Raw genomic sequence first — 57,284 nt, 5'->3', positions numbered from 1 at the left:
TTGTTCACGCGAGGTGCCAGGGAAAACACGAGATCCCACGATTCCTCCGTCACGGTCCATTGCGTGTCAACGGTCACAGCCAGATCGGGGCAAGCCTCCAGTACGGCCGGCAGTATCGTGGTGTGCCCCGGTATGTTCTCGAGGCTCAAGACGAGGCCCCGCCCCGAGAGTTCCTCACAGGACCGGGTCAGGTTTCCGATCAGGGTGTGCAGGTCGAAGCCGGGGAGCCTGAGGTCCCACGCATGGACAACGACCGCTCGGGCGTCCGCGGCAAGGGCTGCGTCGGCACACCTTCTCAGCAAGCTGGCCGCGGCATCCTCCCTGCCAGGAACCGGTAAGAGCTCTTCCGTCAGGGGAGGCACGTGTACTGTGAGTACGTCCGAGCCGGCGAGCAGGACCTCCCTGGCCACATCGGCGAAGTCCCGGTTCCATTCCTGCCACAGCCGAAGTTCAACGAATGGCCACGCCAGGAGGGAGACGCCGTTGATCGTGGCGGTGGCGTCCCACCACCTCCCGCCGCCCAGCGGGGCAAGGGAACCGGTGGAGCACTGAACCGCTGGAACCTCACCGGATTCTGCTTTCTCCCTGAGAAACCTCTTCAGGCATGTGGACTTCTCGTTCCTGCCGAGCCTGGCGTAGGCCCCGCACTCATATTCCAGGGCCAGGACGGGGACGTGATATCCTTTCCACTGGACGAGCACTCGTAACGGTTCTACGTCGACGGGGGGTTCCCAGTTGCCGCCCGGGAGACGCTTTTGAAGGGCGCCCATGATTTCCACCCGAACGCCCTCGACGGTGACGGCCCCGAAATGGGACCGGATGTCTGGAGCTTCCGAGAGCGCCACCGGTCTCAGCACCCGGGTTGGGAAGAGCGACTGGATGGCGTAGGCGCCAGCCTCGTCGGTCTGGAGATCTATGTCATGCGCGTCGACCGGGACTCCCTGTAAGGCAAACGCCGTACTGCCCGTGAGAGACCATGTGATATCGTGGCCCCGCAAAGCCTGGAGCAGGACCAGAAGCGCTCTTTCGAGGGGTGTTCCTTCGATGGGCACACGCCCCGCCTCCAAAGCTTGGTCGGTCCACCTCGATCAATCATACTCGAAGTCCGTGCGCAAAGGGGAGATGACCCCACGCTGATGCCGCACTTCCGGAGAATCCTCTGGGAAACCCTCCCCAAAACCTGCGGATCACGCTCCAAGGGCCGCGGGGCCGGGCCGGCCGGTGAGGGCGTCGGCGAGGCGGCACGCCACTTCTTCGACGGCGGCCTGTACGGGAGGCATGCACGTCTCTCCCAGGCTCACGTCCTGGACACCTATGGCCCACACTTCCACCTGGCCGGGAAGGGGCAGGCCCATGCGGGCGGCCGCGCGCATGGCCGCGGGCAGACCGATCTGATGTCCCGAAGCGGGGGCGGGTGCCCGGTCGAGATCGGCGAGCGAGAGCACGGTGAACCGGCCCGGGGGGACGCCCGGCCAGGCGTCGATGAGCACCACGTGCGGGTAGCCGAGCATGATTTCGACTAAAGCGAGACCACCCGCGCAGGCCTCGGCCAGGTGGACCTGGCGCCCACTGGGCAGGGCCATAACCGTTACCTCCGGGGTCACGGCCGCTGGCTCGGTGCCGGCCGCAGGGGGGGCGGGCGTGGCGCCGCGGGCGAGCAACAGCTCCGCCAGGCGGCGCACCGCATATATGCCGGCACCGTCGTCGCCCAGGATGGTGTTCCCCACGCCCACTACCAGGCAAGCGGGCGGGTGACCACGCAGGTGGCTCAGGCTGGCCGTGGCCTGGTCGACTCCCGGGCATGCCGCGCCTGGGCCTGCGTGGTCCCGATCATCCCCTCGCCCGGGGCCGGTCGACGAAGCTGCCGGTCTGGCCCCTCGGGCGGGGCCGGTCGACGGGGATGCCAACGCGATGCCTGGCGCAAGACCGGTGGGCGTGAAGTGAGCAACCGGACCGGGACCTGTCGCCACCGCTGCCCGGCGGTCAGCGCCTGAGCACTTCGAAGATTTGCCCACTGCGGTCGCGGATGGTCACCTCCATGGGCATCTGTCCCGGCAGGGTGTGGGTGGCGCAGCCGAAGCAGGGGTCGTAGGCGCGGAAGGCCATCTCCACCCGGTTGAGGATGCCCTGGTCCACCTTACCCCCGTGGATGACCCCCTGGGCGGCCTTCTTCACCGACATGCAGATGGCGGCGTGGTTGTTCACCGTGGCTACGATGAGGTTGGCCGCCGTGATGCGCCCGCGCTCGTCGGTGCGGTAGTGGTGGAAGAGGGTGCCCCGCGGCGCTTCCACCACCCCCACCCCCTCGCCGGCGATGCGCTCGGGGATCACCCGCACCTGGGGACTGGTGATCTCGGGGTCGGTGGCCAGCTCCAGCAGCCGCTCGGCGGCGTAGAGCAACTCGATGAGCCGGGCCCAGTGGTTGGCCAGGGTGTGGTGGACGGGCTTTCCCCCCAGGACGTCATAAAGCCGCTCGTACTCGGCCTGGGCCAGCGGGGTGGCCATACCGGTGGCGGCGTTGAGCCGGGCCAGGGGCGCCACCCGGTAGAGGCCGTTGCCCTTGCCCTCCACGTACCCCTTCCACCCCACCTTCTTCAGGTAGGGGAACTTCAGGTAGGACCAGGGCTCCACCCGCTCGGCGATGTGGTCGAGGTACTCCGCGGGGGCGAAGGTGCATAGCTCCCCGCCCTCGGGATCGACCACCCGGATCTTGCCGTCGTAGAAGCTCACCCGCCCGGCCCCGTCCACCAGGCCCATGTAGTAGGTGGGCATGGTGTAGGGGTCACTCCGGATCAGGTCCACGTAGGCGGGATTGGAAAGCACCACCTGGTCGAAGATGCGCAGCGACTGCCCGGCGAAGGCCACGCAGGAGCGGGCCATCTCCTCGATCTGGGAGCGCTCCTCTTCGCCGATGGGTTTGGACATGCCCCCGGGCACCCCGCAGGCGGGGTGGGTGGCCTTTCCCCCCAGCAGGGCCTGGATCTTCTGGGCGTAAGCGCGGTGCTTTATCACCTCTCCCCCGATCTCCAGGCCCACCCTGGCTACCAGCCCCAGGATGTTGCGCTGGGCGGGGTCGGCGCCGGGCCCGGGGAGGAAGTCGGGTGCCGCCAGGGCAAAGAAGTGGGCGATGTGGGAGTGGATGAAGTGGGCCGAGTAGAACAGCTCCCGCAGCTTCTTTCCCGCCGGGGGAGGCTCCACCCCGAAGACGCCGTCGCAGGCCTTGGCGGAGGCCATGTGGTGGGCGCCGGGGCAGACGCCGCAGATGCGGGGGGTGATGAGGGGCATCTCCTCAGCCGGCCGGCCCTGGCAGAACTGCTCGAAGCCCCGCAGTTCGGGCACCTGGAAGTAGGCGTTCTCCACTTCCCCCGCGTCGTCGAGGAAGATCTCGATCTTGGCGTGCCCCTCCAGCCTGGTGACGGGATCTATGGTGATGCGCATCTACTTCTTCCCCCCTCGGGCGGCGACGTCCGCGCCGGCGCGGGTGGGCGGGGTGGCCCCAGCGCCGGCGGGCGGGGTGGCGCTGGCGGCGCGGTCAGGTGGGGCGGAGCCGGCGTCGAAGGCGCGGCCTCCCAGCAGGGAGGCGGCCATGCCAAAGCGCCAGAAGGTGCCGGCGGGGTCCTCGATGCGGGCCAGGGCCAGGCGGATCTCCTCCTCGTCGTCCGAGTCCAGGATGGAGGCCACCGCAGACAGCATCTTGGCCCCCTGGTCCACCACCTCGCGGGTGGGGCCGTAGCAGCCCCGGCAGGGCATGTTGGCGCTCGGGCAGAGGGCCCCGCAGCCGCCCCGGGTGGCCGGGCCCATACAGATCAGCCCCTGCTCCAGCAGGCAGCGCTCGGGGTCGGGGATGATCTCGTAGTGGCGGTGGAACTCCTTCACCTTCTTGTCGGTCTTCTCCCGCGGGCAGGTGTCGCACACCGTCTTGTCCAGGGCCAGCACCGCACCGCGCGGGGGCAGGTTGCCCGAGGCGATGGCCTCCACCGCCTTGAGAATCCACTCCGGGGTGGGCGGGCAGCCGGGGAGGAAGTAGTCCACGGGGACGAAGTCCTGCAGGCGGTAGGCACCGGCGTAGAACTCGGGGAGGGTTAGCTCCCCCTCGGGGGCGGTGAAGCGGGGCTGGGGGCGTACCCCGGCCGGGTTCTCGGTGGAGAAGGTGCCCCCGTAAACCCAGTCCAGGATCTCCTCCCGGTCGAAGAGGTTGGCCAAAGAGGGGATGCCCCCGAAGCAGGCGCAGGAGCCGAAGGCGACCAGCGTCTTCGCCTTGCGGCGGAGCAGGTGGGCCATGTGCTCCTGCTCGGAGTTGCGCACGGCGCCGTTGTAGAAGGCCACGTCCAGGAAGCGGTCGGGGAGGGCCTCCACGTCTTTGTACTTGAAGTCCATGGCCACCGGCCAGAGGTAGATGTCGGCCAGGGCGGCCACGTCCAGGATCTTCTCGTGAATGTCCAGCACGGCCACGTCGCAGCCGCCGCAGGCCGCCGCCCAGAAGAAGGCGAGCTTCAGCTTGCCCCTCGCCTGCACGGCCTCATCTTCAGCCCCTGCGCCGGGGCTGCCCGCGGCGGGTCCGCCGGCACCCAGGCCATGCGCGGTGTCAGTCATGGGTCTCACCTCCTGCCACCAGAGTTGCCCCGGGAACGCCCACGGTGGTGGTGGCACCGCCCGGAGCGGGGATGGCGCCGCCGGGTATGACGGTGGCGCCGGACAGGTGAGGTGCGAGTTCGGGGAAGCGGGCCCGGGTACCGGGGAAGGGGCCCAGCTTCTTAATCTCCTCGACCATTTCGGTGACCACCTGCACCAGCTTCTGGCCCTCGTTGGCGGAGATCCAGGTGAGGCGGAAGCGGGCGGGGTGGATGCCGAACTGGGCCAGGGTGCGTTCCAGGAGGGGCACGCGCCGCAGGGTCTTGTAGTTACCCTGCTGGTAGTGGCAGTCACCGGGGTGGCAGCCGGAGATCAAAACCCCGTCGGCGCCGCAGGCGAAGGCCTTGAGCACCATGGTGGGCTCGACGCGGCCCGAGCACATCACGCGCACGATGCGCAGGTTGGCGGGGTACTTCAGGCGGGAAACGCCAGCCAGGTCGGCCCCCGCGTAGGAGCACCAGTTGCAAAAGAATCCCAGGATCTTGGGTTCGAAGTCCTGGTTCATACCGCCAGCACCTCCTCGATCTGAGCCAGCACCTGGGGCGTGCGGAAGTGGCTCACCGACAGGGCCCCGGAGGGGCAGGCGGCCACGCAGGTACCGCATCCCTTGCAGAGGGCCTCGTTGACCCGTGCCACTTTGGTCACCTCGTCATACGAGACGGCGTTGTACGGGCAGATGGGCAGGCAGGCGCGGCACCCGGAGCAGATCTCGGCGGCCACCTGGGCCACCACCGGGGAGATGGTCACCCGCCCGGCGGAGAGCAGGCGGAGCACCTCGGCCGCCGCTCCCGCCCCCTGGGCCACGCTGTACGGGATGTCCTTGGGGCCCTGGCAGGCGCCGGCGATGAACACGCCGTCGGTGGCCGTTTTGAGGGGTTCGAGCTTGGCGTGGGCCTCCAGGAAGAAGCCGTCCGCGGAACGCTGGATGCCGAAGACCTGGCTCAGGTGACTGGCGTCCGGCCGGGCCTCCATGGCCGGGGAGAGCACCACCATGTCCACGGGGACCTCGCGGTACTTCCCGAGCAGGGTATCCTCGCAGCGCACCAGCAGGCGGCCGTCCCGGCTGCCCACCTCGGCCCCCTTGCCCCGGATGAAGTAGACGCCCTCGTTCTGCACCCGGTTGTAGAACTCCTCGTAGGCCTTACCGAAGGCGCGGATGTCGATGTAGAAGTTGTAGACTTCCGCACCGGTTTTCTCCTTCACCAGGTGGGCCAGCTTCAGGCTGTACATGCAGCACACGTTGGAGCAGTACTCGTGGTAGTTCTGGTCGCGGCTGCCGATGCAGTGCAGGATGGCCACCGCCCGCGGGGTGCCGCCGTCCTGCACTTGCACGTGCCCGCCCGTGGGCCCGGAGGCGTTGATCATGCGCTCGAGCTGGAGGGCGGTGAGCACGTTGGGGTAGCGGCCGTACCCCCAGGGGCCGCGGCCGGGGTCGAGCAGCGAGTAACCCGTTGCCACGATGATGGCTCCGAAGCTCTCTTCCACCAGCTCGTCCTGCTGGGTGAAGTCGATGGCCCCGGTGGGGCAGAGCTTCTGGCAGGCACCGCACTTTCCGCTCCGGAACTTCACGCACCGCTCCCGGTCGATGACGGGCTTGTTGGGGACGGCCTGGGGGAAGGGGATGTAGATGAGCTTGCGCTTGCCCAGGCCCTCGTCGAACTCGCTGGGGGCGGTGTACGGGCACTTGGACCAGCAGGTGCCGCATCCCGTGCACTTTTGCATATCTACGGAGCGGGCCTTGTGGCGGATGGTGACCCGGAAGTTGCCCACGAACCCGTCCACCCGTTCCACTTCCGAGTAGGTGTGCAGCACGATGTTGGGGTGCTGGGCCACCGCCACCATCTTGGGGGTGAGGATGCAGGCCGAGCAGTCCAGGGTGGGGAAGGTCTTGTCCAGCTTGGCCATCTGGCCGCCGATGGAGGGTTCCTTCTCCACCAGGTGGACGCGGAAGCCGCCGTCGGCGATCTTCAGGGCCGCTTCTATGCCGGCGATGCCGCCTCCCACCACCAGCGCCTGCGGGGTTACGTCGGCGTACCGCTCCTCCAGGGGCTGGTGCAGGGCCACCCGGCGCACCGCCCCGGCCACCAGGGCCTTCGCCTTGCGGGTGGCGGCCGCCACGCCGGCGGTGACCCAGGAGACGTGCTCGCGGATGTTGGCCATCTCCAGCAGGTAACCGTTCAGTCCCGCGCCTTCCAGGGCCCGCCGGAAGGTGGGTTCGTGCATGCGCGGGGAGCAGGAGGCCACCACGACCCGGTCCAGGCCCATCTGGGTGATGTCCTTGCGCATGAGGTCCTGGCCCGGGTCGGAGCACATGTACTGGTAGTCGCGGGCCACCACCACCCCGGGCAGGGCGGCGGCGAAGTCCCGCACCGCCGCCACATCGACGGTGCCGGCGATGTTGGTGCCACAGTGACAGACGTAAACACCTATCCTGGCCAAATTGCCACCTCCTTTACCTGAGCCGGGGTTCATCGCAGGCCGAGTAGGCGGTCGGCCGGCACAAAGCTCTGGCCGATGGCCAGGTCCCTGCACCCTAGACCAAGGGCCAGGCCCACCGCCTGGGTGAAGTAGAGCACGGGTGTGTCGTGATACGTACCGTACCGGGCCCGCAGCTTGCCCCGATAGGCGTCCAGGTTGAGCTGGCACATGGCGCAGGCGCACACGATGAGGTGGGCGCCCCGCTCGCGGGCCTCCTCCAGGATCTCAAACGTCAGGCGCAGGGCGACTTCCTCCTTGGTGTTCATGAAGGAGCCACCGCAGCACTTGGTCTTGCGCTCGAAGGGGAGCACCTCCGCCCCCAGACTGGCGAGCAGCTCGTCCAGGGAGGTGGGGTTCTCGGGGTCCTCGTAGGGGTTGCGGGGGCGGGAGAGCAGGCAGCCGTAGTAGGGCACGGCCTTGACCCCGTCCAGGGGCCGGCGCACCCGCTCCTCCACCTGGTCCAGCCCCAGGTCGTGCGTCAGGATGTGGACACCGTGCTTGACCTCTCTTTCGGCTTCCAGGTGGCGATCGACCGCGTCCAGCACCCGCTGCAGGCGGTCGCGGACGCGCCGTTCTTCCCGGTAGGCCTCCAGGGTGGGGGCCAGGTTGGCGTAGCAGGCGTTGCAGGTCACCGCCAGGTCCAGGCCGGTTGACTCCGCCAGGGCCAGGTTACGGGCCGAGAGGGCCATGCCCAGCAGGGGATCTACGTTGGACACCGCCGTGGAGCCGCAGCACGACCAGCCCGGCACCTCCTCCAACTCGATGCCCAGGGCCCGGAAGGTGGCATAGGTGGAACGGGTGTAGTCCCGGGCGGAGGCGTGGGCGGTGCAGCCGGGGTAGAAGGCGTAGCGCAGCCGGTTCACCTGGCCCTCAGGCAGGCGGTTGGCCGCGCGGTCAGACGGGCGGTGCACCGGGACGTCGGGCACGCCGTTCACCGGGCCATCACCTCTTCGCCGCGCGCCCGGGGCGCCTGTTCCACCCGGATGCCCACCTCGCGGGCGCCGGCGCTCTCGGAGTCGCGCACCCTCTCCACCGCCGCCATGAGCCGCCGCAGCTCGGCCAGGCCGGGAGCGCGGTCGGGGAGGGGGGCCATGCGTCCCCGGCGCATCAGCCCCAGGGCCATGGGCATCATGCCGAGCACCCGCGTGGGCCGGGTGCGCAAGGCATAGGCGGTCACCAGGGTGGGCTCATGCATGCGCCCGAACAGCCGCAATACCCGCAGGAAGCTCTCGTAGAAGGCGGGGGCGTCGTCCCGCGGGCTTACGTGCCCGGCGCGCAGGGCCAGCGACTTGAGGGTGATCATCACCCGGGTCACCTGGATGCCCCGCGGGCAGCGCACCGTGCAGGAGTGGCAGGAGGCGCAGTACCAGATGGCCCGGCTGGTCAGCACCTGCTCCCTGAGCCCGGTGCGCACCATCTCCATGATCCGGCGCGGGGTGTGGTCCATCTCCTGCGCGAGCTGGCAGGAACCGGTGCAGGTCCCGCACTGCATGCAGGCCCAGATGGACTGGCCCGAGATGTCCTCCACTTGCGCGGGAAAGAAGCGGCTGCGGGTTTCCTCGGGCAGCACCTCGCGGGTCTTGGGTCCGCTAAGCGTCGACTCGGCTACAGCCATCCCTTATCCCTCCCCAGGGGGATCCGTATGTTGCGTTGCTACCTGAGCTTCCATCCAGGCACACCAGGCGTCGATGCCTTCGTCCGTACGGGTGGAAAGGGGGAACACCGCCGCGGCGGGCGCGCAGCGATGGAGTACCTTGAGGAAATCCTCCCGCGCCAGGTCCAGGTGGGGGAGGAGGTCCACCTTGCTCAGCACCACCGCGTCCGCCTTCGAGAAGGCCAGCGGGTACTTCTCGGGCTTGTCGGGTCCCTCGGTGACCGAGAACACCACCACGGTGCGATCAGTGCCGATGTCTACCTCGGCCGGGCACACCAGGTTGCCCACGTTCTCTACGAAGAGCAGGCGCCCGCCCCCCGGCAGCTCCTCCAGGGCGCGGGCCACCATGGCGGGATCCAGGTGGCAGGCACCCCCGGTGTTGAGCTGCACCACCGGCACGCCCAGGGCGGCGATGCGCTCGCCGTCCCGGGCGGTGGCGATGTCGCCCTCCACCACCGTGCAGCCATAGCGCGGATGCAGGCGGGGCAGAGTGGCTTCCAGCAGTGCCGTCTTCCCCGCCCCGGGCGATCCCATGACGTTGACGGCCAGCACCCCCTGCTGGCGGAACCGGGCCCGGTTGGCTTCCGCCACCCGTTCACTGGCCGCCCGCAGGTCCCTGGCCAGGATCACCTTCACCCTGAACCACCTCCCGATCCCCCGGACGACGGGCACGGTTGCGTCCCGGCGATCGTCCCCCGCCGCCCACCTTCCCGGTCGTCGCCTTCCAGGTAGTCGACGCGCAGCTCCAGGCCTTCTTGCAGCCGGGGGGTGCCGGTGCCACACTGCGGGCAGCGGGCCAGTGGCTCTCCGTAATCGCCTCCGCAGTGGGGGCACGCCCACCGGGCAGGTACTTCCTGGATCTCCAGCCGGGCTGTCTCCAGCAGACGGAAGCGACCCCGGCAGGCCTCCCAGGCAAAGCGCAGGGCATCCGGGCAGGCCGCCAGCTCCCCCACGGTGAGGTGGACTGCAGTCACGCGCTGCACGCGGTGGCTAGCTGCCGCCGTCTGGCAGGCCCCGAGAATTTCCTCGACCAGTGCAAGTTCGTGCACGGTTTCACTTACCCGCTAAAATGATACAAAATGGTGACAGCAATTGCCTTGTCGCTTGATTGCACCTTTATTGCACAAAGTGACACAAGCTCCGCTGGTGCAGCCTTTCCCGGACGGCCGCCGGTGTTTGCGCTGTTCTCGTCCGGGCGGGTGGAGTCTCTCCCCGAGGTGACAGGAGGCGGGAATGTGATTTCTCTAACATGCATCCCGGCAGCCACCTTTGACCGGGGGAAACTCGCGGGGCGGGACAGACGCCGGGCCAGTTCGTGGTATATTTGGTACGAAAGCTTGGCAACGGGGAGGCTAGCAATCGTGGATGCCATGTGGGGCAACCTGATCTGGATACTCTTCCTGGTATGGGGCCTGCTCCTGCCCGTGATGTCCAGGCGACGCCTGGATCTCCTGCGCACCCAGATCATGTACCGCCTGCAGCAGAAACGCAGGTCACGGGTGATTTCCCTCATTCACCGTCAGGAGGCGGTGAGCTTCCTGGGCATTCCCCTGGCCCGCTACATCGACATCGAGGACTCCGAGCAGGTGTTGCGGGCCGTCCGGCTGACTCCGCCGGATATGCCCATCGACCTCATCCTGCACACTCCGGGAGGGTTGGTGCTGGCGGCGGAGCAGATTGCCCGCGCCCTCAGCCGCCATCCCGCCAGGGTGACGGTGATGGTCCCCCACTACGCCATGTCGGGCGGTACTTTGCTGGCCCTGGCCGCGGACGAGATCCTGATGGATCCCAACGCCGTGCTGGGCCCGGTGGACCCCCAGGTGGGGCAGTACCCTGCGGTATCCATCCTGGCTGCCGTGGAGCAGAAGGGGAGGGAAAGGGCCGACGACCGCACCCTCATCCTGGCCGACATCTCCCGCAAGGCCCTCGCCCAGACCAGGGAGGCAGTGGTGGATATCCTCCTGGACAAGATGGACCGCGAGCGGGCGGAAGAGCTGGCGGAGATCTTCACGGACGGCAGGTGGACCCACGACTACCCCATCACGTGCGAAACGTTGCAGGCCCTCGGCCTGCCGGCCTGCATGGAGCTGCCTGCGGAGGTATACCAGTTGATGGAGCTCTACCCGCAGCCCGCGCAAAGGAGGCCCTCGGTCCAGTACGTGCCGCTTCCCATGGGTGAGCCGCCGGTGGATAGGCGTCGCAGCGCCGACCGCTAGGCCGTTGACGGCAGGGGAGACCATGGTATAATCGGGGGCGAAAAGCACACAGACGCGATCCCGCTGCGGCTCGCGGGTTCAGGGAAGGGATGAAAGGAGCCGGGACGTCATGTTCTGGTTCCTTATCTTTTGCGGCGGGACGCGCAAGGGGAAAGGGAAGAGATGGCGCGCATAGGTCTCACCTTCAACCTGAGGAAGGCCCGTGAGCCCGAGGATGATGAACCTCCGGACGCCCAGGCCGAGTACGATTCGCCTGCCACCGTGATGGCGGTGGCGGATGCCCTCCGCCAGGGCGGACACCAGGTGGTGTTCCTGGAAGCGGACGAGTTCCTGCCCGAACGCATCCGCGAGGAGAACCCCCAGGTGGTGTTCAACCTGGCGGAGGGCTTGAGAGGGGAGAGCCGCGAATCCCACGTGCCCGCCCTGCTGGAGATGCTGGGCATCCCCTACGCGGGGTCGGGGGTACTGTCCCTGGCCCTGTGCCTGGACAAACCCCTCGCCAAGGTGGTGCTCAGGGAGTGTGGCGTTCCCACGCCCGCCTTTCATCTGGTCGCCCCCGGTGAGGAGATTGACGTAAGTGGCCTGCGTTTTCCCCTCTTCGTGAAGCCGGCCCACGAGGGTTCCAGCATGGGGGTGGGGCCGGGATCGGTGGTGTACGGGGAAACTGACCTGGTGCGCCAGGTGGACCTGGTGCGGGACCTCTACCGGCAGGAGGCCCTGGTGGAGGAGTTTCTGCCCGGGCGGGAGTTCACCGTGGGCCTGGTTGGCAACCGGTTCCTGCACGCCTTCCCCCTCATGGAGATCAACTTCGACCCGGTGCCTCCCGAGCATGGGGCGGTCTACTCGCGCCATTTCAAGGAACACTGGGACGAGGACCGCTATTACCTGTGTCCCGCCCCGGTGGATGAACGGTTGGCGGCGGAACTGGTGGACCTTGCCCGACGCGCTTTCCGTGCCCTGCGTTGCCGGGACGTGGCCCGGGTGGACCTGCGCCTGGATGCGGCCGGCCGTCCCCGGGTGTTGGAGATCAACCCCCTGCCGGGACTGGCTCCGCGTTTTTCCGACCTGCCCCGGGCGGCGGCGGCCGAGGGATGGACCTATGAGGAGCTGGTCAACGGCATTCTGGACGTGGCCCTGTTCCGCCTGGGAATGAGTCACCTGGCCAGCGGCCTTCTCGTGGAAAGACGCATGCTGGCCTAGGCCCCCGTGTCCTGAGCGCTCTGCCACCCGGAGGGAAGTGTTGGAGCCAGGCGGTCCGCATGACCCGGGGGCAGCCGTTGCATCTCTTCGACAAGGAGTAGCAACTCTCGCCAAATTTCTCCAAGGAATCTCTTTCCACAGAGGCTGCCTCATGGTATAATCCGGGTGGACAAGTTGGTGGAGGGAGGCTCTGGGGTTGGAGCAGTTGCTGCAGAGGATTGTGGAAGGAATTGAGACGTTACTCCAGGGGCAGGAAAACCTCTGCCGAACCGTGTTCACCCTCCAAGAGGGGCAGGACGAGCTGCGGCGAGGCCAGGGGGAGCTGCGGAACGGGCAGCGTCAACTGTGGCAGGGGCAGGACGAACTGCGGCGAGGCCAGGAGGAGCTGCGGAGGGGGCAGGAGCGCCTGGAGGAGCGCATGACGAAGCTGGAAGTCCGCATGGAGTCAGAAATCATTGACAGGATCAGAGGTCTGTTCGACGGGCGCCAGTTGGTCCTGGATGCGCTGGCCAGGATTGAGGAGAGGTTGGCCGCTCACCAAGAGCGGCTTGACCGCCACACCAGCGAGATGCTAGGGCTGCGCATTAGAAAGCAACCCGGATCATGAGAGGTTTTTGGGCGGCTGGGGGTTTGGGGTGGCCGAGAGTTGGATTGATTTACATAAAGGGTTAACCCTGCCCGCGTCGAATAGGATGGCTCTGAGTACCGGGGCGCGGGGGGGCTGTCTGTGCGCGGAGGAGGCCGGGTCTGGCCGGGGCGCAAAGTCGTGCTGGAACCCCTCAGGGACGATCACCGCCAGACGGTAGGTTTATGGATGCGGGATCCGGAAACGGCCCGGTTGATGGGTACGGGAGGGGGGCCATGGGACTTTCCTCCCCCGCAGTCGGAGCGGCTCTGCATGGCCATCAATACTCGCTCCGGCCGGCTGATCGGCTACCTGGCCCTGCGCGACGTATCGTGGCGGCTCCGGGAAGCCGAGTTGCACATGTGCATCGGCGAGAAGGACTTCTGGGGTCAGGGGATGGGGGCGGATGCCCTCTGCACCTACCTCGGCTACATATTCTCCACCACCCGACTCCTGCGCCTGTACCTGCGCGTTTACGCTGACAATGCCCGCGCCGTTCGCTGCTACCGCAAGTGCGGCTTCCGGGTGCGCGGCATCCTGCGGGCCGGAGCCCGGCGGGAGCGGGGATTTCGCGATCTCCTTCTGATGGAGGTCTCTCGCGACCGGGCCGCCGGCCTGGCGGTTGCTCGCTGCTTGCGCGGGCGGGGGCGGGAAGATATAATGGCGGCAAAGCGATGAAGGGGAGGAGTAGGACGTCCTCCCGCCCCCAGAGAGGGGGACCCTGGGCTGTGAGGTCCCCCGGCGCGGGAAGTCCGAAGGTCGCCCCCGAGGTGTCCGGCCAAACCCGCGACAGGCTGCCCGTGACCGTTTGCGCCGACAGATAGGGGCGGAAGCCGGATGGGCAGCGGCGGGTTCCAGGCCGGGACGGACACCCCCGTTAGCGGGAAGCGAGTGCTGTGCGAGCGCCCGACGCGTTGGCCCTTGCCTCGGGCGGCGGGAGGCGGGGCCGGGCAGCAGCAAGGTGGTACCACGGGCCCCTCCCGTCCTTGCGGGAGGGGCCTCCTGCGTCCCCCGGCCCGGCGCCCCCTTCCAGCAGCAGGGGGGTCCCGGCCGCAGGCGGCTACCGGGTGAGGAAGAGAGGAGGGGGTCGGGCAGATGCAGGTGAGATTGCCTCCGGTGTATGACCCCAAGGCGGTCGAGGCAGAGCGGTACCGGTTCTGGCTGGAGGGGCGGTACTTCGGGGCCCGCGTGAACCGGGCGCGGGAGCCCTTCTGCATCGTCATACCGCCGCCTAACGTAACCGGATCTCTGCACATCGGGCACGCTCTGGACAACACCATGCAGGACATCCTCATCCGCTGGCGGAGGACGCAGGGTTACGAGGCCCTGTGGGTGCCGGGGACCGACCATGCCGGCATCGCCACCCAGCACGTAGTGGAAAAGCGGCTGGCAAAAGAAGGCCTGAGCCGGCACGACCTGGGGCGGGAGAAATTCCTCGAGCGGGTCTGGGCGTGGAAGGACGAGTACGAGGCCACCATCATCTCCCAGCTCAGGCGCCTGGGGGCGTCATGTGACTGGTCGCGTAAGCGCTTCACCATGGACGAGGGCTGCTCGCGGGCGGTGCGAGAAGTATTCGTGCGGTTGTGGGAGAAGGGTCTCATTTACCGGGGGGAGTACATCGTGAACTGGTGCCCCGAGTGCCGCACGGCTCTGTCGGACCTGGAGGTGGAGCGGGAGGAACGGGCGGGCACCCTCTGGTACGTCGGCTATCCCTACGCCGATGGGTCCGGATACCTGACGGTGGCCACCACGCGCCCGGAGACCATCCTGGGGGACACGGCGGTGGCGGTGCACCCCGACGACGAACGCTACCGGGAGGCCGTGGGCAGGACCGTGGTGGTGCCCATGGTGAACCGGCCCGTGGCGGTGATCGCCGACCGGGCGGTGGACCCCGCCTTCGGTACCGGGGCGGTGAAGATCACCCCGGCCCACGATGCCGACGACTTCGAGGTGGCCGCCCGGCACGGGTTGCCGGCCATCGCCGTCATCGACGCCGATGGCAACATGACGGAAGAGGCCGGGCGCTATGCGGGCATGACCCGCGAGGAGTGCCGGCGGGCCATCCTGGATGACCTGCGGGCGGCCGGGCTCATCGAGAAGGAAGAAACCCACACCATGGCCCTGGGGCACTGCTACCGGTGCGACACGGTGGTGGAGCCCCTCCTCTCCCGGCAGTGGTTCGTGCGCATGAAGCCCCTGGCGGAGCCGGCCATGGAGGGGGTGAAGACGGGTGAGATCGTCATCGTACCCGAGCGCTTCACCCGGGTGTACCTCAACTGGCTGGAGAACATCCGCGACTGGTGCATCTCCCGGCAGATCTGGTGGGGCCATCGCATCCCCGCCTGGCACTGCCACGAGTGCGGCGAGATCACCGTGTCGCGGACCGACCCCACGGAGTGCTCCCACTGCGGCTCCGAGCGCCTGGAGCAGGACGAGAGCGTACTGGACACCTGGTTCTCGTCCGCCCTGTGGCCCTTCTCCACCCTGGGATGGCCCGAGCGCACCCCCGAGCTGGAGTACTTCTATCCCACTTCGGTGCTGGTGACCGGGTACGACATCCTCTTTTTCTGGGTGGCCCGCATGGTTTTCATGGGTCTGGAGTTCATGGGGAAGAAGCCTTTCCACTACGTACTCCTCCATGGGCTGGTACGGGACGCCGAGGGGGAGAGGATGTCCAAGTCGCGCGGCACAGGCGTCGATCCCGTAGAAGCCATCGAGAAGTACGGTGCCGACAGCCTGCGCCTTTCCCTCATCATGGGCAACACCCCGGGCAACGACTTCCGGTTCTACTGGGAGAAGGTGGAGGGAGCGCGCAACTTCTGCAACAAGCTGTGGAATGCCGCCCGCTTCGTGCTCATGAACCTGGAGGGTTTCGACCCGGACGCCCAGGCCCCCCTGGCTCTGGCCGACCGCTGGATTCTGAGCCGCTACGCGCGCGTGCGCGACCAGGTCGCCGGGCTCCTGGAGGAGTTCCAGCTGGGGGAGGCGGCGCGCGCACTGTACGACTTCATCTGGGATGAGTACTGCGACTGGTACATCGAGATGACCAAGGCCCGCCTGGCGGAAGACGGGCCGGGGCGCCTGGCCGCCCAGCGCACGCTGTGGCTGGTCCTGGAGGGCGTCCTGCGGCTCCTGCACCCATTTGTCCCCTTCATCACGGAGGAGATCTGGCAGCAGCTCCCCCACGAGGGTCCCGCCCTGGTGGTGGCGCCCTGGCCCGGCAGCAGGCCGGATCTCGTGGACCGGGCAGCCGAGGAGCAGGTGGGACTGTGGATGGAGGTGACGCGGGCCATCCGCAACCTGCGGGCCGAGGTGGGGGTGGGACCGGGGCAACCGGCGACGGCGGTGGCGCACGCCGACCCGGAGACGGTACGGGTGCTGGCGGCGGGACGGGACATGATTTCCCGGCTGTCCTGGAGCGAGCCGCTGGAGTTGGCACGGGCAGGGGAGAGCCGGCCCGCCCGGGCGGTGGCCTCGGTGGTACGGGGGGTGGAGGTGTTCGTACCCCTGGAGGGCGTGGTAGACGTATCCAGGGAGGCGGAGCGGACCCGCACCCAGCTCAGGCAGGTGGAATTCGAACTGGAGAGGGTGGAGGCCCGGCTGGCTCATCCCCGATTCCTGGAGCGGGCCCCCGCGGGGGTGGTGGAGGAGATGCGGGCCCGGCACCAGGAGGCCCTCGAAAAGGTGCGGAAGCTCAGGGAGCGCCTGCAATTGCTTGAGAGTTGACGGGCCACGGCCACCCGGGCCAGGACATCGGGCCCGGACGGACAGGATGCGTCCTCGGCCGGCCGTCATCCCTGCCGGCGGAGGTGGGAGAGGAGCCGGGTCATGGAGTACGAGGAAGCCCTGGAGTACATCCGCGGCCTGGGCCGCTTTGGCTCCCGACTGGGGCTGGAGCGCATCACCAGGCTGCTCGAACTGGCGGGGAACCCACAGGAAGGCCTGCGGGTGATCCACGTGGCCGGCACCAACGGCAAGGGGTCGGTTACGGCCATGGCTGCGTCGGTGCTCACAGCGGCAGGATACCGGGTGGGGATGTACGTTTCCCCTTACCTGGAGGAGTTCCGGGAGCGCATTCAGGTGGACGGGCAGTGCATCCCGGAGAGGGATGTGGGGGCGTGGGTGAAACGCCTCCGCCCTCTGGCGGACAGGGTGGTGGCGGATGGGATGGACCATCCCACCGAATTTGAGTTCATAACCCTGGTGGCCATGTGTTACTTCGCCGCCCGCCGGGTGGACTACGCGGTCCTGGAAGTGGGGCTGGGGGGCAGGTTTGACGCCACCAACGTGATATCGCAGCCCCTGGCATGCGTCATATCCAACATCGCCCTGGACCACACCGACCGGCTGGGCCAGACTGTAGCCAAGATCGCCTTCGAGAAGGCCGGTATCATCAAGCCCGGTCGGCCGGTGGTCACCGGAGCCCGCGACCCCGATGCCCTGGAGGTAATCGCGCGGGTGGCCCGCGACAGGGGCGCGCCCCTGCTGGTGGCGGGGCAGGATTTCACCTGGCAGGAACGGTATTGTGACTGGCGGGGCCAGGAACTGGACCTCCACTGCCCCACTCGCGAGTTCTGCGGCCTGCACGTCCCCCTGGCGGGTCGCCACCAGCAGGGCAACACGGCCTGTGCCGTGACCGCCCTGGAGGTGGGGGTACCGGGTCTGCCGGAGCGGGCAGTGCGGGAAGGGGTGGCCGGGTGCCGGTGGCCGGGCCGGCTCGAGGTGCTGGGCGAACGCCCCCTGGTGGTCATCGACGCCGCCCACAATGCCGATGGTGCCGCCGCCCTGCGGGAGGCGCTGGAGATGTTCCCCCGGCGGAGGCTGGTCATGGTGCTCGGTATCCTCCGGGACAAGAACGCTGAGGCCATGGTGGGGCTGCTGGCCCCGGCCGCCGATGTGCTGGTGGCCACCTCCCCGGTGAGCCCCCGGGCGGGGAATCCGGAACGTATCGCCGAGCTGGCCCGTCCCCTCTGCGGGGAGGTGCGCGTGGAACCCGACCTGGCGGCGGCCCTGGAAGGGGGGCTGGCGGCAGCTTCTCCCGAGGACATGGTGGTGGTAGCCGGCTCCATCTACCTCATCGGTCCGGCCCGGTCCCTGTTGCGGGCCCGGCTGGCCTCGCGGGTGGGTCCCACCTGTGCGTCCGCCCCAGAATAAAACACCAGGACGAGCCAATACTACCATGTGATCCCATATCAACCTGGGAAAGGAATCGTGCCGTCCGTGGCGAAATGTGTAGGCGTGTGTCCGTTCCTGGTGGGGGAAGGAGGGAAGGCCGGTGCGACGCAGGACGAGAGAGGGAGTATCCCTGGTGATCCTCCTTCTGGCGGGTCTGGTCCTGGGCACCCTGGTGGGGGATATCCTGGGGTCCGCATTCCCTGCCCTGGCGGTGCTATCCCGGAGCAGGGGGGTGGCCCTGGGACCTTGTTCCTTTGACCTGCGGGTGATATCGTTCACCCTGGGTCTCGGCCTGCAGGTGAACCTCCTGGGGGCGGCGGGGGCACTGGTGGGGATCATCCTCTGGTGGCGCAGGTGACCGCGTACGGCGGCCGCCGGGCCCACGTGCGGAGTGCGGCGGCCCCGGGTTCCATGAGTGAGGCGGCTCCCAATCTCCGTTTCTTGAGAGAGAGGGAAGGAGCGCCCTACCCTGGACAACCGGTACACCATGAAGGACCTCCCACCGGACGAGCGTCCGCGGGAGAAGCTGATGCGGCACGGTGCGGAGGTGCTGTCGACGTCCGAACTGCTGGCGGTGGTCCTGGGAAGCGGAAGCGAGGGATTGTCGGCCCTGGGTCTGGCGCGCGCGCTGCTGGAGGAGGCCGGGAGCAGCCTTTCCGGGCTGGCGTGCCTGTCCCCCCAGGACCTGGCCCGCTGGCAGGGCATGGGACCTGCCAAGGTGGCGAGGGTGCTGGCCACGGTGGAGCTGGCCCGGCGCCTGTGGGCGGAGGAGGTGGGCCCGCGTCCCGTGGTGCGGAACGCCCAGGACCTGGCCGCGCTGGTGCTGCCCAGGCTGCGCTACCTCGACCGGGAGCACCTGCTGGTGGTGATGGTGGACGCCTCCAACCGGGTGGTGGGGGTGGAGACGGTGTCGGTGGGAGACCTGACTTCATCCATCGCCCATCCCCGCGAGGTGTTCAAGCCCTGCATCCGCCACAACGCGGCCGCGGTGGCCCTGGCTCACAATCACCCCTCCGGTGATCCCCGGCCCAGTCAGGACGACGTGCTGGTCACGGAGCGCCTCGTCGAGGCGGGGAAGCTGCTGGGAATAGAAGTCCTTGACCACGTCATCCTGTCGGACGACAGCTACATAAGCCTGCGCCAGACGGGGCTGGGGTGGGAGAAAGGGGAATAGGGTGTGTTTTCGACGATCTACAGATGGTTGTCGCACGACCTGGGGATCGACCTGGGCACCGCCAACAGCCTGGTCCACGTGCGGGGCCGGGGAATCGTCCTGCAGGAACCGTCCGTGGTGGCCATGGAGCGCGACGGCCGGGCCGTGCTGGCGGTGGGCGAGGAAGCCAAGCGCATGATCGGGCGTACCCCGGGGAATATCGTGGCCGTCCGCCCCATGAAGGACGGGGTGATCGCCGACTTCGACGTCACCATGACCATGCTCCGCTATTTCATCCACAAGGCTTTGCCCAACCGCGGGCTGGTGCGCCCCCGCGTGGTGGTGGCGGTGCCCAGCGGGGTGACCGAGGTGGAGCGCAGGGCGGTGGTGGATGCCACCCTGCAGGCGGGGGCGCGGGAAGCGTACCTCGTCGAAGAACCCATGGCTGCCGCCATCGGGGCGGGCCTCCCGGTGGAGGAGCCCACCGGGAACATGGTGGTGGATGTAGGGGGCGGCACCACCGAGGTGGCCATCATCTCCCTGGGTGGCATAGTCACCTGCCGGTCCATCCGGGTGGCTGGGGATGAGATGGACGAGGCCATCGTGTCCTACATCAAGCGAACGTATAACCTGCTCGTCGGGGAGAGGACGGCCGAGGAGATCAAGATTCAGATCGGTTCGGCGTTCCCGGGCTACGGCGATCAGGACCTGGAAGTGAGGGGACGGGATCTGGTCACCGGGTTGCCCCGTACCCTGCGGGTGACGGCCGAAGAAATCAGGCGGGCGCTGAGCGAGCCCGTCGGGGCCATCCTGGAGGCCATCCGTACCACCCTGGAACGTACCCCGCCCGAACTGGCCTCTGACATCATGGATCGGGGGATATTCCTCACCGGGGGAGGCTCCCTCCTCAGGGGGCTGGATCGCCTGGTGGCGGAAGAAACGGGAATGCCCGTGCACCTGGCGGATGACCCCCTCCTGTGTGTGGCCCGCGGGACAGGCAGGGTGCTGGAGGAGATCCACACCCTGCGCAAAGTGCTCCTGACCCCTCGCAGGGGGTAATCCGGGGAGGGACATCATGCGGATCGCTGTGGCCAGGGTCGCTTCCGCCCTCGCGGTGGGCTTCCTGGTAGTGCTCCTGGCCAGCCTCACGGCCGCCGAGAGGGAGCGGGTCACGGCGCTGGAGCAGGCGGTACGGGAAGGGCTGCGTCCGGCGCTGGAAGTGGTGGCCCGGGCCTCAGATGCGGTGAAGGGTACGGTGGTCACCCTGGTGTCTCTCCCCGAAATCAGGCGGGAACAGGAGAAGTTGAAGGGGGAGGCCGCCCGCGCCCGCGACCTGGAGCGACGGCTGGCCGTGCTGGAGGAGGAAAACCGACGGCTGAGAGCCCTGCTGGGGTTTCGGCCGCCCGTGCCGGGCAGGGTGCTGGGAGCGGAGGTGGTGGGCCGCAACCCCGACAACTGGCTGAGCAGGGTGGTCATCGACCAGGGAACCAGGGCCGGGATAGACAGAAACGCGGCGGTGATGACCGCCCAGGGGCTGGTGGGCAGGGTGTCGTCCCCCGGGTTGTACCAGTCGGTGGTGACCCTGCTTTCGGACCCCGGCAGTGCGGTGGGCACCATGGTGGGCCGCACCCGGGACGCCGGAGTCTGTTACGGCCAGGTTGGTACGGAGCTTTTGAGGATGCGCTTTTTTTCCCGGGATGCCCGGGTCGAGCCGGGCGATCAGGTGGTGACGTCGGGACTGGGCGGCGTGTTTCCTCCCTACCTGGTGGTGGGCACCGTGGTGGAGACCTTCCGGGGCGATTACGGTCTGGTCCAGTACGCCACCGTGCGCCCCGCCGCCGATTTGCGCCGCCTGGGGGAGGTGCTGGTCCTGCTGTCCTGGGCCGGTCTGCCCGTACCGGTTGCGCCCGGACCCGGCGGCGCCACGCCCCCGTCTGGACCGGGGGCAACGCCGTGAAGGGGGTGGAGGGCGCGGGGAGGCCGGGGTCATGATGGGCAGGTTGCTGGGCGCGGCGGGACTGCTGGCTCTGGCCACGGTGATTCAGGCGGGTATGGCTCCCCGCCTGGCCGTGCTGGGGGTGAAGCCGGACCTCCTTCTGCTGGCCGTGGTCGGGTATGCCCTTACCCGGGGAACCCTGGCCGGATGCCTGCTGGGAGCGGCTGCGGGCATGGTGGAAGACGCGATGGTAGGACAGTATCTGGGCGTGCGGGCCCTCGCCCTGACCCTGGTGGGCCTGGTAAGCGCCCGGGCCGCCACCCGCTTCTTCGGTGATCAGCCCCTGGTACCGGTGGTGGCCGCGGTGGGGGGAACGGTCCTGGCCGAACTCACCAGCTGGGCGGTATGGCGGGCGCTGGGTGTTCCCCTGCCTCTGGGGGTGGGTCTGGCGCGGGTGATCCTGCCCTCGAGCCTGTACAACGGCCTGGTGGCCGTCTTCTTCCCGGGATGGTGGGTGCGGCGGGCGCAGCGCGCACACGGGGTGAGGGCGGGTGCCTGAGGGGTGGGAGGGCCGCATCCGGCGGCTGAGCCTTGCGGTAATGGGGGTATTCCTGATCCTGGCCATCGCCCTGGCCTATTTGCAGCTGGGTCCCGCTTCCGAAACCTACCGGCGCCTGGCTGATCGTAACCGCATCCGCATCCTGGACATCCCTGCCCCCCGCGGGGAGATCTTCGATCGCAACGGCAGACCCCTGGCCACCAACCGCCCGGCCTTCGGGCTTTCCCTGGTGTTCCTGGGCTGGGATGAGGTGCGTGAGAGCGCCGCCCGGCTGGGCGAGCTGCTGGGCCTGGATCCCACGGAGGTGCAGGCGCGGGTGAAGGCCCAGGGGTACCGCCTCTACCAGCCGGTGCGCATCGTGGAGGACCTGACGCCCGAGCAGCAGTCCGTCGTGGAAGAGCACAGCTACGAGCTACCCGGGGTGGTGATCGAGGTCCGCCCCCGGCGCTCTTATCCCCTGGGTACGACGGCCGCCCACGTCCTGGGTTACCTGCGCGAGGCGGGACCCGAGGACGTCACGCAAAAGGGTTACCGCCTGGGTGACATGGTGGGGAGGGCCGGGCTGGAAGCAGTCCTGGAGGATTCGCTGCGGGGAAGAGACGGGGGCAGACAGGTGGAGGTCAACCACCGGGGGTTTCCCGTGCGGGACATACCTCCGGTCACCGCCCCCGCGCCGGGTAAGGACGTGGTCCTCACCATCGACCTCGGGTTACAGCAGGCGGCGGAAAGGGCCCTGGCCGCCACCATCGAGCGCCTGCAGGAGAAGTACCCCGGGGCGCGGGCAGGAGCGGTGGTGGCCCTGGACGTGAATACGGGCGGGGTGCTTGCCCTGGTGAGCTACCCCGGTTTCGACCCCAACGTTTTCACCCGGCCGCTCACCGCCGAGGAATGGGCTCACCTGACCTCACCGGACCGGCCCCTCTGGAACCGGGCCATAGGGGGTGTGTATGCCCCCGGTTCTACCTTCAAGATGGCCACGGCCATTGCCGCCGTGATGGAAGGCAAGGTCACCCCCGAGGAGAAGGTGGTTTGCCGGGGGTACCACCCGCTGACCGCGGGCTGGCCTCGGCCCAAGAGGTGCTGGGTGCGATCGGGTCACGGGCCTGTCGACCTCCGCCAGGCCATCGCCAGATCCTGTGACGTCTACTTCTACGAGATGGCCCGGCGCGTGGGGGTGGATGGCATTGCCAGGTGGGCTGCCGCCCTCGGGTTGGGGCAGAAGACCCAGATCGGACTGCCGGGCGAGGCGGGGGGCGTGCTCGCCAGCACCGGCTACAAAGAATGGGCGTACCAGGCAAGGGCGAGTGACGGCAGCCGGCTCTTCCCCTGGATCGATACACCTCGCTGGCAATACCCGGCCGAAGACATGGATGCCGGGATTGGCCAGGGGTTCCAGAGTTTCACACCCCTCCAGATGGCCGTCTACACGAGCGTCATCGCGAACGGGGGGGTGAGGTACCGTCCCCGGTTGGTGCGCGAGGTAAGAGATGCGGCGGGAAACGTGCAGGAGTTTCCCCCCGAGGAGGAGGGACGGGTGGAGCTACCGGAAGAGGTGTGGCGGGCGGTGCGCGAAGGGATGCGGGCGGTGACCCTGCCGGGCGGTACTGCGGGAGGGGTGTTTGCCGGTTTCCCCGTGGCGGTGGCGGGCAAGACGGGCACGGCGGAAAACCCTCACGGGGACGACCACGCCTGGTTCGTGTGCTACGCACCGTATGAGCAGCCCCGGCTGGCGATGGCGGTGCTGATCGAGCAGGGTGGCCACGGTACCGCAGCAGCGGGCGTAGCCCGTGACATCTTGGCCGACTATTTCCACCTCGAGGCTCCTGGCCTTCCCGGTAGCGCGATCACCACGGGAGAATGATGATCCGGGTGTGGGGCGGCAGGAATTGGCGAGCTTGCGAAGAATTGGTAGCTTGCCCGGGAGGCAGGGCGACAGGGACCGCTTCCGATTGTGCCGGGGGCGGCCCGCTTGAGAGCAAATCGGAGGAGTGGGCCGTTGATGGAGGAAGGCCTGGCCTTGCTCAAGGTGGGCGGTCGCCTGGTCATCCGCATTCCCCTTGAAGGGGGCTGGGATCGTCTGGTGGCCGTCCTCCAGGACCTGGCAGAAGGTGGGGGCGAGGAGGTGATCCTCGACACCGGACCCCTGGTCCTGAGTGCCCGTGAGCTGGTGGAAGTGGAACGCATCCTGAATGCCCGCAGCTATCGGCTGGTGCGGGTGGTACATGGGGCGCGCGGCTCACCCCCAGCTCCCCGACGTCGTCACTCCGTTCCTGCGGGCCCGGTTGACCCGGAGGCGGTTCAGCCCGGCCAGCGCCCGGCGGCGCGGGTGGCGGCGGGCGAAACCGGGCCGCGCACCAGGGGACGGGTGCGGGAGCCGGGTGAGCGTACGCTGGTCAGGAGGGGGCCCCTCCGCTCCGGGCAGGTAATTCGCTACCGCGGCAACGTGGTCATCATGGGGGATGTCAATCCCGGAGCTCAGGTGGTCGCCACGGGAGACGTGATCGTGCTGGGAGCCCTGCGGGGGGTAGCCCATGCCGGTGCGGACGGTTCACGCAACGCGGTGGTGGCGGCCCTGCGGCTGTGCCCCACCCAGTTGCGCATAGCTGACCTCATCCGGCGCGCACCCGAGGGCGACCGCGGGCGGGTGCGGCCGGAGCTTGCCCGGGTGCGGGATGCGGAGATAGTGGTGGAGGGTCTGTAAACCGGGGAGTGACCTATCTCGGGGGGGATGGTGATGGGCGAGATATGGGTGATCACGTCCGGCAAGGGCGGGGTAGGCAAGACCACAGCCACCGCCAACCTGGGGACCGGTCTGGCCCTCCTGGGCAAGCGGGTGGCCATGGTGGACGCGGATATCGGCCTGCGCAATCTCGATGTGGTGATGGGGCTGGAAAACCGGATCGTCTACGACCTGGTGGACGTGGCGGAGGGTTACTGCCGTCTGAAGCAGGCTCTGGTGAAGGACAAACGGGTGGAAGGGCTGTATCTCCTGCCCGCGGCTCAGACCAAGGATAAGACCGCAGTGAGCCCGGAGCAGATGCGCAGCCTCTGTCAGGAGCTGGTACGGGAATTCGATTACGTGCTGGTGGACTCGCCGGCCGGCATAGAGCAGGGGTTTCGCAATGCGGTGGTGGCGGCGGAGAAGGCGGTCATCGTGACCACGCCGGAAGTGGCGGCCGTGCGTGACGCCGATCGCGTGATCGGACTGCTCGAGGCGACGGAGATGGCCTCTCCTCTGTTGCTCATCAACCGGGTGCGCGCGGACATGGTGCGCCGGGGAGACATGATGAACATCGATGACATGATCGAGGTCCTGGCCATCGAGGTCCTGGGAGCCATCCCGGAAGACGAGCAGATCATCGTGTCCACCAACCGGGGGGAGCCTGCCGTCCTCGCGCCCCATTCCCGGGCGGGTCACGCCTTCCGGCTGGTGTGCCGCCGGCTCCTGGGCGAGAACGTATCTCTGCCCAATGTCTGGGAGCCGGACGGCTGGTTCCTGAAGCTGCGGCGCCTCATTGGGGCGGGCACGCGTTGAGGAGAGGGGGGAGCGGGCGTGTTCAACTGGAGGGGGCGGGGCCAGCCAGCCACCTCCTCGAGCAGGGAGGTGGCCAAAGAACGGCTGCGCCTGATCCTGGTGCACGACCGGGCGGGCTGCTCTCCCGATCTTCTGCAGGCGCTGAAGGAGGAGATGGTGACGGCCATTTCCCGGTACCTGGAGGTTGATCGCGCGGGCATCGAGATCCGGGTCGTCTCCGGTGAGCGGCAGGCAGTCCTGGCTGCCAGCATCCCCATCAGGGCGGTGCGGCGAGCGGGGGCGTCCCTATGACGGCGAAGGTTTCCCGGCCCCGTCCATGGCTGCGGGATCTGGAACCGGGCATCGTGCTGGCCACGGCCGGATTGGTGGCCTTCTCTCTGGCCGCCATCGCCAGCGCTTCATACAGCATGAACCCCGGTGACCGGTTCTTCTTCGTCCGCCGCCAACTCCTGTGGTTGGTGGTGGCTGTTGGGGCAGCCGTGGTGGCCAGGATCATCGATTACCGGGTCATCGTGGGCTGGGCCGGGCCACTTTACGTGCTCAATCTGGTCCTGCTGGCGGCGGTGCTGGTGGTGGGCCGGCAGGCTCAGGGTGCCCAGCGCTGGATACCCCTGGGGCCTTTCGACTTCCAGCCTTCCGAGCTGGCCAAGCTCATCATCGTCATCACCCTGGCGGCTCACCTGGGCCGGCGCGAAGTCCCCCTCCGGGGCCTGCGCGAGGCCGCGCCCTATGTGGCCCATGTGACCCTGCCCCTGCTCCTGATCCTGGTGCAACCCGACCTGGGCACTTCCCTGGTGCTGGGAGCGGTGCTCCTGGGCATGCTTTACGCCGCGGGCGTACCCGGGGGGCGCCTGGTGGCAGTGGTGGGGGCGGGACTGTCCCTGGTCGTGGCCGCCATCTGGGCCCATCTCAACTGGGGCGTACCCCTTCCCCTGCGGGACTACCAGCTGAACCGCCTGCTGGTGTTCCTGCAGCCCGGCCGCGATCCCCTGGGGGCGGGATACCACCTGCTCCAGTCCAAGATCGCCATCGGTTCCGGCGAGTTCTGGGGCAAACATCTCTTCTATGGCACCCAGAACCAGCTCAACTTTCTCCCCAACCGGCACACTGACTTCGTTTTTTCCGTCATCGGAGAGGAACTGGGGTTTGCAGGAGGAATCGCGGTGCTGGGGTTGTATTGTTATCTTATGTACCGCATCCTGCGGGTGGCCCGTGTGGCCGGTGACTACCGGGGCGCCCTGATTTGCATCGGGGTGGCGTCCATGCTGTCCTTCCACGTACTGGTGAACGTGGGGATGACGGTAGGGATCATGCCCATCACCGGTATCCCCCTGCCCTTCGTGAGTTACGGAGGCAGCAGCCTGGTCACCTGCATGATGAGTCTGGGGTTGGTGCTCAACGTCTACGGCCGCAGGCACGGGATTCGCTTCTAGGCCGTGGGCGGGGCAAATATCGCCCGGGGTGTGAGGTAGCCCCGGGGCGGGCAAGGAGGAGAGAGAATGGCACTGAAGATCACGAGCGACTGTGTCAGCTGCGGGGCGTGCGAGCCGGTCTGCCCGAACTCGGCCATCAGCCCGGGGGACGATGTGTACCTGATCGACCCCGATAAGTGCACCGAGTGCTACGGGTGGCACGCCGAGCAGCAGTGCGCCTCGGTGTGTCCCACTGACGCCTGCCTGGAAGACCCCGACCACCGGGAAACCAAAGAGGAGTTGCTGGCCAAGTTCCAGCGCCTGAACCCCGGCAAGGAGCCGGAGAACGGCGACAAGTGGCAGCCGCTGGGGCGTTCGGCGTAAGGTTATCCGGGTTGATCGGAAATCGTGGCAGGAGGCCCGGCCCGCGGCCGGGCCTCGTCGTCGGCGGGGTCGCCTGCACTACGGGTGCCTTCATGCTCAGCCGGTGAACCGGGTGCGGTGTCGCGGGCCTCTCCCTCCAGGAGGGCGAGCAGGCGGGGAGCGAGTTCCAGCAGCCGGTCGACGGTTGCGGAGGCACCCAGAGGGAGGACGGTGCAATGGCCCGGGCGGATGACGATGACGGCGCACGGGCTGGAACGCAGGCTCATGACCATGTTCGGGCCCCGGCTTCCCGCCAGGCAGCTCACCGACGAGGCACAGATGACGGTGTGCTCTCCCACCTGCAGGGGCGGAGAGAACGTCGCCTCCGGGGCATGTTCCCGCGCCAGTTCGGCCAGCATCCTGCTGAGCACCTCGGGATCCACCCCATCCCCCCACCATATTTTGCCTCACCAGGGCCGGATTAGGCACGGCCCGGGAAGGTACATAGTGCCAGTTGCCTGCCAATATACATGGGACAGGGAGGGAGGTGCCCCCGCATGCTGAAGGCCTGGCGTCGGCGCTGGAGGAGGATTCGGCAGAGGTGGAGCCCGCCCCGGGAGTGGTTTTCCCCTCCCCAGGTGGAGCGCGCGCGGCCGGCAGGTTGGATCAGGCAAACCGCCATATCTCTGGCCGTGTTCGCCCTGCTGGTGGCGGCATACCAGCTGCCACTGGGGGAGTCGGCTTACCTGCGCCGGGCCGTGGCCTACGTGGCGGACGCGGACTATGACCCCGTCGCCTGGTACCGGTCGGGGCAGGTGCGTGAGGTGATGGCCCGCTACTTCAGTGTGGAGACCTGGAGGTCCATCCTGGGGGGCAAGAAACCACCTCCCGAGCAGCAGTCCCCGTTTGCCTGGCCGGTACAGGGCCAGCTTACCTCCGGATTCGGGTGGAGGAAGGACCCCGTCACCGGCAAGGACCAGTTCCACGAGGGCCTGGACATCGCCGCCCCCGCGGGTACCCCGGTGCTGGCAGCCGGGGCCGGCATGGTGAAAGCGGTACGCACCAGCCCCGCCTACGGGAAGGTGGTGGAAATCGACCACGGGGGTGGCCTCAGCACGGTATACGCCCATCTGTCTGAGGTGCTGGTGAAGGAGAAACAGAAGGTGGCGGCGGGTGAGGAGGTGGGCAAGGCGGGTCAGACGGGCAACGCCCGCAGCCCCCACCTGCATTTCGAGTTGCGGCTTGAGGGCAAGCCGGTCGATCCCCTGACATATCTCCCCGGCACCTCGCGCTAGGGGGCAAGGTTTTTGCGCCTGCACGTTCAGGGGGTGGCGGTAGAAATCCACCCCCTTTTTGTTCTCGCCGTAATTCTCCTCTGGACGGGCCGGGGAGCCATCGACACCCTGGTCTTTCTGCTCGGCGTTGCCTTCCATGAACTGGGCCACCTGGTCATGCTCGCCGGCCGGGGCCTGGGGCCGGCCCGCATTGAGCTGTTGCCCTTCGGGAGCGTCATTACGCCCCTGGTCCCCGCCCTGGAGCCGGGGGAGGAATTCATGGTCGCCGCGGCCGGTCCCCTCCACAGTCTCGTCCTGGTGGCAGCCGCCTGGCTGGTGGCGCCCCACCTGTCCAACCCCGATCTGGCCTCCTGGTTCCTGGAGGTCAACGCCATAATGGGAGTGTTCAACCTGATGCCTCTCCTGCCCCTGGACGGAGGGCGGATGCTGCGGGCCCGGTGGGCTCTGTCCCTGGGGTGGCGGCGCGCCACCTGGCGGCTCATCCACCTGGGCAGGTGGGGGAGCGTGGCTCTGGCGACCATCGCTTCCGCGGCCATGCTGGAAGGGCAGTTCCTGGTCCCCGTGCTGGCGCTGGCCTGGGTGTTGTGGTCGGCGGCGGGGCGGGAGGAGGAGTGGGGCATGTACCGTTTCCTGCAGCTACTCGAGGAAAAGCACCGCCGCCTGCGCTGGCAGGGCTTCATGCCTTCCGCAGGCCTGGTGGCTACCGCCGAGACCAGGCTGCTGGACGCGGTGCGCCAGTTCCTTCCCCACCGCTACCACGTGGTGCTGGTGCTGGAACGAGGGCAGCCCCTGGGTTGGGTCACTGAAGAGCAGGTCTGGCACGGTCTGAAGGCCCGCCCTTCAGCCACTCTGAAGGACATCCTGGACGGGAACGTCTGACCACCCGCGACCCCCGGTCACAGGCGCGCAGGAGTTGCAGCGAACGCTGCAGGACCCGGTGCCGTCAGGATGGGGCGATGGGCGTGTCGATGGGAGTGGCCATGCCTTCGGCCTCCAGGCGAGAGAGCACCAGGCGGTAACCGTCCGCACCATAGCGCAGGAACCGGTTGATGCGGGCGATGGTGGCGGAGCTCATCCCCGTGAGTCTCTCGACCTGCTCGTAGGTGGCGCCTTTGTGCAGGAGGGCCGCCACCTGAAAACGCTGGGCCAGGGCGTGCAACTCTCCCACCGTGCACAGGTCCTCGAAAAAACGGTAGCACTCTTCCCGGGTGTGCAGGCGGAGGACTCCCTCAAACAGGAAGTCCAGGGCGGTGTCCTTCAGGCGGCTTTGGTATTCCATCGCGAACGTCCCCCCGCAGATCCGCTCTGTACTGCCTATCAGGGTGCGGGCTCAGGGACCCTGTGCACGTCGGCCTCTGCCACGGGAGCATCCAGCATGCGGGCGCGAGCAAAGGTGCGGAAAGCTTTGGTGATCTCCACCCGCACCCGCTCCCCCACCCGGGTGCCTGCCCCCTCCACGTCGATGACGTAGCCCTCGATGCGGGCAATGCCGTCCCACGGGTTGGTGACATGGGGCTCCTCGATCTGGACCGCGAGGATTTCTCCCTCATGCACGGGACAGGCCTTGGCCTCCACCTCCTGCCGCGTGCCCACCGCCTTGAGGTTCATAGCCTCCAGGTGAAGCTCTGCCGAACCCCGCACGAAAACCGACTTGCCCGTGGCACGCTCGAGCTCGCGCAGGTTGGAACCCCCGGGGCCGATCAGGAGGGACGCCACCCGGGGGTTGGCCTCCACCAGGATGGCCTCAGCCTGGGTGGTACGCAGGATGCGTCTGATCTCGCGCCGGATGCGGGCGGCCACGGTCTCCTCGCTCAGGACGCGCCCGGTCCCCTCACAGTACGGGCAGGGTCGTTGCAGTTGAGCTTCCAGCCCGGGCCGCACCTTCTTGCGGGTCATCTCCACCAGGCCCAGCTGGGTGAACCCCAGCACCGTGGTGCGGGTGCGGTCCCTGCGCAGGGCTTCCTCCAGCGCGGCCAGGACCTTCTGGCGGTGAGAGGCCTTTTCCATATCGATGAAGTCGATGACGATGATCCCGCCGATGTCCCGCAGCCTGAGCTGCCTGGCTATCTCTACCGCCGCCTCCAGATTCGTGCGCAAGACCGTATCTTCCAGGGAACTGGTTTCCCCCACGTACTTGCCCGTGTTCACGTCGATGATGCAAAAGGCTTCCGTCTGATCGATGATCAGGTATCCCCCGGAAGGCAGCCAGACCTTGCGCCGCAGGGCCATCTCTATTTCCCGGTCCAGGTCGTACGCCTCGAAGGCGGACCCGGCGTTACGCCGGTGGAAGTGCACGCGGGGTTTCAGTTCGGGCGAATAGGCATCCAGCAAATCAAGGGTGCGCTCGTACTGTTCCCGGTCGTCCACGACGAGCCGATCCACGTCTTCGGTGAACTGGTCCCGTACCAGCCGGAACACCAGCCCCAGGTCGCGGTGCAACAGGGCGGGAGGCTCGGCCGTCCGGGCCCGTTCCCGGATGCGGTCCCAGATCCGCACCAGGAAGTCGCGATCCCTCACCAGGTCTTTCTCTTCCTGGCCGTCCGCCACCGTACGCACGATGATGCCGGCCCCGGCGGGCTTGATGGTGCGGGCGATGCGGCGCAGGCGCTCCCGTTCGGCGGCATCGTCGATGCGGCGCGAGACGCCCACGTAGTCAAGGTTAGGCATGAGCACCAGGCACCGTCCCGGGAGGGTGATGTGGGTGGTCACCCGCGCCCCCTTTGTACCGAGGGGCTCCTTGACCACCTGCACCACGATGGACTGGCCCTCGTGCAGCAGCTCCGTGATGCCGGGACGGCGGCGGGGACGCCGGACCCGGCGGCGTCCAGCTCCCTCTTCGGCGTCGATGACGGCGTCGGCGTCGTCTACATACAGGAAGGCGTTTCGCTCCAGGCCGATGTTGACGAAGGCGGCCTGCATACCGGGAAGAACGTTCTCCACCCGGCCCAGGTAGATGTTGCCTGCCGCCCGGTGGACCAGGGGCCGTTCCACGTATAGCTCCACGACCTTGCCATCCTCCAGGACAGCCGCTCTGGTCTCGTCCGCGTCGGAGGAAACCACTATTTGTTTGGACAAGCAAATCACTCCTCAAAATTCAGCTTACGGTTCCGGTGGTAATCTCTCCAGGCCTCCTCACCCAAACGAGCCGGATCAACGAGGGCGCCGTCCCGGCGCGCGTAAAGCTGCAGGAGGTGCACCCGGAGGTGCCCCAATTCCCATCCTCCGGTCTCCGCCAGCAGGCGGGCGAACTCGGCTGCCCGCAGGGAGGTGGCACCTGCTGCCAGGACCGCCTCAACCTGCGCCGCCTGCTCGCGCGCCCTCTCGTCACAGCCACCCCGGAGCCGGGCCGCCAGGATGAGAGGGCGTGCGTCCAGCGTACGGACTTTGCCCCCTCTTTCCCGGACCAGGGGGAGATGGGTCTGCAGGAGCAGGCGGGAAAGGGCCTCTTCTACCGTTGGTACTCCCGGGGGGCCCGCCAGGGGAGCCCGCCCTTCCCCGGGCGGGCCGGAGTCGACCTGTGGCTCCACCAGCTCCAGTTCTAACAGCCATCTGGCGGCTGTCACCTGCGACTGCAGGGGGGGCGTGCCCACGGGGATCTCCTGAACCTGTTTCACCCTGATTCCGGGCGGGAGAGCCCGGTTGAGTTGCCGGGCCGCGTCCATGGCGTCCACGCTGTGCTCCAGCTCCACGTCGGCGTACTCGGCCTCGCTGGACGCTCCCAGGGGCAGGGCCAGGGCCAGAGAGAAACGGGGATGCGGGTGGAAGCCCTGGGTGAGGGACACCGGGATCCCGGCCCGCACGAAGGCATGGGCCAGGGTACGCATGAAATCCAGGTGGGATATGAAGCGGGCATCCCCGGACTTCTCCAGCCGCAGGCGCAGCACCTGCCTGGTCACGCCCGTGTCTCCCCCTCCAGAGCAACCCCGACCCCGAGCTCCGGGCACACTCCACAACCGGGACAGGTATCCCACCGGCAGTCGGGAGTAGTCTCCCCCCGGCGGGCCCTTTCCCTTTCTTCCCAGAGGAACTCCCTGTCCACGCCCGCATCCAGGTGATCCCAAGGGAAAACCTCATCCCGATCCCGCAGCCGATGCGCGTAGAACCCGGGATCCAGTCCTTCCGACCGGAAGGCCTCCTGCCAGCGCCCGAAGTCCCAGAACTCCGTCCACGAGTCAAACCGGCAACCCGACTGCCACGCCTCTTGCAGCACCCGGCCCAGGCGCCTGTCCCCCCGCGAGAACACGGCTTCTATCAGACTCATGTGGGGATCGTGCCAGGACAGATTGACCCCCGGGATACGCAGGCGGCGACGCAGGCTGCGGAATTTCTCTTCCAACACCTGTACGCTGTCCTGGGTCTCCCACTGAAAAGGAGTATGCGCCTTGGGGACAAAAGGTGAAACGCTGACGCTGAGTCGCAACCGCTGCCCCCTTTCGCGCCGGCGGGAAATGGCCTCCACCAGGCCGGCAATCCCTTCCAGGTCCTCTTCGTCCTCCGTGGGCAATCCTACCATAAAATAGAGCTTCAGACTATCCCAGCCCGCTTCCACCGCTGCATCGACGGCCGCCATGATTTCCCCGTCCGTCAGGTTCTTGTTGATGACGTCCCGCAGGCGTTGGGTGCCCGCTTCCGGGGCGAAGGTCAGACCCGCCCGGTGCACGCGGGCGGCCTGCCGGGCCACGTCCACGGAGAAGGAGTCCATGCGCAGGGAAGGCAGGGATACCCCGATCCCCAGGGGACCGAAGCGCTCGCTCAGTTCCCGCACCACGCCAGCGATGGCGGAGTAATCGGCCGAGGCCAGCGAAGCCAGGGAAATCTGGTCGTAACCGGTGGCACGCACCATCTGTCCGGCCAGGCTCACTACGGCCTGGGCCGGCCTTTCGCGCACGGGGCGGTATATCATGCCCGCGTGGCAGAAGCGACAGCCCCGACTGCAGCCCCGGAACACCTCCACCATGATGCGGTCGTGGATGACGTCCAGGTACGGGACCGGGGGCGTCACGGGATAGGCGACCGCATCCAGCGAGGATAGCACCCGCTTCTTCACCCGGGGCGGTGCCCCTTCGCGGGCCGTGACCGCACCTACCCGGCCGTCGGGGAGGTACCGGAGGTCATAAAAGGAGGGGACGTACACTCCAGGGATGTGTACCGCCCGGTGCAGGAACTCCTCCCTGCCCCCCGGCTTCCCCGCCCTCTTCCAGTCCCGGTAGAGATCGAGGATCTCCCCCAGGACCTCCTCGCCCTCCCCCAGCACCATGAAGTCGAAGAAGCCGGCCAGTGCCTCGGCGTTGAAGGCGCACGGCCCCCCCGCGATCACCAGGGGACCACGGTCGCTCCGCTCCCCCGGCCGCAGGGGTATGCCGGCCAGGTCCAGCATGTTGAGGACGTTGGTGTAGTTGAGCTCGTACTGGAGGGAGAACCCCAGGAAGTCGAACTCCCTCACCGGTCGCCAGCTCTCCAGGGCGAACAGGGGGATACCCTTCTCCCGCATGCGGCCTTCCATGTCCACCCAGGGGGCGTAGACCCGCTCGCCGGCGGTGTCTTCCCGCTCGTTGAGCAGGTGATAGAGGATTTTGGAGCCCAGGTGGGACATGCCCACCTCGTAAGCATCGGGAAAGGCCAGAGCGAAAAGGATTTCCACCCGGTCGTGGTCTTTGTGGACGGCGCCCCACTCCGTGCCCAGGTAACGGGCAGGCTTCTCAACGGATTCCAGCAACCGCTCTCGCTCGCGAGCCCTCACGGCCGGTTCCACCATGGACTCTGACTCTCACCCTGCTTCCTGTGCTCCGCGTTACATTATACCGTTTCCCCCGGCAAAGGCATACCGCGCGGGCATGCCGCATGCCCGCGCGCGTCTCTTGTAAGGTAGCCTCCTCCGGGGCCTCTTCGGGGCTTGACAGGAGGCGAGGAATGTCGTACATTACTGCCATGGTTTAACGTGATAAAGAGATAAAGCGGAGGAGAGGACGGAGGACTGTGGCGGGTGGAAACGGAGCGGCAGGCATTCTCCTCGGAGAGGGCGGGCTGGACGCCTGGCTGGACAGGGTGGCGTGCCTGCGTGCTGCCGAAAGTGCTCTGCGGGAAGTGTTCCTGGAGCGGGGTTACCGCGAGGTCAGTGTCCCTGCGGTGGAGGAAGTGGAAGCTGGCCTCCTGCCCCCCGGGCCGGGATCTGCTCCTGCGCCCGGCGGGGACACCGCCTACCGTTTCCTTGATCATGAGGGCAGAGTGTGGGCCTTGCGGACCGACGTGACGCCGGGCCTGGCCGGGCTGCTGTGGCAGCGCGACCCCGACGGGCCACGCCCGCGGCGGGTCTTCTATGTGGCAGAGGTGTACAGGCGCCTGCCCGGACAGCGCGGCCCGGTGGCCCTGGTACAGGCGGGTGCCGAGGCGGTGGGAGTGCGGGGAGCGCATGAAGATGCCGCCGTCCTGTCCCTGGCAACGGCCGCCCTGTGTGCCCTCGGTCTGGAGGAGTTCCAGCTGGCAGTGGGGCACGTGGGGTTCCTGAGGGACTTCCTGGACAGGGCCGGCCTGTGCGAAGAGGGACGCGACCGGATCCTGGCAGCCCTGCAGGCCCGGGACTACGTGAGGCTGCGTAGCCTGGCGGCGTCCCGGTTGCCCGCCCGCGAGGCCGATGCCCTGGCGCGGGTCCTGACCTGGAGGGGCACTCCCGACGACCTGCTGGGGGAGGTGCTGCCTTCTCTGGGAGACCTGGCAGGCGCCGGTGCGCGCGGGGAGGACTTGCGCCTACTGCTGGAGGCCTGCCCCCGGGAAGGAAACGTGCTGGTGGACCTGGGCCTGGTGCGGGACAGGGCCTATTACACGGGCATGGTATTCGAGATCTCCCTCCCCGGCCTGGCCCAGCCCGTTGGGGGAGGGGGCCGATACGACGGGACGTTGAGCCCGGAGCCCGCAGCCGGGTTTGCCTTTGACCTGGGAGCCATGATGGCGGCGGGGCCCCTGGCCGGTGCCCTGCGGGATCGAGTGCGGGTTTCCGCCATTCACTGAGGGTGATGGAGACGTTGACAGACGATGGGGCACTCACCGTCGCCCTGTTGAAGGGACGCGTGTTTCCCGAGGCCCGGGATCTGCTGGAACGGGCCGGGCTCGAGGGAGTAGGCCTGCTCTGCGACAGCAGGCGCCTGGTGTGGACCACGGAGGGAGGATGGCGGTATCTCCTGGTCCGTCCCCACGACGTGGTGACCTGCGTGCGGGAGGGGGTCGCCGATGTGGGGCTGGTGGGGAAGGACGTACTCCTGGAGGACAGCGCCGGGGTGTACGAGGTCCTGGACCTCGGCATCGGGGCCTGCCGTCTCAGTGTGGCCGGGCCGTCCCCCGGCGCATGCGGGTGGCCGGAGATGCTGACCGCGCTGGGAAACGAGCTGCGGGTTGCCACCCGTTACCCGCGGGCCACGCGCGAGTATTTCGCCCGGCGGGGCTATTCCCCATACGTGATCCAGCTCAGCGGTGCGGTGGAACTGGCTCCCCAGGTGGGGCTGGCCGATGTGATCGTTGACCTGGTGGCCACGGGTCGCACTCTGCAGGATAACCACCTGGTGGAGTACGAAGTGATCGGGGAGATCACCGCCCGCCTGGTGGTCAACATCGTGAGCTTCCGGTGGAAGGCAGCAGCCGTACAGGCCCTGTGCGACCGGCTGGCGCGGGTTTGCTCCGGACGAAAGGAAGTGCACCATGTCCTCCCTGCGCCCTGAGCCGGGCCTCCCAGGCCGGCGCCCCGAGCAGGCTGCCACCTCCCCGTGTCCTGAAGGGGGTCGGGTGCGCGCTCAGCGTGAGGGGGCCCTGTCGCCGCCCGGAGACCTGTGGCTGGACGCCAACGAGAACCCCTATTCCTGGCCGGAACGCGTGCTGGCGCTGGCCTGGGAGTCCTTCCTGTCCCGGGGCCCAGAGCGATATCCCCGCGACAGGGTGCGGCTGTGTCGGGCCCTGGGTGCGTACGCTGGGGTTCCCGAGGAGTGGGTCCTGCCGGGCAACGGCTCGGATGAGCTGATCATCGCCCTGCTCTCGTCGCTGGGACGGCGGGTGCGGCGGGTGCTGTTGCCCTGGCCTTCCTTCGCCTTCTACCGCCAGGTGGGCGAGGCGCTGGGTGCCCCGGTCTCACTGCTGCCCCTGGGCCCTGATTTCTCCCTGCCCCGCCACGAGTTGCTGAGAACTCTGGGGCGGGAGGGCGAGACCCTGGTGGTGCTGTGCCGTCCTAACAACCCCACCGGGAACCTTTTCCCGCGCGACCTGATTCCGGCGGCCCTGGATGCGGGCGCCTGGGTGGCCGTGGACGAAGCTTACCACGAGTTCTGCGGGGAAACGGTGACTGATCTGGTCGGTTGCTACCCCCGGCTGGTGGTGCTGCGCACCATGTCCAAGGCCTTCGCGCTGGCGGGGCTGCGGGTGGGATATGCCCTGGCCCACCCCGACACCCTCGCCCTTCTCCGGGCGGTGATGCAGCCTTACAGCGTAGATGCTTTTTCCCAGGCGGCGGCACTGGTCGCGCTCGAGCATGCCTCCCTGAGCGCGAGGTGGGTGCGGGCCATCTGTGCGGCTCGGGAGCGACTGCGCCTGGACCTGGGGGGGACGGCTGGGGTGCGGCCCTGGCCGAGCCGGGCCAACTTCCTGCTGGTAGAAGTGCTTCCCGAGGCCGGGCACCTGGCAGGCGAGGTGGTGGTGGCGCTGGCCGCTGGCGGCGTGCGGGTGCGTTACTGGGCGGCTGAGCCCCGGTTGCGCGATTTCTTCCGGGTGAGCGTGGGGCTGCCCGGGGAGAATTGCGCTTTCGTGGCCGAGTTGCGGCGGGTCCTCGCCCGCGAGCAGGCGGGGTCTGGGGAAGAGAATCCGTCAGCCGCCCGGGAAGAGCAACCGCTGACAGGCGGCGGAGGGCAGTGTTGGCGTGCGGGGAGGGAGAATCGTGAACCCGTCGCCTGACGGGCCGGCAGGCACTGTTGGCATCCTCGACCTGGGGCTGGGCAACCTGGCCAGCGTGGCCCGGGCCCTGCAGGCGGTGGGGCTGTCGGTACGGGTGAGTGCTGACCCGGCCGAGCTGGACGACCTGGCCGGGCTGATCGTCCCCGGAGTGGGAGCGTTTGCAGCGGCATTGGCCCGTCTGCAGGCGGGCGGGGGCGCCGTGCTGGTACGGGAGTTTCTGGCCCGGGGCCGCCCGGTTCTGGGCATCTGCCTGGGCATGCAGGTCATGTGCGCCTGGGGGGAGGAGGGGGGCGGTGCCCCGGGCCTGGGCCTGGTGGCTGCCCGCGTGCGGCGCCTGCCTCCCGGCCGTCCCGTGCCCCATGTGGGGTGGAATCAGGTGCACTGGAGCGACCCGCTTCAGCTCTTCTGCGACCTCCAGCCGGGGACGTGGTTCTACTTCTCGCACGCCTACTACGTGGATGCCCCTCCGTCTCTGCAGAACGGGGACTCAGCCCGGACGGCGATGGCCGAATACGGAGTGCCCGTGCTCGCCGCCCTGGAGATCCCTCCCCTTTACGGCGTGCAGTTTCACCCCGAGAAGTCCGGGGCGGCGGGGCTGAGAGTACTGGCCGCCTTCGGAGGACGGTGCGTATGCTGACCGGATGCGCATGCGGCGCGACGGACATGATGATCGTACCCGCCCTGGACCTGCAGGACGGGAAGGTGGTGCGCCTGTACCGGGGGTCCCTCGGCCGGTCGACCGTTTACGGGTCGGACGCCGTGGCGGAGGCGCGGCGGTGGGTGGCGGCAGGAGCCCGGCGCCTGCACCTGGTGGATCTGGACGGGGCCGCCCGCGGGCGTCCGGTCCAGCTCGACCTGGTGGCCGAGGTGGTGCGGTCGGTGGGCGTCCCCGTGCAGGTGGGGGGTGGTCTCCGGAACGAAGAGGATGTGGCCCTGGCGCTCCGGGCAGGGGCGCGCTGGGCCATCCTGGGATCGGCCGCGGTGGGGGATGCGGGGCTGGTGTACAGGTGCATTGCCCGCTGGCCGGGCCGGATCATGGTCAGCCTGGATCTCCGTGGGGGCCGGGTGGCGACGGATGCCTGGCGGAAGACGGTGGCCCTGGATGTCGTGGCCCTGGCCCGGACCTGGGGCGCGCTCGGCCTGCGGGACCTGATCGTTACCGACACGGAGCGCGACGGCACTCTGGCCGGAGTCGACCCGGCCCTGTGGGAGCCCTTCCTGGGTGGCCCCTGGCGGCTGTGGGTGGCGGGGGGAGTGGCCGGAGAGGAGGACCTGCGGCGCCTGGCCCCTCTCGGGCCGCGAGGAATGGCGGGGGTGATCGTGGGGCGAGCCCTGTACACGGGCCGCATCCATCTCAGCCCGCCCTGGACAGGGGTGGGGTCGGTCCCCCCTGCTGGCGAGCCCCGTGTTTGAGGTGAGCGCGGGAGCGTTACGCTCCTCGGGGCGTGCGAGCTGAGGGGGGGAGCGTTACGGCGCTGGCGCGGCGTTCGGCTGAGGGGGAGCGTGCTGCCACGGCGTTCGGCTGAGGGGGAGAGTGGGACAGTGCTGGCGCGGCGGATAATCCCCTGCCTGGACGTGGACGGGGGACGAGTAGTCAAGGGAATCCGGTTCGGAGACCTGCGCGATGCCGGAGACCCCGTGCGGCTGGCGGAGAGGTATGCCGGGGAGGGCGCGGACGAGCTGGTGTTCCTGGACATCTCGGCATCCTTTGAGGGCCGGCGCACCGTGCTCGATGTGGTGGAGAACACGGCCAGCCGGGTGTTCATCCCCCTCACCGTGGGTGGCGGCATCCGCACCCTGGAGGACATGCGGGCTGCGCTCTGCCGCGGCGCGGACCGGGTGGCGGTGAACAGTGCTGCCGTGCGAGATCCGAGCCTGCTGGCCCGGGCTGCCGATCACCTGGGCAGCCAGTGCATAGTGCTGGCCGTCGACGCCCGCCGCACCGGGCCGGGGAGATGGGAGGTGTTCACCCACGGCGGACGCCGGCCCACCGGGCTGGACGCGGTGGCGTGGGCGCGTCGAGGGGTGGAGCTGGGGGCGGGAGAGATCCTCCTCACCAGCATGGACCGGGACGGCACCTGCTCCGGGTTCGACCTGGAGCTGACCCGGGCGGTGGCGGAGGCGGTCCCCGTGCCGGTCATCGCCTCGGGGGGAGCGGGCAGCGCCGAGCACTTCCGGCAGGCGCTCACCGGGGGCCGCGCCTCCGCAGCCCTGGCCGCTTCTCTGTTCCACTACCGTGTCCTCACCGTGCCCGCCGTGAAGGAATACCTGGCTCGTCGCGGCGTCCCCGTGCGGCCGGCGGGTGCGGCATGACAAAGGAGGGAGTCGCTCACGACGGCCTGCGGCTGCCACCGCCGATGTAAACTCATTGTCAACGGAGGGATGGCATGGATACCCTGGAGCCCGTTGCAATGTCCGGGTTGCAGTTCGGTACCGACGGGCTGGTACCGGTGATAGCCCAGGATGCGTCTACCGGTGAAGTACTCATGCTCGCCTCCGCAAACCGGGAGGCCCTCGCCCGTACGTTGTCGGAGGGGAGGGCCTGGTACTTCAGCCGTTCACGGGGGAAGCTGTGGTGCAAGGGGGAGACCTCGGGGAACACCCAGCAGGTGGTGGAGGTCCGTTGCGACTGCGACGGTGATGCCGTCCTCTACCGGGTGCGGCCCCGCGGGCCCGCCTGTCATACGGGCCGGCGCTCCTGCTTTCACCGCTCCCTCTTCCCTGCCGGTCGCGGCGGGCGAGCAGACCATGAGCGGCCTGACTGCGCCATGGGCGAACCCCCACCGGAGGCGGCCGGAGGGACCGCCGGCCGGGCGGGCCCGGAAATCCTGACTGAGCTGACTGAACTCCTGTACCGGCGCTACCGCGAGCGTCCGGCCGGATCGTATACCGCTGCCCTGTTTTCGGCGGGCAGCGAGCGCATTGCCCAGAAGGTGGGAGAGGAAGCGGTGGAGGTGGTGGTGGCGGCGGCTCGGGGCGCCCGCGGACAAGTGGTGGCGGAGGCCGCCGACCTGGTCTTCCACCTGCTCGTGCTCCTGATCGATGCCGGCATCGACCCGGTCGAGGTCTGCGGCGAACTCAGCCGGCGCCGCTCCTGATGGTCCTGAGGGCGCTTTTTTTGACAGGTCGGTGGGAGCATGCTACAATAGCCAGCCGGGGGTTATGCCAGTGTACGCCATAGTGCAGACGGGGGGAAAGCAGTACCGGGCCGAAGAGGGTCAGGTACTGGTGGTGGAAAAGCTGGCTGCTGAACCGGGTGAGCAGGTCGAGCTGCCCGTGGTGGCGCTGGTCGATGACGGCAGGGTGGTCACCGGCCCGGCGGCGCGAGTGGTCGCCCGCGTGCTGGATCACTTCAAGGGCCGCAAGATCGTTGTGTTCAAGTACCGCGCCAAGGTCAATTACCGCCGCAAGACCGGCCACCGGCAGCAGCACACCCGGTTGCAGGTAGAAAGCATCCAGCCCGCATCGTGAGGTTGGGATCGCAGCGGGGAATCCGGGCGAAGGCGCCGGCCGCAGTTTTGCGCGGGGTATCGGCGACAGTGCCGGTGGGCAGGCCGTGATCGAGGTGGAGGTGCGGCGCCGGGCAGACAGGGTGACGGGATTCGGCGTACGGGGGCACGCCGGGCTGGCGCCGCGGGGAAAAGACATCGTGTGTGCTGCTGTCTCCGCCCTCACCCAGGCAGCCGTGGCCGGTCTGGAAGACCATCTGGGCCTGCATCCGCGGGTCCACATGGAAAGGGGCTGGCTGGAATGCCAGCTGGCGCCGGGCGACGAGAATGACCCGCGCGGGCAGGCCATCCTGGCCACCATGGTGCTGGGGTTGCAGGGGGTGGCGCAGCGCCACCCCGGACGGGTCCGGGTCTCGTATGTGGACGAAAGGGAATGACAGGAGGTGAACACCATGCGTGTCTTCGATATCCAGCTGTTCGCCCACAAGAAGGGCATGGGCAGCTCGCGCAACGGTCGGGATTCCCGCTCCAAGAGGCTGGGGGTCAAGGCTTCCGACGGCCAGCGGGTTACCGCGGGGAGCATCATCGTACGCCAGCGGGGTACCCGGGTGGTGCCGGGGGTGAACGTGGGCGTCGGTCGCGACGACACCCTGTTCGCGCTGGCGGACGGGGTGGTCCGGTTCCAGTCCCGCGGTGATCGCAAGGTGGTGGGGGTGTTCGGGCCCGAGGCCACCCTCCAGGCCTGATTCCCGTGCCGGACGGGGTCTTCGTAGACGAAGCGCGCATCTATGTGGAAGGTGGGGCCGGGGGCAACGGGTGCGTTGCCTTCCGGCGCGAGAAGTATGTGCCCAGGGGGGGCCCCGCGGGCGGTGATGGCGGGCGCGGTGGTGATGTGCGCCTGACTGCCGACCCGGGGCTTTCCACTTTGCTGGACTTTCACTACCGCCGGCACTTCCGGGCCGGACGGGGCCGGCACGGATCGGGCGGCAACCGCACGGGAGCCGATGGCGAAGGCATCACCATCCCGGTACCCGTGGGCACCGTGGTCCGCGACGACACCACCGGAGAGGTGCTGGGCGACCTGGCGGAGGCAGGGCAGATGCTGGTCGTGGCCCGGGGCGGCCGGGGGGGGTGGGGTAACGCGCGCTTCGCCTCGCCCCGCAACCGGGCTCCGCGCCGGGCGGACCCGGGCCAACCCGGGGCGTCGCGCTGGTTGCGGCTGGAGTTGAAGCTGCTGGCCGACGCGGGTCTGGTGGGCATGCCCAACGCGGGCAAGTCCAGCATCCTGGCGCGGGTTTCGGCTGCCCGGCCCCGGGTAGCCGATTACCCCTTCACCACCCTGGAGCCGTGCCTGGGGGTGGTGGCAGCCCCGGGCGGCGGCAGCTTCGTGCTGGCCGACATCCCCGGATTGATCGAGGGAGCTCATGCGGGAAAGGGCCTGGGACACCGGTTCCTGCGCCACATCGAGCGCACCCGGGTGCTGGTGCACGTGCTGGACCTGGGGGCTCCCCCGGAGCGGGATCTGTACCGGGATTTCACCACCATCAATCGGGAGCTGGAGCAGTATCACCCCGACCTGGTGCGGCGCCCGCAGGTGCTGGTGGCCAACAAGGTGGATCTGCCCGGGGCCCGGGAACGGCTGCGGGAACTGGGGGAGCGTCTGGGTGAGGGAGGGCCGGTATACGGGGTCTCGGCCCTGACCGGGGAGGGAATCCCGGAGATGATCGCCGAGCTGGCAAGGCGTCTTGCCGGGGCCGGGCAGCCGTGATATAATGCCGGTTAGAATACGGTTCCGGTAGGTCGATCGAGTGAGTGAACCCGTTACGGATAATATCGGTATCATGGGTGGGACGTTCGACCCCATCCACCTGGGGCACCTGGTGACTGCGGAGACAGCTCGCCAGGCTTTTCATTTGCGTAAGGTTATCTTCGTCCCGGCGGGCCGGCCTCCCCACAAGGAAGGGCAGCCCATCACCGAGGCGGAACACCGGTACATGATGACCGTGCTCGCTACCGTCTCCAACCCCGATTTCTGCGTGGACCGGGTCGAGATCGACCAGCCCGGGCCTTCCTACAGCGTGGACACGGTGGCCCTTTTCGGGGAGCGGTACCCGGACAGCAACCTGTACTTCATAACCGGTGCCGACGCCGTGCTGGAGATCTGCTCCTGGCGGAACTGCCACCGGCTGCTGTCCATGTGCAGGGTGGTGGCCGCCACCAGGCCGGGCTACGACCTGGCGGGCTTGAGCAGGCTGGCCGACATGGTGGGGGAGGAGCTCTTCTGCCGCATCGTTCCCCTCGGGGTGCCCGCTCTGGCCATATCCTCCAGCGACCTGCGCCGGCAGGTCACCCAGGGGAGGTCCATCAGGTACCTGGTCCCGCGCGCTGTGGAAGAATACATCCAGAAGCACGGGTTGTACCGCAGGCCCCGAGAGCGCCGGGCGGCGGCTGGTTGGGGCATGGTTCACATAGACGGGCCCATCTTGTCAGGAAAGGCAGGTGAAGAGGATGCCTAAGACCCTGTACGTGGGAAATCTGCCGTGGGGCACCACGGAGGATGAACTCGCCCGCGCGTTCTCGGCGTACGTGGAAGTCCGCGGTTGCCGCATCATTACGGATCGTGAGACCGGACGTTCCCGTGGTTTCGGGTTCGTAGAGGTGGACGAGGAAGACGTGGAGAAGGCCGTGCAGGCCATGAACGGCGCCATGTTTGGTGGCCGGGAGATCGTGGTCAACGAGGCCAGGCCGCGGCAGAACAAGTACTAGACCCGGTTCATCCCGCAAAGCGAATGCCTCTCTTGCCAGGCCCCAAGAGAGGCTTCGTTTTGCGGGAAGGAACCTGAACCGGCGCCCGTGCGTCAGGAGGAGGGGGGAAGGGGGAACGGAGCAGCTGGAGGAGGTCATGGCGAGACGCCTTCCCGCCTCCAGATGGGCGCACAGCCTGGGAACCGCCCGGGTCAGCCGGGCGCTGGCTCCCCGGCTGGGGGTGGATCCGGCCAAGGCCTGGGTCGCGGGGCTGGTGCACGACATCGCCCGTGATCTGCCCGCGGTAGAGCTGTTGTCCCTGGCCGGGCGTTTTGGTATACTCGTTGACACGGTGGAGCGGGAGGCGCCTGAGCTCCTGCACGGGCCGGTGGGGGCGGAACTGGCGCGGCTGGAGCTGGGGGTCGAGGACCCGGAAATCCTGGATGCCGTGGCGCGGCACACGGTGGGCGGGGCGGGAATGCGCCCCCTTTCGCTTCTCCTCTACCTGGCCGATTTCATTGAGCCAAACCGGCATTTCCCTGGGGTGGAGCAGGTACGGGAAATGGCGGCCAGGGACCCGGAGCTGGCGGCGCTGTGGACAATGGAGAAGACCCTCACCTACCTGTTCCGGGAAGGCCTGCCCGCCCACCCCAGCACGCTGGAGGGTCGCAATTCCCTGCTATCAAGACTGGTGAAGGAGGGTCGGTGGCGTCCCTGGGAAGGCGGGGCTCAGGATGCCCGGTGCCATTATGATCGATGCCAGGCCGGCGGAAACGAGACTGGGCAGGAGGAGCAATAGAGCCCGTCGGCGTCCGTGGTTGTGGGTGCTGCTTGCCGTGGGCCTCTTGCTGGCGGGCTGGGCGGGGTGGCTGGCTTATGTCACCTGGACAGGCCTGCAACGGGGGCTGGGAGCGGGGGGGAACGAAGTAGAACCGCCTCTGGTGGAGCCGGGCTCCCGCGTCAACGTGCTGGTGCTGGGCCTGGATTCCCAGCTGGATGCGAGCGGCAGGCCCATCACCGACTGGCGGCACTCCCACGGCCGTGCCGATACCATAATGCTGGTGAGCTTTGACCTGGGGCGCCAGGAGGCGGGTGTCCTCTCCCTGCCCCGGGATTCCCGCGTGCAGATTCCGGGCAGAGAGGGATACGACAAGCTCAATGCCGCCCATGCTTACGGGGGCCCCGGGCTGGCCATACGCGCGGTGGAGGAGCTTACCGGGGTGCCGGTCCACTACTACGTGCGTACGAGCTTCGACGGCGTTGCCCGCCTGGTGGATCTGCTGGGTGGGGTGGAGTTCGACGTGCCCCGGAACATGGACTACGAGGACCCCTACCAGAACCTCTATATCCATCTGAAAGGCGGCCGGCAGGTGCTGGACGGAAAGGCAGCCGTCGAGCTCCTGCGCTTCCGGCAGTATCCGGACGGGGACATCGATCGCATCAGGGTGCAGCAGGCCTTTGTGATGGCGGCCCTCCACAAGGCCCTCTCGGTGGTGACTCTGGCCCGCTTGCCCTTTCTGGTCGATGACGCCCTGGCCTGTGTGGATACCAACGTGCCGGCGCGCAAGGTTCTGGCCCTGGCGCGCCTGGGACTGTCCCTGTCCACTGACAGGATGCGGGTGGGAACCGCTCCCGGAGCGCCCCGGGACATCGGGGGATTGAGCTACTGGGTCCTGGACCGGGAAGGGCTGGCGCGCACCATCGGGCAGGTACTGTATGGCGTCGAGCAGGCCGTCCCCATTGAGGTGCTGAATGGTACGGGGAGGCCGGGCCTGGCCGCCCTGGCCGCCGAGGTCCTGCGCAAGCAGGGGTTCTCGGTGGTGCACGTGGGAAACGCCGACCGCGAGTATCCCCGGACGGTGATCCGGGTGGGCGAGGCCGGCGAACAGGAGGCCGGCGCGGTGGCGGCGGCTCTTTCCGGTATGGTGAGCCGTCCTGCTGTGGAGAAGGCTCCCAACCACGCCGACGGCCATGGGCCCGCGCGCTTGACCGTAATCCTGGGGGCCGATGTGGTTGTACGGGGGAGTGAGCCCTGAGTTGGAAGCTCTGGAACTCGCCATGCTGGCGGCCCGGGCCGCCGAGGGCAGGAAGGCCAGGGACGTCATGGTCATGGAGATGCGGGACCTCACCACGTTGACCGACTACTTCGTGCTGGCCAGCGGCCGCACCCCCATCCAGGTACGGGCCATGTCCGACCAGGTGGAGGATGAGGCCGCCCGCCGTGGGGTCCGGCTGCTTCACCGGGAAGGTTACGATCGGGGCCGGTGGGTGCTGCTTGATTACGGGGACGTGGTGGTGCACCTGTTCTGCGAGGAAGAGCGCAAGTTCTATGCCCTGGAAAGACTGTGGGGTGACGCCCCTGTGGTGTACGCGGCTGGCAGCCCCGTCCTGGCGGTAGAGAGCGGGGAATAGTGGTGCGCCCTTTGCGGGTGATCCAGGATAGTCCGGCCCGGGTTCTGGTGCTGGGCTTCGCCGCCGTGATCGCGCTGGGCACCATTCTCCTGCTCATCCCGGCCGCCACCGCGCCGGGGCGGCGTACGGACGTCCTCACCGCCCTTTTCACCGCCACTTCCGCCACCTGCGTGACGGGGCTGGTGGTGGTGGACACCGCCACCCACTGGTCCTGGTTGGGCCACCTGGTGATCGCCCTGCTCATCCAGGTGGGTGGTCTGGGCATAATGACCATGTCGACCTTCTTCGCCCTTCTCATCGGCAAGCGCATCACGCTGCGGGAGAGGCTGGTGGTGCAGGAGGCCCTGGGGCAACTCACCCTGGCCGGCATCGTCCGCCTGGTCCGGCTGGTGCTGCTGGCGACCGCCATGTGCGAGGGACTGGGCATGCTCCTTCTTTTCCTGCAGTGGGTGGGCCGGTATCCCGCCCCCCGCGCCCTGGCCCTGGCCGCCTTCCACAGCGTTTCTGCCTTCAACAACGCCGGGTTCGACCTCTTCTCTGTGAGCCTGCAGCCCTTCGTGGAAGATGCCGGCGTGGTGCTGGTGGTGGCGGGCCTGATCGTCCTGGGCGGCCTGGGATTCGTTGTCCTGGCGGAGATGTGGAGCTTCCGGCGCGGGCAGTGGCGGCCCTCCCTCCACACCTACCTCGTGCTCAGGGTCACCGGCCTGCTGATTGCGTTCGCGATGTTGTTTATCCTGCTGGTGGAGTGGAGCAACCCCCTCACATTGGGCCCCCTTTCCCTCAAGGGGAAACTGCTGGCTGCCCTGTTTCAGTCCGTCACCCCGCGCACGGCCGGATTCAGCGTGGTACCGGTGGGAGGATTGCGGGTTGCCACGCTGGTCCTCACCATCGTTCTCATGTTCGTCGGGGCTTCGCCGGGAGGAACGGGCGGGGGTATCAAGACCACCACGTTCGCCTCCCAGGTGCTGGCGGTGTGGGCCACCGTGCGGGGATATCCGGAGATAACGGTGCACGAGCGCAGGCTGCCGGGGGAGGTGGTGCAGAGGGCCCTGGCCATCACCTTCATCTCCCTCACTCTGGTGATGGGGGTGAGCATGGCCCTCAGCCTCACCGAAGGGGGCGAATACCTCCCCCTGCTCTTTGAGACCACCTCCGCCTTCGGTACGGTGGGACTGTCCGCGGGTGTGACCCCGGGCCTTTCTCCGGCCGGCCGCCTGCTCATCGTGTTCACCATGTTCGCGGGGCGGGTGGGGCCTCTCACCCTGGCCATAGCCCTGGCCAAACGCGGCCGGCCCCCGGCGCCCCTGCACTTCCTGGAGGAAAAGGTGGCCGTCGGTTGAATATCTGCCGGGTGGGCGCCATGGAATTAGCCGGGCGGAAGCAAGACCGGGGGCGGGCGGAAATCCTGCCCGCCGGGCGAGAGACAACCGGGGGCGGGGAGCGGGCAGGGATGGACAGATGAGAGAATTCGCCGTGCTGGGGTTGGGACGCTTCGGGACTGCGGTGGCCAAGGCCCTGTTTGAACAGGGGCACTTCGTCCTGGGCGTGGACAACGATGAGGGAAAGGTGGCCGCCATCAGCCAGTGCTGCTCGCGGGCGGTGCGGGCCGACGTGACCGACGAGGAGGCCCTGCGGGCCCTGGCGGTCTGGGAGTATGACGCCGTGGTGGTGGCCATGGGCAACCTGCAGGCCAGCCTGCTCACCACCATCCTCCTCAAGGAGTTGGGCACCAGGTACGTCATCGCCAAGGCCGCCTCGGACATTCACGGCAAGGTGCTGCGCAAGCTGGGGGCCGACCGGGTGGTATTCCCCGAGCGGGATATGGGGATCAGGGTAGCCCGCAACCTCACCGCCTTCAGGGTGGTGGATCACCTGGAGGTTTCGCCCGAGTTCAGCCTGGTGGAGCTTACCGCGGGCAAAGAGATGGCGGGCAGGACGCTGCGGCAGCTGAACCTGCGGGCCCGCTACGGGGTCAACGTGCTCATGATCAAGAAGGGCCAGGAAGCCACCTACCTGCCCCTGGCCGACGAGGTGGTGAACGAAGGGGACGTCCTGGTGGTGGCGGGTCGCAACGAGGCCCTGGCCCGCTTCGAGAAGGTGCTGGAGGAAGCGGCGCGCACCGGCCATTTGCCTTGACGTCCGCCGGCTCCGCTCATATAATAGGCTGTGAACTGCAAAGGATAAACGGCGGTGATGGGGAGCAGTAGGCTGCCGCTGCCCGTCCAGAGAGCCGGTGGGTGGTGCAAACCGGTCGCGCAGCGCGCCAAACTCGCCCCGGAGTCGATGCAGCGAAAGAGTGTTCCGGTAGCTGCAGCCGGGACGAAGCCCGTTACAGCGGCGAGCGGATAAAGCGTGGGGCCGTAGCTCAGCTGGGAGAGCGCATGAATGGCATTCATGAGGTCGTGGGTTCGACTCCCATCGGCTCCACCATCAGGTTTTGTTGCTTTATCAAGCGGGGTGGTACCGCGGGAATGCTCCCGTCCCCATAGGGACGGGGCTTTTTCATAGGTACAGGCAGTGTCCGGTGCCGCCCGAGCGGGGAGGTGTTCCCTTGAGCATGAACTACGAACCGGACCGTCGCGAGCTTTACTGGTTGGACCGCTGGCAGGAGTGGGACCTCTACCGCACGGAACAGGATCCCTCGCGGCCCAAGTACTACTGCCTGGAGATGTTCCCGTACCCTTCGGGCGACTTCCACATGGGTCACTCGCGCAACTACACCATCGGGGACGTGCTGGCCCGCTTCTACCGCATGAACGGGTACAACGTCCTCCACCCCATGGGGTACGATGCCTTCGGCCTTCCTGCCGAGAATGCCGCCATCGTGCGCGGCATGCACCCGGCCGACTGGACATGGGGGAACATCGATAAGCTGCGTTACTGGTTCCGCCGCATGGGTTACTCGTATGACTGGGAGCGGGAGATATCCACCTGCCACCCCGATTACTACCGGTGGACGCAGTGGATGTTCCTGTTCCTGCACCACCGCGGCCTCACCTACCGGGCTCGCGCCCCAGTGAACTGGTGCCCGCAGTGCGCCACCGTGCTGGCCAACGAGCAGGTGGTGCAGGGCGGGTGCTGGCGGTGTGGCACTCCGGTGGTCAGGAAGGAGCTGGAGCAGTGGTTCTTCCGCATCACCGCCTACGCCGACCGCCTGCTCGACGACCTGGAGCTGCTGGACGGGTGGCCCGAGCGGGTGAAGGTGATGCAGGCCAACTGGATCGGGCGTTCCGCGGGGGCCGAGATCCGCTTCCGGGTCGAGGAGCTGGGCGAGGACATCACCGTTTTCACCACCCGGCAGGACACCCTCTTCGGTGCCACCTTCATGGTGCTGGCCCCGGAGCATCCTCTGGTCAGGCGGCTGGCGGCGGGCAGGCCGCAGGAGGCCCGGGTGCTGGAGTTCGTCGAGCGGGCCGCTGCCCGCCAGCGGCAGGGAGAAGAGGAGGAGGGTGCGGCCGCCCGTCCCAAGGAGGGTATCTTCCTCGATTCGTACTGCCGCAACCCCGCTACCGGCGAGCCCATCCCCATCTGGGTGGCTGACTACGTGCTCATGGAGTATGGTACCGGCGCGGTGATGGGGGTTCCCGCCCACGACCAGCGCGACTTGGAGTTTGCCCGGCAGCACGGGCTACCTGTACGCGTGGTGATCCAGCCCCCCGGGAGCAACCTGGACGGCGACACCATGGACAGCGCCTACGATGGGCCGGGGGTGATGGTGAACTCCGGTCCCTTCGATGGAACCCCCCACGAAGAGGGCAAGGCCCGCATCACTGCCTGGGGCGAGGAGCAGGGGTGGGCGCAGCCGGCGGTACAGTACCGCCTGCGAGACTGGCTGGTCTCCCGCCAGCGGTACTGGGGTGCTCCCATCCCCGTCGTTTACTGCGATGAGTGTGGCATCGTGCCTGTCCCCGAGCAGGACCTGCCCGTGCTGCTCCCCGAGATGGTGGATTTCTCCCCCAGGGGCATGTCGCCGCTGGCAGCCGCCCGGGAATTCGTGGAAACCACCTGTCCCAGCTGCGGCGGTCCTGCCCGGCGGGAGACCGATACCATGGACACCTTCGTGTGTTCCTCCTGGTACTACATGCGCTATGTCTCCCCCCGCTACACGGCCGGGCCATTCCAGAAGGAGGCGGCGTTCTACTGGCTGCCCGTTGACCAGTACACGGGCGGCATAGAGCACGCCGTCCTCCATCTCCTGTACTCGCGCTTCTTGACCAAGGCGCTCTACGATGGCGGGCTGGTACCGGAACCCGAGCCTTTCCGGCGCCTGCTCACCCAGGGCATGGTGCTCAAGGATGGATCAGCCATGTCCAAGTCGCGGGGCAACGTGGTGGAGCCCGGGCCCATCGTGGAGAAGTACGGTGCCGACACCGCCCGGGTGTTCGTGCTCTTCGCCGCGCCCCCCGAGAAGGAGATCGACTGGTCCGACCGGGGCGTGGAGGGAGCCTACCGCTTCCTCACGCGGGTGTGGCGCCTGGGCGAGGTTCGTCCCGGTCTCTTCCGCCAGGTGTCCGGCCTGCCCGGCCCGGAGCAGGCGCTGCCCGGGGGGCGCGACCCGGCGCTGCCGCCGGCAGGGGGCACGGGGGACGCCGATGCCGCCGGTGAGCGGCCCAACGCCGGAGATGGAGCGGCCCGGCCCGATGCCGGCGGCGTGGCCGCCCTGGAAGTGAGACGGCTGGTGCATCGCACCATCAAGAAGGTCACCGAGGACGTACGCGACCGCTACATGCTCAACACTGCCCTGGCCGCCCTCATGGAGATGGTCAACGGCCTCTACGCGTACGCGGGCGAGGACCGTACCGGAGGCGACCGCCACGTGGTGGCGGAAGCCCTGCACGCCCTGGTGCGCCTGCTGGCACCCTTCGCCCCCTTCCTGACGGAAGAGATGTGGCATCACCTGGGCGGAGAAGGTAGCGTCCACCGGCAGCCCTGGCCCCGGTACGATCCCGCCCTGGTGGCGGTGGAAGAGGTGACGGTGGTGGTGCAGGTGGACGGGCGCGTCCGTCATCGCTTTCAGGCCCGTGCCGACGCCGCGCCGGAGGAACTGGAAGCGCAGGCCCTGGCCGCTCCCCGGGTGCGGCAGTTCCTGAACGGTCGCGAGGTGTCCCGCGTGGTTATCGTCCCCGGCAGGCTGGTGAGCATCGCCACCCGCCCTGCTGCCTCCTGAGCCGAAGGGGAGGGCCTGAGCGGGAGGAGGAATCGGCCGGCACCACGACGAAGGAAAGGGGGGCGGCTCCCCGTCGGGGAGCCGTTTCCTATTTGCCAGTCACCGGGGGTGGCGGTGGTGTCTGCGCCCGAGCGCCTGGCCACGGTGATACTGCTCACCCTGGCCCTGGTAGCAGTGCCGGTCAGCATGTGGCGTCACGGTGTCCTGGGGCCCTTGCCCGCCGCTCTCGGGGATTCCGGCTGGACGCTCCAGCAGAGCGCCGGCCCCGCCAGCGGGCCGCAGGAAAGCGCTGGCCCCGCCGCCGGGCAGCCGCAAGGCGCCGCCGCCGGTGTGCCGCCGCAGGGGGTTTCCCCTGGCGGCACTGACATGGAGGGTGGGCCGTACGAGAGTACGGGTTCAGGTGAGGGCGGCGGGGTGGTGGTGCACGTCGCCGGTGCGGTGCGCCATCCCGGAGTGTACCGCCTGCCCGGCGGGGCGCGGGTGGTCGATGCCATCCGGGCGGCCGGGGGAGAAAGGGAGGGCGGGGCCGCCTGGGCGCTGAACCTGGCCGCCCGGGTGGTGGACGGAGATCGCATTTACGTCCCCACCGGGCGGGAAGTGGCGGATTACGGAAGCGGGAGCAACTGGCGGCCCGGCGGCGGCGTCATGGCAGGCGGTGCTCCCGCGCGGCCGGTGGATATCAACCACGCTTCGGTGGAGGAGCTGGACACCGTCCCCGGGATCGGACCCGCCCTCGCCCAGAGGATCGTGGCCTTTCGCAGGACCAACGGTCCCTTTGCCCGGGTGGAGGACCTCACCCGGGTACCAGGCATAGGGCCCAAAACCCTGGAAAGCATGAGGGAATGGCTGGTTACCCGGTAGCGGTTGCCCGTTCACCCTCTTTGCCAGTCCGCACCGTGGCCCGAGCAGGTCCGAGGATCCGGAGCGGGGAGCGGGCCCGCCCATAGGCGGGGAGGGACCGGGATTGCTCGGGCAGGAGGCTCCCGAACCGAAGTAGTATGTAAGGTTGGAGAAGGACGGTGATACGACTTGGCGTTTTCGTTACGGTGTACACGGTGCGGCAGGGTTTATCCGGCCGATCCGACCGCCACCACCTGCCCTGCCTGTGACGGGGGTCCGGAGTCCCCCAGTATCCTGGAAATCAGACAGGATACCGGGCTGGGCCGGGGCTCCTGGGAGAGGATGCTGGCGCGTTCTCCCCGGGAGTGGGGGATATGGCGTTTCGCCGAAGTGCTTCCCGTGAGCGGCGTCCCGCGGAGCGCCTCCGGCGAGCCGGTGACGGGCGGCGAGGGTGACACCCCGCTGGTGCGGGCGCAGCGCCTGGGCGAGACGCTGGGGATCGACCTCTACCTGAAGAACGAGGCCTTCAATCCCACGGGTTCCTTCAAGGACCGGGTGGCGGTCATGGTGGTGGCCAAGGCGCTGGAAGCGGGAGCGCACCGGCTGATCCTGTCTTCGTCGGGTAACATGGCAGGCGGCGTGGCTTCCCTGGCGGCGGCGGCCGGCCTGCGGGTGACGGCGGTGGTGGCGCCGGAGACCAGCGTGGCCAAGGTGGCCCAGATCAGGATGTACGGGGCGGATGTGGTGCGGGTGGGTCCCACCGAGACGGACCGGCTGAGCCTGTGCCTGGAGGCGGCCCGGCGCCTGGGGTGGTTCACCGCCACCTCGCCCCTTTGTCCCTATGGATCATACGGAGCCAAGACCATGGCGTACGAAGAGTGGTCCCAGCTGGCCGCGCGGGGAGCCGTCGCACCGGACTGGGTGGTTATCCCGGTGGGATACGGCTGCAACTTCGTGGGCCACTGGAAGGGTTACCTCGACCTGCAGGAGGCGGGATTCATCTCCCGCCTGCCCAGGCTGGTGGGCGTGCAACCGGAGGGCTCTCCTTCCCTGGTGAGGGCCTGGGAAGAGGGGAGGGAAGAGGGCATCCCCGGGCCCTCGGATTCCATCGCCGGGGGTATCTCTCAGACCCTCACGCTCAATGCCCGCCAGTGCCTGCAGGCCATGCGGCAGACCGGCGGCATGGCAATCGCGGTGTCCGACACAGAGATGCTGGACGCCCAGCGGGAACTGGCCCGTCTGGCGGGGGTTTTCGCCGAACCCTCCGCGGCAGCGGCGCTCGCGGGGGTAAGGAAGCTCGGGGGCCGCGGGGTTTTCTGCCTGCATGACAGGGTGATAGCCGTGCTCACGGGGAGTGGCCTTAAGGACACCGAGACGGCTCTGCAGCAGGCCGGCGGGGATGCCCCCACCATCCCGGCCCGGGTGGACGCCCTCCTGGAGGTGGTTTCCCCCGATTGAGGCCGGGGCACCTGCTCGCGCCTGCTCCTCGCCCGGCGCACTGCGCTCTGCGCCCGGCGAGCTCCTGTTGACAGGACTGGTAGCCCTGGATATAATACGTGGCTGGTAGCACTCAACCGGGATGAGTGCTAACAATTACAGGGCGGTCGGCCGCACCGGGAACTGGGGGTGGCCGGGTGCCCGGCAAGGGGGGTTAGTATGTCTGTCAACCAGCTCAAGCCGCTGGCGGACCGGGTGGTCGTGAAGGCGCTCACCCAGGAGGAGCGGACCAAGGGCGGCATCGTCCTACCCGATACCGCCAAGGACAAGCCGCAGGAGGGCGAGGTGGTGGCGGTGGGCCCGGGCCGCATCCTGGACAACGGCACGCGGGTGGGGATGGAGGTCGCCGTGGGCGACCGCGTCATCTTCTCCAAGTACAGCGGCACCGAGATCAAGATCGAAGGCGAGGAGTACCTCATCATGAGGGAAAGCGACATCTTGGCCGTCAAGGCCAAGTAGGGAGGGAGCAGGACCATGCCGGCTAAGATGCTTGCTTTCGACGCCCAGGCCCGCCAGGCCCTGGAGAAGGGGGTAAATGCGGTAGCCAATGCCGTAAAGGTTACCCTGGGCCCCAAGGGTCGCAATGTGATCCTGGATCGCAAGTTCGGTTCTCCGGTGGTCACCAAGGACGGCGTTACCGTGGCCAAGGAAATCGAGCTGGAGGCTCCCTTCGACAACATGGGTGCCCAGCTCTGCCGGGAAGTCGCTGCCAAGACCAACGACGTGGCCGGCGACGGCACCACCACGGCCACCGTCCTGGCCCAATCCATGCTGCTCGAAGGGCTCAAGAACGTGGCCGCCGGCGCCAACCCGGTGTTCCTGAAGAAGGGGATCGACCGGGCGGTGGAGAGCGTAGTGGACTACATCAAGAAAGTATCCACCCCGGTGGAGGGCAAGCAGGACATCTCCCACGTGGCCGCGATCGCGGGTAACGATCCCTCCATCGGCGAGCTGATCGCCGATGCCATGGATAAGGTGGGTAAGGACGGCGTCATCACGGTGGAGGAGTCCAAGGGCATCCAGACCACCGTGGAAGTGGTTGAGGGCATGGAGTTCGACCGGGGCTACATCTCGCCGTACTTCGTCACCAACCCCGAGGCCATGGAGGCGGTCCTGGAGAACCCCTACATCCTCATCTTCGAGAAGAAGATCTCTGCGGTGGCGGATATGCTGCCGCTCCTGGAGCGGGTGGCCCGCACCGGTAAGCCCCTAGTGGTCATCGCTGAGGACGTGGAGGGCGAAGCCCTGGCCACCCTGGTGGTCAACAAGCTGCGCGGCACCCTGTCCTGTGCTGCCGTGAAGGCTCCTGGCTTCGGCGACCGGCGCAAGGCGATGCTGGAGGACATCGCCATCCTCACGGGCGGCCAGTTCGTGTCCGAGGACATCGGTATCAAGCTGGAGAACGTGGACCTCAACATGCTGGGCGAGGCCAACAAGGTGCGCATCAACAAGGAGAAGACCACCATCGTCGAGGGCAAGGGCGACAAGAAGCGCATTGAGGGCCGCATCGCTCAGATCCGCAAGCAGATCGAGGAGACCGAATCCGACTACGACCGCGAGAAGCTGCAGGAGCGCCTGGCCAAGCTGGCTGGCGGCGTGGCCGTGGTCAAGGTGGGGGCGGCCACCGAGACGGAGCTCAAGGAGAAGAAGCACCGCATCGAGGACGCCCTGGCTGCTACCCGGGCGGCGGTGGAAGAGGGCATCGTGGCCGGCGGCGGCGTGAACTACCTGCGCGCCCAGGCCGAGCTCGACAAGCTCGGGGCCACTGGCGATGAGAAGGTCGGCATCTTGATCGTCCGCCGGGCCCTGGAGGAGCCCCTCCGCACCATTGCCATCAACGCCGGCATGGAGGGCTCCGTGGTAGCCGAGAAGGTGCGGGTGGCCGACAACCCCAACTTCGGGTTCAACGCCCTCACCGGCGAGTACGAGGACCTGGTGAAGGCGGGCATCGTGGACCCGGCCAAGGTCTGTCGCTCCGCCCTGCAGAATGCAGCCTCCGTGGCCTCCATGATGCTAACCACCGAGGCCCTGGTGGCCGAGATCCCCGAGAAGAAGGAGACCAAGGCCCCGCCCTATCCGCCCGAGGAGTTCTGACCGCTCACCGGGCAGGGGGCTCCCGCGAGCAGTCCCACGACCGCGGGCGCCCCAAAGGCGGTGTGAGAAGGCGTCGGTCGTCCCCTGGTACCGGGAGGGGCCGGATGTTCCGGCCCCTCTTCATTGTCCAGAGTAGAAGTTCGCCCGTGCGTCGGGAAATGACGCCAGGGACAGCATTGATCAGCAAGACAGCCGGCAGCGGGGGCAGACTTCCAGGACCGCACGGTAGTCCACGAGCGAACCTCGCAACCGCAGTAACGGCGCCTGCTCAGTCGATGCAGAGTACGGCGGCGCCCGAGACGGTACGGTGCTTGAGGTCCTGCAGGGCGCGGTTGGCTTCTTCCAGGGGATACACCTGAGCGGTGACCCGGATGGGGATGCGCGCAGCGATGTCCATCAACTCGGAAGCGTCCTGCCGGGTGCTGTTGGCGACGCTACGCACGGTCCGCTCCCAGTAAAGCAGGCGGTAGTCGAAGGCGGGGATGCGGTCCAGGTGGACGGCGTTGATGGCCAGGGTTCCGCCCCGGCGCAGGGCGCCCAGGGCAACGGGGATGAGGTCTCCAGCGGGGGCGAAGGTGACGGCCCGGTCGGCCGGGGAAGGTGCCTGCTGCCCGGCGGCACCCGCCCAGGCTGCCCCCAGCTCGCGGGCCAGTTGCTGGTGCTCCCGCGAGCGAGTGAAGACGTACACCCGGCATCCCCAGTAGCGGGCCACCTGGATGGCCAGGTGGGCGGAAGCACCGAAGCCGAAAAGAGCCAGGGTTTCGCCCGGCTGCACGCCGGCGATCCGGAGTGAGCGGTAACCGATGATGCCCGCGCACAGCAAAGGGGCTGCCTCGGTGTCAGAGAAGACGTCGGGGATGGGCACCACGAAGTCCTCCGGGGCCACCATGTACCCGGCATAGCCCCCGTCCACGTCCAGGCCGGTGAAGAGGGCTCGCTCGCACAGGTTCTCCTGCCCCCGCCGGCAGTGCTCGCACTCGCCGCAGGTCCAGTGCAGCCACGGTACTCCCACTCGGTCGCCGACCTGCCACCGGCGTGCGGTCGATGAGGCTGGAGTTCTGTCCGCACCGGAGCCCGCGGGGGCGTGTGCCTGCGTGTTGACAGAGCCCGTGGGGGTGCCGGCAGGCACGCCAGCGGCGGCGTCCGCAGGGCTGCCCGTGGGGGAGTCTGCGCCAGGCCCGATCTGGTCGATGGTCCCCACCACCTGGTGGCCGGGTATCAGGGGCAGGCGGTGGGCAGGCAGTTCTCCCTCCACGGTGTGCAGGTCGGTGTGGCAGACCCCGCACACGTTCACCCGCAGGCGGACCTGACCCGGTCGCGGCACCGGCGTGGGAACCTGCTCCAGGCACAGGGGGTTCTCCTCCACGGGGCCGGGCGACTGCAGCACCATGGCTAGCATCTTTCCTCACCTCTCCTCCGGCATCCCCACAGGCTGCCTGCGCGGGGCTGGCGTCGCTTCGAACCCGGCGGCCGGGCCCGGGGAACAACCGGCGCGCTATGGCTTGAGGGCCGGAGGCAAGCCCTCAAGAACCAGGGCCACGGTGCGGCGGTTACGGTCGCTGATGTCATCGCAGCGCAGCACGGCGGGAAGGTCGGCGGAGCTGTCGCGCATGGCATGAGGCAGGGGATGGCGGGATTGCCCCTTCCATTTCTGCACCCACGGGGCCGGGATGTCGGCGGGAACCCGGAGGCCGGCGATTTCGGCCCACAGGAGGGTCCAGACCCGGGGGACGACGCGCCAGTCGTAGCCGCCCCCGCCCAGGGCCAGCCACCTGCCGCCGCATACCTGGTGGGCCAGATCGTGCAGGGTACGGGCGGCCAGCTCGTAGCTTTGCGTGGTGAGGGCCAGGTGGGCCAGGGGATCGAGGTGGTGGCCGTCGCAGCCGTGCTGGCTGACGATGATGTGGGGCCGGAAGCGG

58 protein-coding genes, 1 tRNA gene and 1 pseudogene (2 of these 60 only partly in view) are annotated in these 57,284 nt (G+C 68.1%); 43 read left to right on the top strand and 17 right to left on the bottom strand.

Annotation, left to right across the window (positions count from 1 at the left end; genetic code table 11):
* The 10 genes from QME70_06115 to QME70_06070 all read right to left on the bottom strand — a co-directional run.
* On the bottom strand, positions 1–1,052 hold the 5' portion of the coding sequence (locus QME70_06115; protein MDI6894167.1) for a hypothetical protein. Its footprint begins 235 nt before the window's first position; the window shows 1,052 of its 1,287 coding nt (coding positions 1–1,052); the start codon lies at positions 1,050–1,052; its stop codon lies off the left edge, out of view.
* 135 nt (positions 1,053–1,187) lie between these two features.
* On the bottom strand, positions 1,188–1,727 hold the full coding sequence (locus tag QME70_06110; GenBank protein MDI6894166.1) for a hydrogenase maturation protease: 540 nt from the start codon (positions 1,725–1,727) through the stop codon (positions 1,188–1,190).
* Between the two features lie 256 nt (positions 1,728–1,983).
* Positions 1,984–3,438, bottom strand: coding sequence for a Ni/Fe hydrogenase subunit alpha (locus QME70_06105; GenBank protein ID MDI6894165.1), 1,455 nt, complete (start codon positions 3,436–3,438; stop codon positions 1,984–1,986).
* Positions 3,439–4,593: an oxidoreductase gene (locus QME70_06100; protein ID MDI6894164.1), complete on the bottom strand. Its 1,155-nt coding sequence runs from the start codon at positions 4,591–4,593 to the stop codon at positions 3,439–3,441. It lies immediately after the preceding gene.
* Positions 4,586–5,137 (bottom strand): hydrogenase iron-sulfur subunit, encoded by a 552-nt coding sequence (locus QME70_06095; GenBank protein MDI6894163.1) that lies wholly within the window; start codon positions 5,135–5,137, stop codon positions 4,586–4,588. Before QME70_06095 ends, QME70_06100 begins: the two co-directional genes overlap by 8 nt.
* Positions 5,134–7,071, bottom strand: a complete 1,938-nt coding sequence (locus QME70_06090) for a CoB--CoM heterodisulfide reductase iron-sulfur subunit A family protein (protein ID MDI6894162.1) — start codon at positions 7,069–7,071, stop codon at positions 5,134–5,136. Before QME70_06090 ends, QME70_06095 begins: the two co-directional genes overlap by 4 nt.
* A gap of 29 nt (positions 7,072–7,100) precedes the next feature.
* Complete coding sequence (locus QME70_06085) at positions 7,101–8,045, bottom strand: CoB--CoM heterodisulfide reductase iron-sulfur subunit B family protein (GenBank protein ID MDI6894161.1); 945 nt, start codon at positions 8,043–8,045, stop codon at positions 7,101–7,103.
* The gene (locus QME70_06080; protein MDI6894160.1) at positions 8,042–8,725 is read right to left on the bottom strand and encodes a 4Fe-4S dicluster domain-containing protein; all 684 of its coding nucleotides are present in this window, start codon (positions 8,723–8,725) and stop codon (positions 8,042–8,044) included. The genes QME70_06085 and QME70_06080 overlap by 4 nt, the downstream gene beginning before the upstream one ends.
* A gap of 3 nt (positions 8,726–8,728) precedes the next feature.
* A complete protein-coding gene (gene hypB / locus QME70_06075; GenBank protein MDI6894159.1) occupies positions 8,729–9,400 on the bottom strand; it encodes a hydrogenase nickel incorporation protein HypB in 672 nt (223 codons plus the stop codon).
* A complete protein-coding gene (locus tag QME70_06070; GenBank protein ID MDI6894158.1) occupies positions 9,397–9,813 on the bottom strand; it encodes a hydrogenase maturation nickel metallochaperone HypA in 417 nt (138 codons plus the stop codon). The genes hypB and QME70_06070 overlap by 4 nt, the downstream gene beginning before the upstream one ends.
* A gap of 321 nt (positions 9,814–10,134) precedes the next feature.
* Here QME70_06070 and QME70_06065 point away from each other — a divergent pair, with 321 nt between their 5' ends.
* From QME70_06065 to QME70_05985, 17 genes are all read left to right on the top strand, one after another.
* Complete coding sequence (locus tag QME70_06065) at positions 10,135–10,980, top strand: ATP-dependent Clp protease proteolytic subunit (GenBank protein ID MDI6894157.1); 846 nt, start codon at positions 10,135–10,137, stop codon at positions 10,978–10,980.
* A gap of 162 nt (positions 10,981–11,142) precedes the next feature.
* Positions 11,143–12,180, top strand: coding sequence for a D-alanine--D-alanine ligase (locus QME70_06060; GenBank protein MDI6894156.1), 1,038 nt, complete (start codon positions 11,143–11,145; stop codon positions 12,178–12,180).
* A 196-nt stretch (positions 12,181–12,376) separates the two neighbouring features.
* Positions 12,377–12,787 carry a hypothetical protein gene (locus tag QME70_06055; GenBank protein MDI6894155.1) on the top strand — a complete coding sequence of 137 codons (411 nt, stop codon included), beginning with the start codon at positions 12,377–12,379 and terminating at the stop codon, positions 12,785–12,787.
* 159 nt (positions 12,788–12,946) lie between these two features.
* Entirely contained in the window at positions 12,947–13,483 is a 537-nt protein-coding gene (locus tag QME70_06050) for a GNAT family N-acetyltransferase (GenBank protein ID MDI6894154.1), read from the top strand.
* 417 nt (positions 13,484–13,900) lie between these two features.
* Complete coding sequence (locus QME70_06045) at positions 13,901–16,531, top strand: valine--tRNA ligase (GenBank protein ID MDI6894153.1); 2,631 nt, start codon at positions 13,901–13,903, stop codon at positions 16,529–16,531.
* Positions 16,532–16,633: 102 nt separating this feature from the next.
* Complete coding sequence (locus tag QME70_06040) at positions 16,634–17,959, top strand: folylpolyglutamate synthase/dihydrofolate synthase family protein (GenBank protein ID MDI6894152.1); 1,326 nt, start codon at positions 16,634–16,636, stop codon at positions 17,957–17,959.
* A 121-nt stretch (positions 17,960–18,080) separates the two neighbouring features.
* Complete coding sequence (locus QME70_06035; protein ID MDI6894151.1) at positions 18,081–18,338, top strand: DUF4321 domain-containing protein; 258 nt, start codon at positions 18,081–18,083, stop codon at positions 18,336–18,338.
* Positions 18,339–18,449: 111 nt separating this feature from the next.
* The gene (gene radC / locus QME70_06030) at positions 18,450–19,154 is read left to right on the top strand and encodes a DNA repair protein RadC (protein MDI6894150.1); all 705 of its coding nucleotides are present in this window, start codon (positions 18,450–18,452) and stop codon (positions 19,152–19,154) included.
* 3 nt (positions 19,155–19,157) lie between these two features.
* On the top strand, positions 19,158–20,192 hold the full coding sequence (locus tag QME70_06025) for a rod shape-determining protein (protein ID MDI6894149.1): 1,035 nt from the start codon (positions 19,158–19,160) through the stop codon (positions 20,190–20,192).
* A gap of 16 nt (positions 20,193–20,208) precedes the next feature.
* Positions 20,209–21,090 carry a rod shape-determining protein MreC gene (gene mreC, locus QME70_06020; protein MDI6894148.1) on the top strand — a complete coding sequence of 294 codons (882 nt, stop codon included), beginning with the start codon at positions 20,209–20,211 and terminating at the stop codon, positions 21,088–21,090.
* 31 nt (positions 21,091–21,121) lie between these two features.
* On the top strand, positions 21,122–21,628 hold the full coding sequence (gene mreD, locus QME70_06015) for a rod shape-determining protein MreD (protein MDI6894147.1): 507 nt from the start codon (positions 21,122–21,124) through the stop codon (positions 21,626–21,628).
* Positions 21,621–23,489 carry a penicillin-binding protein 2 gene (mrdA, locus tag QME70_06010; protein ID MDI6894146.1) on the top strand — a complete coding sequence of 623 codons (1,869 nt, stop codon included), beginning with the start codon at positions 21,621–21,623 and terminating at the stop codon, positions 23,487–23,489. Before mreD ends, mrdA begins: the two co-directional genes overlap by 8 nt.
* A gap of 138 nt (positions 23,490–23,627) precedes the next feature.
* On the top strand, positions 23,628–24,329 hold the full coding sequence (locus tag QME70_06005; protein ID MDI6894145.1) for a septum site-determining protein MinC: 702 nt from the start codon (positions 23,628–23,630) through the stop codon (positions 24,327–24,329).
* Between the two features lie 33 nt (positions 24,330–24,362).
* On the top strand, positions 24,363–25,163 hold the full coding sequence (minD, locus tag QME70_06000) for a septum site-determining protein MinD (protein MDI6894144.1): 801 nt from the start codon (positions 24,363–24,365) through the stop codon (positions 25,161–25,163).
* 18 nt (positions 25,164–25,181) lie between these two features.
* Positions 25,182–25,454 carry a cell division topological specificity factor MinE gene (gene minE / locus QME70_05995; protein ID MDI6894143.1) on the top strand — a complete coding sequence of 91 codons (273 nt, stop codon included), beginning with the start codon at positions 25,182–25,184 and terminating at the stop codon, positions 25,452–25,454.
* On the top strand, positions 25,451–26,596 hold the full coding sequence (gene rodA / locus QME70_05990) for a rod shape-determining protein RodA (protein MDI6894142.1): 1,146 nt from the start codon (positions 25,451–25,453) through the stop codon (positions 26,594–26,596). Before minE ends, rodA begins: the two co-directional genes overlap by 4 nt.
* A gap of 66 nt (positions 26,597–26,662) precedes the next feature.
* Positions 26,663–26,959, top strand: coding sequence for a YfhL family 4Fe-4S dicluster ferredoxin (locus QME70_05985; protein ID MDI6894141.1), 297 nt, complete (start codon positions 26,663–26,665; stop codon positions 26,957–26,959).
* A gap of 2 nt (positions 26,960–26,961) precedes the next feature.
* On the opposite strand, the gene QME70_05980 is transcribed toward QME70_05985, so the two are convergent.
* On the bottom strand, positions 26,962–27,369 hold the full coding sequence (locus tag QME70_05980) for a hypothetical protein (GenBank protein MDI6894140.1): 408 nt from the start codon (positions 27,367–27,369) through the stop codon (positions 26,962–26,964).
* A 126-nt stretch (positions 27,370–27,495) separates the two neighbouring features.
* Here QME70_05980 and QME70_05975 point away from each other — a divergent pair, with 126 nt between their 5' ends.
* Positions 27,496–28,233, top strand: coding sequence for a M23 family metallopeptidase (locus QME70_05975; GenBank protein MDI6894139.1), 738 nt, complete (start codon positions 27,496–27,498; stop codon positions 28,231–28,233).
* Between the two features lie 12 nt (positions 28,234–28,245).
* Positions 28,246–29,112, top strand: coding sequence for a hypothetical protein (locus tag QME70_05970; GenBank protein ID MDI6894138.1), 867 nt, complete (start codon positions 28,246–28,248; stop codon positions 29,110–29,112).
* Between the two features lie 64 nt (positions 29,113–29,176).
* On the opposite strand, the gene QME70_05965 is transcribed toward QME70_05970, so the two are convergent.
* From QME70_05965 to QME70_05950, 4 genes are read right to left on the bottom strand one after another with little or no spacing between them, the layout of a single operon-like run.
* Entirely contained in the window at positions 29,177–29,512 is a 336-nt protein-coding gene (locus QME70_05965; GenBank protein ID MDI6894137.1) for a YerC/YecD family TrpR-related protein, read from the bottom strand.
* Positions 29,513–29,550: 38 nt separating this feature from the next.
* The gene (locus QME70_05960) at positions 29,551–31,308 is read right to left on the bottom strand and encodes an Rne/Rng family ribonuclease (GenBank protein ID MDI6894136.1); all 1,758 of its coding nucleotides are present in this window, start codon (positions 31,306–31,308) and stop codon (positions 29,551–29,553) included.
* Positions 31,309–31,313: 5 nt separating this feature from the next.
* The gene (locus QME70_05955) at positions 31,314–32,129 is read right to left on the bottom strand and encodes a TIGR03936 family radical SAM-associated protein (GenBank protein MDI6894135.1); all 816 of its coding nucleotides are present in this window, start codon (positions 32,127–32,129) and stop codon (positions 31,314–31,316) included.
* On the bottom strand, positions 32,126–33,973 hold the full coding sequence (locus QME70_05950) for a TIGR03960 family B12-binding radical SAM protein (GenBank protein MDI6894134.1): 1,848 nt from the start codon (positions 33,971–33,973) through the stop codon (positions 32,126–32,128). The genes QME70_05955 and QME70_05950 overlap by 4 nt, the downstream gene beginning before the upstream one ends.
* Positions 33,974–34,209: 236 nt before the next feature.
* Between QME70_05950 and QME70_05945 the strand changes: the two genes are divergently transcribed.
* The 24 genes and pseudogenes from QME70_05945 (at position 34,210) to groL (ending at position 55,365) form a co-directional block, all read left to right on the top strand.
* Positions 34,210–35,238 carry an ATP phosphoribosyltransferase regulatory subunit gene (locus QME70_05945; protein MDI6894133.1) on the top strand — a complete coding sequence of 343 codons (1,029 nt, stop codon included), beginning with the start codon at positions 34,210–34,212 and terminating at the stop codon, positions 35,236–35,238.
* Between the two features lie 5 nt (positions 35,239–35,243).
* The gene (hisG, locus tag QME70_05940; GenBank protein ID MDI6894132.1) at positions 35,244–35,942 is read left to right on the top strand and encodes an ATP phosphoribosyltransferase; all 699 of its coding nucleotides are present in this window, start codon (positions 35,244–35,246) and stop codon (positions 35,940–35,942) included.
* Between the two features lie 64 nt (positions 35,943–36,006).
* Positions 36,007–37,161, top strand: a complete 1,155-nt coding sequence (locus QME70_05935; GenBank protein ID MDI6894131.1) for a histidinol-phosphate transaminase — start codon at positions 36,007–36,009, stop codon at positions 37,159–37,161.
* Entirely contained in the window at positions 37,145–37,798 is a 654-nt protein-coding gene (hisH, locus tag QME70_05930; protein MDI6894130.1) for an imidazole glycerol phosphate synthase subunit HisH, read from the top strand. The genes QME70_05935 and hisH overlap by 17 nt, the downstream gene beginning before the upstream one ends.
* Entirely contained in the window at positions 37,792–38,574 is a 783-nt protein-coding gene (locus QME70_05925) for a HisA/HisF-related TIM barrel protein (protein MDI6894129.1), read from the top strand. Before hisH ends, QME70_05925 begins: the two co-directional genes overlap by 7 nt.
* A 129-nt stretch (positions 38,575–38,703) precedes the next feature.
* Entirely contained in the window at positions 38,704–39,474 is a 771-nt protein-coding gene (hisF, locus tag QME70_05920) for an imidazole glycerol phosphate synthase subunit HisF (protein MDI6894128.1), read from the top strand.
* Positions 39,475–39,548: 74 nt separating this feature from the next.
* Positions 39,549–40,259, top strand: a complete 711-nt coding sequence (hisIE, locus tag QME70_05915; protein MDI6894127.1) for a bifunctional phosphoribosyl-AMP cyclohydrolase/phosphoribosyl-ATP diphosphatase HisIE — start codon at positions 39,549–39,551, stop codon at positions 40,257–40,259.
* A 70-nt stretch (positions 40,260–40,329) separates the two neighbouring features.
* Positions 40,330–40,632 (top strand): 50S ribosomal protein L21, encoded by a 303-nt coding sequence (gene rplU / locus QME70_05910; GenBank protein MDI6894126.1) that lies wholly within the window; start codon positions 40,330–40,332, stop codon positions 40,630–40,632.
* Positions 40,633–40,717: 85 nt separating this feature from the next.
* Positions 40,718–41,047 carry a ribosomal-processing cysteine protease Prp gene (locus QME70_05905; protein MDI6894125.1) on the top strand — a complete coding sequence of 110 codons (330 nt, stop codon included), beginning with the start codon at positions 40,718–40,720 and terminating at the stop codon, positions 41,045–41,047.
* Between the two features lie 15 nt (positions 41,048–41,062).
* On the top strand, positions 41,063–41,356 hold the full coding sequence (gene rpmA / locus QME70_05900) for a 50S ribosomal protein L27 (GenBank protein ID MDI6894124.1): 294 nt from the start codon (positions 41,063–41,065) through the stop codon (positions 41,354–41,356).
* A pseudogene (gene obgE / locus QME70_05895) lies at positions 41,353–42,348 on the top strand (GTPase ObgE). Before rpmA ends, obgE begins: the two are co-directional and overlap by 4 nt.
* 70 nt (positions 42,349–42,418) lie before the next feature.
* Complete coding sequence (gene nadD / locus QME70_05890) at positions 42,419–43,126, top strand: nicotinate-nucleotide adenylyltransferase (protein MDI6894123.1); 708 nt, start codon at positions 42,419–42,421, stop codon at positions 43,124–43,126.
* Positions 43,119–43,376 (top strand): RNA-binding protein, encoded by a 258-nt coding sequence (locus QME70_05885; protein ID MDI6894122.1) that lies wholly within the window; start codon positions 43,119–43,121, stop codon positions 43,374–43,376. The genes nadD and QME70_05885 overlap by 8 nt, the downstream gene beginning before the upstream one ends.
* A gap of 136 nt (positions 43,377–43,512) precedes the next feature.
* Complete coding sequence (gene yqeK, locus QME70_05880) at positions 43,513–44,154, top strand: bis(5'-nucleosyl)-tetraphosphatase (symmetrical) YqeK (GenBank protein ID MDI6894121.1); 642 nt, start codon at positions 43,513–43,515, stop codon at positions 44,152–44,154.
* Positions 44,090–45,391 (top strand): LCP family protein, encoded by a 1,302-nt coding sequence (locus tag QME70_05875; GenBank protein MDI6894120.1) that lies wholly within the window; start codon positions 44,090–44,092, stop codon positions 45,389–45,391. The genes yqeK and QME70_05875 overlap by 65 nt, the downstream gene beginning before the upstream one ends.
* Positions 45,381–45,767, top strand: a complete 387-nt coding sequence (gene rsfS / locus QME70_05870; protein ID MDI6894119.1) for a ribosome silencing factor — start codon at positions 45,381–45,383, stop codon at positions 45,765–45,767. Before QME70_05875 ends, rsfS begins: the two co-directional genes overlap by 11 nt.
* An 11-nt stretch (positions 45,768–45,778) precedes the next feature.
* Positions 45,779–47,107, top strand: coding sequence for a TrkH family potassium uptake protein (locus QME70_05865; GenBank protein ID MDI6894118.1), 1,329 nt, complete (start codon positions 45,779–45,781; stop codon positions 47,105–47,107).
* Between the two features lie 118 nt (positions 47,108–47,225).
* Positions 47,226–47,903 carry a TrkA family potassium uptake protein gene (locus QME70_05860; protein ID MDI6894117.1) on the top strand — a complete coding sequence of 226 codons (678 nt, stop codon included), beginning with the start codon at positions 47,226–47,228 and terminating at the stop codon, positions 47,901–47,903.
* Between the two features lie 218 nt (positions 47,904–48,121).
* Positions 48,122–48,197, top strand: a tRNA-Ala gene (locus QME70_05855).
* A 127-nt stretch (positions 48,198–48,324) separates the two neighbouring features.
* Positions 48,325–50,934 (top strand): leucine--tRNA ligase, encoded by a 2,610-nt coding sequence (leuS, locus tag QME70_05850; protein ID MDI6894116.1) that lies wholly within the window; start codon positions 48,325–48,327, stop codon positions 50,932–50,934.
* A gap of 117 nt (positions 50,935–51,051) precedes the next feature.
* Positions 51,052–51,795 carry a helix-hairpin-helix domain-containing protein gene (locus QME70_05845; protein MDI6894115.1) on the top strand — a complete coding sequence of 248 codons (744 nt, stop codon included), beginning with the start codon at positions 51,052–51,054 and terminating at the stop codon, positions 51,793–51,795.
* Positions 51,796–51,963: 168 nt separating this feature from the next.
* A complete protein-coding gene (locus QME70_05840; protein MDI6894114.1) occupies positions 51,964–53,232 on the top strand; it encodes a threonine synthase in 1,269 nt (422 codons plus the stop codon).
* A gap of 198 nt (positions 53,233–53,430) precedes the next feature.
* On the top strand, positions 53,431–53,730 hold the full coding sequence (gene groES / locus QME70_05835; GenBank protein ID MDI6894113.1) for a co-chaperone GroES: 300 nt from the start codon (positions 53,431–53,433) through the stop codon (positions 53,728–53,730).
* Positions 53,731–53,745: 15 nt separating this feature from the next.
* Positions 53,746–55,365 carry a chaperonin GroEL gene (gene groL / locus QME70_05830; GenBank protein MDI6894112.1) on the top strand — a complete coding sequence of 540 codons (1,620 nt, stop codon included), beginning with the start codon at positions 53,746–53,748 and terminating at the stop codon, positions 55,363–55,365.
* Between the two features lie 268 nt (positions 55,366–55,633).
* Here the strand turns inward: groL and QME70_05825 are convergent, their stop codons facing one another.
* Entirely contained in the window at positions 55,634–56,764 is a 1,131-nt protein-coding gene (locus QME70_05825) for a zinc-dependent alcohol dehydrogenase family protein (protein MDI6894111.1), read from the bottom strand.
* Between the two features lie 96 nt (positions 56,765–56,860).
* Positions 56,861–57,284, bottom strand: partial view of an acetoin utilization protein AcuC gene (locus QME70_05820; GenBank protein ID MDI6894110.1) — the 3' portion only. 731 nt of this gene lie beyond the right edge of the window; only the last 424 of its 1,155 coding nucleotides appear in the window; its start codon lies off the right edge, out of view — the gene reads right to left on this strand; its stop codon occupies positions 56,861–56,863.

The sequence above is a fragment of the Bacillota bacterium genome (assembly GCA_030019365.1).
Taxonomy (GTDB): domain Bacteria; phylum Bacillota; class Sulfobacillia; order JACIYH01; family JACIYH01; genus JACIYH01.
Note: the sequence above shows the minus strand (reverse complement) of the source record. Positions and strands in the feature narration are given on the sequence as shown.

Bases quoted from the DNA above. Each gene is read 5' to 3' on its own strand.
- rodA (MDI6894142.1), top strand. From the start codon at position 25,451: ATGACGGCGAAGGTTTCCCGGCCCCGTCCATGGCTGCGGGATCTGGAA.
- QME70_06045 (MDI6894153.1), top strand. From the start codon at position 13,901: ATGCAGGTGAGATTGCCTCCGGTGTATGACCCCAAGGCGGTCGAGGCA.
- QME70_05975 (MDI6894139.1), top strand. From the start codon at position 27,496: ATGCTGAAGGCCTGGCGTCGGCGCTGGAGGAGGATTCGGCAGAGGTGG.
- QME70_05825 (MDI6894111.1), bottom strand. From the start codon at position 56,764: ATGCTAGCCATGGTGCTGCAGTCGCCCGGCCCCGTGGAGGAGAACCCC.
- QME70_06040 (MDI6894152.1), top strand. From the start codon at position 16,634: ATGGAGTACGAGGAAGCCCTGGAGTACATCCGCGGCCTGGGCCGCTTT.
- QME70_05860 (MDI6894117.1), top strand. From the start codon at position 47,226: ATGAGAGAATTCGCCGTGCTGGGGTTGGGACGCTTCGGGACTGCGGTG.
- QME70_06100 (MDI6894164.1), bottom strand. From the start codon at position 4,593: ATGACTGACACCGCGCATGGCCTGGGTGCCGGCGGACCCGCCGCGGGC.
- groL (MDI6894112.1), top strand. From the start codon at position 53,746: ATGCCGGCTAAGATGCTTGCTTTCGACGCCCAGGCCCGCCAGGCCCTG.
- QME70_05875 (MDI6894120.1), top strand. From the start codon at position 44,090: ATGCCCGGTGCCATTATGATCGATGCCAGGCCGGCGGAAACGAGACTG.
- QME70_06080 (MDI6894160.1), bottom strand. From the start codon at position 8,725: ATGGCTGTAGCCGAGTCGACGCTTAGCGGACCCAAGACCCGCGAGGTG.
- QME70_05965 (MDI6894137.1), bottom strand. From the start codon at position 29,512: ATGGAATACCAAAGCCGCCTGAAGGACACCGCCCTGGACTTCCTGTTT.
- QME70_06095 (MDI6894163.1), bottom strand. From the start codon at position 5,137: ATGAACCAGGACTTCGAACCCAAGATCCTGGGATTCTTTTGCAACTGG.
- QME70_05885 (MDI6894122.1), top strand. From the start codon at position 43,119: ATGCCTAAGACCCTGTACGTGGGAAATCTGCCGTGGGGCACCACGGAG.
- mreC (MDI6894148.1), top strand. From the start codon at position 20,209: ATGCGGATCGCTGTGGCCAGGGTCGCTTCCGCCCTCGCGGTGGGCTTC.
- QME70_06005 (MDI6894145.1), top strand. From the start codon at position 23,628: ATGGAGGAAGGCCTGGCCTTGCTCAAGGTGGGCGGTCGCCTGGTCATC.
- mreD (MDI6894147.1), top strand. From the start codon at position 21,122: ATGATGGGCAGGTTGCTGGGCGCGGCGGGACTGCTGGCTCTGGCCACG.
- QME70_05985 (MDI6894141.1), top strand. From the start codon at position 26,663: ATGGCACTGAAGATCACGAGCGACTGTGTCAGCTGCGGGGCGTGCGAG.
- yqeK (MDI6894121.1), top strand. From the start codon at position 43,513: ATGGCGAGACGCCTTCCCGCCTCCAGATGGGCGCACAGCCTGGGAACC.
- hisIE (MDI6894127.1), top strand. From the start codon at position 39,549: ATGGATACCCTGGAGCCCGTTGCAATGTCCGGGTTGCAGTTCGGTACC.
- QME70_06065 (MDI6894157.1), top strand. From the start codon at position 10,135: ATGTGGGGCAACCTGATCTGGATACTCTTCCTGGTATGGGGCCTGCTC.
- rpmA (MDI6894124.1), top strand. From the start codon at position 41,063: ATGCGTGTCTTCGATATCCAGCTGTTCGCCCACAAGAAGGGCATGGGC.
- minD (MDI6894144.1), top strand. From the start codon at position 24,363: ATGGGCGAGATATGGGTGATCACGTCCGGCAAGGGCGGGGTAGGCAAG.
- QME70_06060 (MDI6894156.1), top strand. From the start codon at position 11,143: ATGGCGCGCATAGGTCTCACCTTCAACCTGAGGAAGGCCCGTGAGCCC.
- groES (MDI6894113.1), top strand. From the start codon at position 53,431: ATGTCTGTCAACCAGCTCAAGCCGCTGGCGGACCGGGTGGTCGTGAAG.
- hisG (MDI6894132.1), top strand. From the start codon at position 35,244: ATGGAGACGTTGACAGACGATGGGGCACTCACCGTCGCCCTGTTGAAG.
- QME70_06105 (MDI6894165.1), bottom strand. From the start codon at position 3,438: ATGCGCATCACCATAGATCCCGTCACCAGGCTGGAGGGGCACGCCAAG.
- QME70_05925 (MDI6894129.1), top strand. From the start codon at position 37,792: ATGCTGACCGGATGCGCATGCGGCGCGACGGACATGATGATCGTACCC.
- leuS (MDI6894116.1), top strand. From the start codon at position 48,325: ATGAACTACGAACCGGACCGTCGCGAGCTTTACTGGTTGGACCGCTGG.